The following is a 52,771-nucleotide window of genomic DNA, read 5'->3' as shown; positions in this document are numbered from 1 at the left end:
TCGATACCAGCGTCACCGTCACCGGCAAGGCCAGTCCCGGCCAGACCGTACAGCTCTACGACGGCAACACAGCGCTGACGCCAGTCGTGCCAGTCGATGCCAATGGCGACTGGAGCAGAGTGATCAGCGGATTGAGCCCGGTCGCGCACCCTATCAAGGCCAAAGCGCTCTATGGTGCGCAACCGGAGTCAGCAGTGCGCAGCTTTACTGCAGAGAGGTGGACGGATTCCGTTACCGATTTTACGAACGGCACGTCAGGTAACTGGACCAAAGGGCCAGCAGGTTATCAAGGGCGAGTGACCAGTGGTGTGTTTCACAATGACACTCCCGGCGCTTCAGGTCACTCGGGCTTACTATTCAGTCAATCATTTCGATTTGTGGTCGGGCATACCTACACATTCAGTTATCGAGTCCGAAACGTCAGCCCTCAGCCGACTAACATGCCCCCTATTTTTTCCGTCAGGTTTTCAACAGGCCAAGCAATCTTGCCGGTGTACAGTGTTCCCCGGACCGGCCAGTGGTATCCCCAAACAGGAAACTTTTCGGTGACACAGAGCACGAACCACACGATTCAAATAATAAGCCATCAGGATCGAGGAGGCGGTGGTGGGACTGATGGTGGCAACGATTATCAAATCGATGACATTGTTGTTCGACTGGTTCGCTGAGCCTCTTGGAGGGTCGCCGCTACGGCAGTTCTCCCGGCCTGGAACGCAGACCTGATGATTCGCAAGGAACTGCCAGCCCTGCTTGTCAGTCGCATGAACAGGCACTCAGGATTCAGAGGAGTAACCGTGTCCAGCGATCCCAAGCGTCATGTTGTCGACGCGCCCGTCATTCATCGGCTCAGGGTGCTGACGGTCAACACCCACAAAGGTTTCACCGCGCTCAATCGGCGCTTCATCCTGCCGGAACTGCGCGAAGCGGTGCGCAGCACCTCGGCCGATCTGGTGTTTCTGCAAGAAGTGGTGGGTGAACACGAGCGGCATTCGAGCCGTTACAACGAATGGCCGCAAACCTCGCAATACGAGTTTCTCGCCGACAGTATGTGGAGCGATTTCGCCTACGGGCGCAACGCCGTCTACCCCGACGGCCACCACGGCAATGCGCTGCTGTCGAAATACCCGATCCGTGAGTACCGCAACCTCGATGTGTCGATCACCGGCCCCGAACGCCGTGGTCTGCTGCATTGCGTGCTTGATGTGCCGGGGCATGCCGAAGTCCACGCGATCTGCGTGCATTTGAGTCTGCTTGAAAGCCATCGGCAATTGCAGTTGCAACTGCTCTGCCAGTTGCTGGAATCCCTACCCGACGATGCCCCGGTGATCATCGCGGGCGACTTCAACGACTGGCAGTTACAGGGCAACGCCGCCCTCGCCCGCCGCGACTACCTGCACGAAGCCTTTGAGCGTCACCACGGGCGCCCGGCCAAGACTTACCCGGCGCGGTTCCCGTTGCTGCGACTGGACCGGATCTACCTGCGCAATGCCAGCAGCCATGACCCACGGATTCTCGGCAACAAGCCGTGGACACATCTGTCGGATCATCTGCCACTGGCGGTCGAAGTGCACCTGTAGCTGCAATAGTGACAGCAATGCAGGACGCGATAGATCAGCTCATACGACGATTCAACGTTGCCGACAGACCTTCTGTCGGTAACTGAATGCCTCTGAGTCGGGGCTTTCGCTGCGTTTTTCCATGCAAACAACCACTTACTTATGTGCAGAAAAACAAACGCTTGCAAACCCTGTTTTACCACTACCGCTCATCGTTCAATTTCTTGACGGGCACGCTCGACTCTTCTTATCTCAACCTTAACTACCCCCGGAATCACAACCCGGGACGAGCCTTCGGACACTCGCGAAATCGAGCGGCCACGGTTCGCCCCGCTCCATTCGGTCGCCCCTCGTTCGGGGTAGGAGAGACGCCACACAGAGAGAATGCATGCGCCTGCAAGGTAGACCTCCATGAAAACGCCCATCACCCCACACGAGATCAAAATCACTTTCTGCACAGTGTCGAGCTCTATCTTGCTGTGCTCATCCATGGAGGCGCAGGCCGGTTCTGCGGCGGATGAAACCACCCCGTGGTATCGCGCGGATGTGCCGGTCATGACACTGCCCGTGACCGTCATTACCCCCGGCCCGCAACGCTTGAGTCCACGCCCGGACTTGCAGGGGGCGAACCTGATCACCGAAGACCTCGCCCCGTCAGCCTGGGATGAGTTGTACGGCAGAAGCGCCCGGCAGGCACAAACCGATGTGCTGTCGTCGGGTTACGCAACACCCGGCAGCGGCGACTTCAAAGGCCCAGCCGTACTGACTCTGCAAAGTGGCAGTCATACCCAGACCATCGGCCTGATCGGCGGCCTCAACCAGATTCAAGCCAATGCCAATGGCCTGCTCACCAGCCGCGCCCTGGCAGACCCGAACAGCGACACCCTCAACCTGCAAGGCCAAAGCCTTGGCGCCTATTACAGCCTGAGCGGAGCCCAGGGCTGGCACGTGGATTTATCCGCCAGTGGCGGCCGGGTCAGCGGTTTCAGTCGTAACGAACAGGGCGCACGGCAAGCCACCGAGGGCAGCGCACTGACGCTGTCAGTAGAAGGCGGTTATCCGATTGGCCTGAGTGAAAACTGGGTGGTCGAACCGCAGGCGCAATTGATCAATCAACGCATCACCCTCGACACGCCCTACGCCGGTTCAGGCAATGCCTCGTCCTCCGATCTCACGGCCTGGAGTGGCCGCGTCGGTGCACGTTTGAAAGGCAGTTACGATTTGAATGGCCTGCCGGTCGAACCCTATGTGCGCACCAACCTCTGGCACACGGTGTACACCGGCAATACCGTGACACTGGATCAGGTCGACAAGATCAGCAGCAGCCGCAAGTCATCGACCGTCGAATTGGGCTTGGGCCTGGTGGCACGGGTGACGCCGGCGGTGAGTCTGTATGTCAGTGCCGATTACAGTAGCGATGTCGATGACAATGATTTGAACGGGATCATTGGCAGCCTTGGGGTGCGGATGCGTTGGTAGCGTTTGGCTTGGCGGCGATAGTGTTTGTGCTGACGCCATCGCGAGCAGGCTCACTCCTACAAGGGGAACGCATTCCAAATGTAGGAGTGAGCCTGCTCGCGATGGCAGCAACTCGGTACTGGATCAGCCTTCCGGTTTGAGGATCAACACCGCCAATGGCGGCAGATTCAGCTCCAGCGACAACGACTGGCCATGGCTCGGCACTTCCTCGGTAAACGCCCCGCCGCCATTGCCGTAATTGGAACCGGCATAGGTGTCGGCATCGCTATTGAGCAATTCAGTCCAGCGCCCGGCAAACGGCACACCCACGCGATACGCCTGACGCGGCACCGGCGTGAAGTTGGCCACCACCAGCACCGGTTTACCCTCCTTGCTCCAGCGCAACCAGGCATAAACACTGTTGATCGCATCGTCGCCGATCAACCACTGGAAACCCTGCGGCGCGTCGTCCTGATCGTGCAGCGCCGGCTCTTCGCGATACAGCCGATTGAGATCGCCGACCAGTTTCTGCACGCCCTTGTGCTCGGAGTACTGCAGCAGATACCAATCCAGTTGCTGATCGTGATTCCACTCGCGCCACTGGCCAAACTCGCAGCCCATGAACAACAGTTTCTTGCCCGGGTGCGTCCACATGAAACTCAGATACGCGCGCAGGTTGGCGAATTTCTGCCAGCGGTCGCCGGGCATCTTGTCGATCAGCGAATGCTTGCCGTGCACCACTTCGTCGTGGGAGATCGGCAGGATGAACCGCTCGGACCAGGCGTAGACCAGACCAAAACTCAACTCGTTGTGATGGTGCGCGCGGTACACCGGATCCTGCTGAATGTAATGCAGCGAATCGTGCATCCAGCCCATGTTCCATTTGTAGGCAAAACCCAGTCCGCCCTGCTGCGTACTTTGGCTGACACCGGGCCACGCCGTGGATTCTTCGGCGATCACCAGCGCACCCGGAGCTTCCAGTTCGACCACATCGTTCAAATGCCGCAAGAAGTCGATGGCCTCCAGATTTTCCCGACCGCCATGGCGGTTCGGCACCCATTCGCCAGCCTTGCGCGAATAGTCACGATAGAGCATCGAAGCCACCGCATCGACGCGCAAACCATCGACATGAAAATGTTTCAACCAATGCAGCCCGGAAGCCAGCATGTAGCCATGCACTTCGGTGCGGCCGAGGTTGTAGATCAGCGTGTCCCAATCCTGATGAAACCCTTCCAGCGGGTTGCCGTATTCGTACAGCGCGGTGCCGTCGAACTGGGCGAGACCGTGAGTATCGGTGGGAAAATGCGCCGGCACCCAGTCGAGGATCACACCGATCTCGGCCCGGTGGCAGGCGTCGACGAATTCAGCGAACTGCGCCGGCGAGCCGTACCGCGCACTCGGGGCGAATTGCGAGAGCAATTGATAGCCCCAGGAGCCACCAAACGGGTGCTCCATGATCGGCATCAGTTCGATGTGGGTGAAACCCAGTTCCTTGACGTAGGGAATCAAGCGTTCGGCGAGTTCCGGCCAAGTGTACTGGCGGGCGACTTCGCCGAGATCATCCAGTTCGCACTGCCATGAACCGGCGTGCAGTTCGTAGATCGACAGCGGCGCCGAATGTTTCTGCCGGTCGCGTCGGCTGCTCATCCACTCCTGATCCTGCCAGTCGATTTGTAGCGGTTCAGCGACTTTCGAGGCGGTGTCCGGCGGCAGACTGGTGGCCAGCGCCATCGGGTCAGCCTTGAGCGGCAGAATGCCGTGGGCGCCGAGAATTTCGTATTTGTACAACTCGCCCGCTTGCAGGCGCGGTATGAACAACTCCCAGACCCCGGACGGATGACGCAAGCGCATGGGATGGCGACGCCCGTCCCAGACGTTGAAGTCGCCGACCACCGACACGCGCCGGGCATTTGGCGCCCACACGGCGAAGCGCACGCCGTCGACGCCATCCACTGTTTTCATCTGCGCGCCGAGACAGGCGCTGAGGTCACGGTGATTGCCTTCGGCGAACAGATACAAGTCCATTTCGCCGAGTAACTGGCCAAAGCTATAAGGATCCTCGGCAACCTGTTCGCCGCCGGCCCAGCGCGTGCGCAACTGATACGGCCGCGCCTGATCGAAATGGCCGACAAACAACCCCGGCGTTTCGGTCTGCTCCAGCGGACCGCGTTCTTCACCGCTGTCCTTGTCCAGCACCACGACACTCAGCGCTCCGGGCAGATAAGCGCGAATGAACTGCCCGCCAGCGCCATCGCCGTGCGGACCAAGAATCGAAAAAGGGTCGTGATGTTCAGCGCGGACCAAGGCATCAATATCTTTTGCCGAGGGCAGCAATGTTTCTTTAACCGCACCCTGTTCCTTGTTCGAGAAACTCATGACTACTCTCCACCAAGATCGGAAAAGGGTTTAAGCCCCGTCAATAACCCATACAAACCGTGCAACGGCACGGGCAGCCACGTGGGGCGATTTTCGGCTTCATAGGCCACTTCATAGGCCGCCTTCTCCAGGCCGAACAACGCCAGCGCGGCGTCGGCACCTTCAGGATCTTGCCAGGCATGATCAAGACTAGCTGCCGCGCGGCGATATGCCTGAACAAATGCCTCGCGGGCCTCACGCAGATAGCGCTCGGCAACCAGACGCCGCGCCGTCTCAGACTCGGCGCTGTGGTCAACGTTGTGCACGTTGATGGTCATCGCTGCCGCGTAATCGAACGAGCGCAGCACGCCGCTGACATCTTTGTACGGACTGTGTTTGCCACGGCGCTCGCCCAGTGGCCGCGCCGGTTCACCCTCGAAGTCGATCAGGTAGGCATCGCCCTTGATCACCAGCACCTGACCCAAATGCAGATCGCCGTGGACGCGAATGCGCAAACCGCCGACGGCTTTTTTTGCCAGATCCTGTACGTGCGTGAGGATGGTTTTCTTCTCGTCGATCAGGCGTTTGACCAGTTTCTGATCCACCGCATTGAGTTCGCCCTGATGCTGCTTGAGCAGTTTCAGCGCGTGTTCGACCTGCGCCACAACATCCTTGCCGGTGGCCTGCATGTCCTTGGCCGTCGACACCTGTGGGGCGAAGTCGGCATTGTCGGTGGGCGCGGCGAGCACCTTGTGCATCTCGCCCAGACGCTGACCGAGCATGCCAGCAAAATCCTTCAGCTCACCGAGGGCGTTGTAATGCTGTTCCTGTTCGGACATGGCATCGGCCAGCTCATCGCGCAGCGCCCTTTCAAGGTTGTTCTGCGTCCATTCCCAGGCGTCGCCCTGATTGCTCAGATAGCCTTGGGCGATCATCAGCAAATTGTCTTCGCCCTTGGCATCGCGGCGAATCACCGAGCCGAGCAGCGGAGAGATATTGGCAAATCCGGCCTCGGTCAGGTAAGCGCTCATCTCCAGCTCCGGGTGTACGCCAGAAGCGACTTTGCGTATCAGCTTAAGCACCAGGCTATTGCCGATCACCACCGAACTGTTCGATTGCTCGGCAGACAGATAACGCACTTCCGACTCGGTACCGAGGCCGAGCGTTTCCAGATACGGCGTCGGTGCAAAACGGATTTCACCGTCGCTCGACTCCAGCACCGTGTTGTTCTGCATGCCTTGCAGCACCGCACGAATAAACGTTTCAAGGCTGAACGCGTCAGTAATCAAGCCGACCTGTCGCACTCGGCGTACACGGGACAAGGCCAATTGCTGCGGCAGCGCCGGGCCAACTTGGTCTTCGGCAATAAAGCCGAACGGCAGTTGATAACGACTGGTCTGCCCGCCACTGGTGACTTCGATTTCGCTGAGCAGCACCGGATGCTGCGCATCGCCGAAACGCACGCCGTACGCCAGATGCACCTTGTCGATGGCCGCGTCCTTGCCGGCGAACCAGCGGCGATTCTGCAGCCAGCTCGGCAGAATGTTTTGCTCCAGCGATGTGCGCGACGGCGCTTCGAGCAATTCCTCCATGCGTTTTTTCAGTACCAGCGTGGTGAAGTCCGGCAGGCTCTGCGCCGGCTCCACGTGCCAGCTCGGCATCTGGTTTTCCGCCGCCAGGGCAAACCAATAGAAACCGTACGGCGCAAGGGTCAGGAGAAAACTCAACTGACCAATCGGCGGGAAGGCATTACCGCCGAGCATCTCCACCGGCACCATGCCGACGTACGCCGACAGGTCCAGCTCCACCGCTTGCGCACTGCGCGAAACGTTGGCCACACAGAGGATGATTTCGTGCTTGCCATCGGCATCGGTGAATTCGCGCGTGTAGGCCAACACGCGACGGTTGTTCGGCGAGAGCATTTTCAACGTGCCACGGCCGAACGCCTTGGATTGTTTGCGCACAGCGAGCAAGCGTCGGGTCCAGTTGAGCAGCGAATGCGGATCGCCGGACTGGGTTTCGACGTTAACCGACAGATAGCCGTATTGCGGGTCCATGATCGGCGGCAGCACCAGGCTGGCCGGATCGGCACGGGAGAAGCCGCCGTTGCGGTCAATCGACCACTGCATCGGCGTACGCACGCCATCGCGGTCGCCAAGGTAGATGTTGTCGCCCATGCCGATCTCGTCGCCGTAATACAAGGTCGGCGTGCCCGGCATCGACAGCAGCAGGCTGTTGAGCAATTCGATGCGGCGGCGATCGCGTTCCATCAACGGCGCCAGACGACGGCGGATGCCGAGGTTGATCCGCGCGCGACGGTCAGCGGCGTAGTAGTTCCATAGATAATCACGTTCTTTGTCGGTGACCATCTCCAGCGTCAGCTCATCGTGGTTGCGCAGGAAAATCGCCCATTGGCAGTTGGCGGGAATTTCCGGGGTCTGGCGAAGAATGTCGGTGATCGGGAAGCGATCTTCCTGGGCCAGCGCCATGTACATGCGCGGCATCAGCGGGAAGTGGAACGCCATGTGGCATTCATCACCGTTAAGGCCTGCCGCATCGGTATCACCGAAGTACAGCTGAGTGTCTTCGGGCCATTGGTTGGCCTCGGCGAGCAGCATGCGATCGGGGTAATTGGCGTCGATCTCGGCGCGGATCTGCTTGAGGACGTCGTGGGTTTCCGGCAGGTTTTCGTTATTGGTGCCATCACGCTCGATCAGGTACGGAATCGCGTCGAGACGCAGGCCATCGATGCCCATGTCCAGCCAGTAGCGCATCACCGAGAGCACGGCTTTCATCACTTGCGGATTGTCGAAATTCAGATCCGGTTGGTGCGAATAGAAACGGTGCCAGAAGTACTGGCCGGCGACCGGGTCCCAGGTCCAGTTGGATTTTTCCGTATCGAGGAAAATGATTCGCGTGCCGTCGTATTTCTGATCGTCATCCGACCACACGTAAAAGTCCCGCGCCGCCGAGCCGGGCTTGGCCTTGCGCGCACGCTGAAACCACGGGTGCTGGTCGGAGGTGTGGTTGATGACCAGTTCGGTGATCACCCGCAAGCCACGCTTGTGCGCCTCGGCGATAAAGCGCTTGGCGTCGGCCATGGTCCCGTAATCGCTGTGCACGCCACGGTATTCGGCAATGTCATAGCCATCGTCGCGACGTGGCGAGGGATAGAAAGGCAACAGCCAGATGGTGTTGACGCCAAGATCGGCGATGTAATCGAGTTTGGCGATCAGGCCGGGAAAGTCACCGATCCCGTCGTTGTTGGAGTCGAAAAACGATTTGACGTGAACTTGATAGATCACCGCATCCTTGTACCAGAGCGGGTCTTTGATAAAGGTGGCTGCCTTGGGTTTCTTCGCCATGTGAAACTCCTGAAAAATTCTTTCTGCACATAATCTGATTGTGCTGATTCCTCTGTAGGAGCTGCCGAAGGCTGCGATCTTTGATCTTGCTTTTAAACATCAAAGGCAAAAGATCGCAGCCTTCGGCAGCTCCTACAGGGAGTTGTGCAATGCCTTAGGCGGTGGTAATCCGCCAAATGCCGAACGGCTGATACGCCGGGTCGATGCGCATGAACTGATACTTGCCGTGCCAGTCCCAGCGATGCCCGTTCATCAAGTCTTCGCCATGGGTCGTCGCATCATCGGGCAGGCCCAATTCCCACAGCGGCAATTCGAAATTCGCTTCCTGCACGTTGTGCGGATCAAGACTGACCGCGACCAGAATGAAGTTGCTGCCGTCGACACTGCGCTTGCCGAAATACAGAATGTTGTCGTTCCAGGCGTTGTAGACCTTCAGGCCAAGATGCGTGTGCAGCGCCGGGTTCTGCCGGCGGATGCGGTTGAGCTGGGCGATTTCGGCAATGATGTTGCCCGGCGCGGTGAAGTCGCGGACGCGGATCTCGTACTTCTCCGAGTCGAGGTATTCCTCTTTGCCCGGCACCGGCGCCGACTCGCACAGCTCGAACCCCGAATACATGCCCCACAAGCCGGAACCCATGGTCGCCAGCGCCGCACGAATCAGAAAGCCCGGACGCCCGGATTCGTGCAGGAATGCAGGGTTGATGTCCGGCGTGTTAACGAAGAAATTCGGCCGGTAGCATTCGCGCCACGGCGATTCATTCAGCTCAGTGAAATACGTCGCCAGCTCAGCCTTGCTGTTGCGCCAGGTGAAATAGGTGTAGCTCTGCGTGTAACCGACCTTGCCCAGCCGCGCCATCATTGCCGGCGTGGTGAAGGCTTCGGCGAGGAAGATCACTTCCGGGTATAGCGCCCGAACATCGGCGATCAGCCATTGCCAGAACGGCAGTGGTTTGGTGTGCGGATTGTCGACGCGAAAGATCTTCACGCCCTCTTCGACCCAGCCAATAACGATGTCGCGCAACTCGACCCACAGGCTCGGAATCGCGTCGGGCGCATAGAAGTCGACGTTGACGATGTCCTGATATTTCTTCGGCGGATTCTCCGCGTATTTGATCGTGCCGTCGGGCCGCCAGTTGAACCAGCCCGGATGCTGTTTGAGCCACGGGTGATCCTGAGAACACTGAATGGCAAAATCGAGGGCGATTTCCAGACCGTGATCGGCAGCAGCGGCCACCAGTCGGCGGAAGTCGTCGCGGGTGCCGAGTTGCGAGTGAATCGCCTCGTGACCGCCCTCCTCACTGCCGATGGCATAAGGGCTGCCCGGATCATCGGGCCCGGCGGTCAGGGAATTGTTGCGGCCCTTGCGGTGGGCGCGGCCGATCGGGTGGATCGGCGTGAAATACAGCACGTCGAAACCCATGTCCTGAATCATCGGCAGGCGCGAGTGCACGTCGTTAAAGGTACCGTGGCGGTGGGGATCGTCGGTGATCGAGCGCGGAAACAGTTCGTACCAACTGGCAAATTCGGCCAGTTCGCGTTCGACGTCTACCGAATATTCCGGACTGACGCTCAGGTAGGCGCGGTGATCGGCCTCAGCCATCAACTGCGCACTGCGCGAGTGCAGGAACAGCGCGACCTGCTCGGTTTCGAGCAGCCCGGACAATTCGTGGTGCAACGCGGCGAGCTGCTCGCTGAGCTGACCTTCGCTGCGCTCGGCGGCCTGTTGCACCATGCTCCGGCCTTCCTGTAACTCCAGCGAAACCGGTACGGCGGCGCTGTGTTTTTTCTCCAGTTCATACTGGAAACTGGCGAAGTGATCGATCCACGCCTCGATGCAATAGAGGAAGCGCCCTTGATGCTCAGGGCGGAACAAGCCTTGCCAGCCATTGTTGCCCTGATCGGCCATGACCTCGCTTTGCCAGGTCTCCTCGCCTTCCTCGCGCCAGCGGATGCGCACCGCGAGTTTGTCGTGACCGTCGGCAAATACCTTGCTGGTGACCACCACCTCACGGCCGGCAATCGACTTCACGGCGAACTGCCCGCCCTCGAGGGTCGGCATGGTGTTTTCGATGGCAATGCGCGGCAGCAGCAACGCCTGCGACAGCGGCATGTGCGGGTTGTAGCTCAGTTCAGAAGGTCTTTCAGCAGTCATTGAGCATCTCTCCTTAACGCCCCAAGGACGCTCTTGTGCCGGATCAGTGTTCACAACGAAGCACCTGCCCCGAAATGAACTCACTTAGGTTCCGAGCGACCGGCGCCGGGAAAAGTTCAGATGAAATTGGCGTGTCAGAAAAGCGGATCGAATTGCGTGCAGGGTGGTCAATCCACTTAAGCACTTCTCACGCCATGTGCCACACGGAGGTCATCAGATGAATATCCCGATCCCGGCCGAAACGCCTGATCCGAACATCGACAAACCCACGCTGCCCGAGACCGAGCCGCAACCGGTTCCCGAGCAGGAGCCACCTGGCACCACGCCACCGCCCAAAGAAGAACCACCAACGACGATGCCACCAGTCATTGTCTAACTGATCGTTCCCACGCTCCGCGTGGGAATGCAGCCCGGGACGCTCCGCGTCCCAAAGCGGACGCGGAGCGTCCATTGAGGCATTCCCACGCAGAGCGTGGGAACGATCAACGTGGCAACGATCAGTCAGTGATCATCAGTCTTCTGCTCTTCTTTTTCGAAAAGCTTAACGATCCGTGGCATCACGCTGAAAATCCCCAGCGCCAGAAAAGTACTGAGCAGCGCCGTTGCTTCCCTGCCCAATCCCGCCGCGACACCAATGGCTGCCGTCATCCACAGCCCGGCAGCCGTGGTCAGGCCTTTGACATGGCCCTCATCTCCTTCCTTGTTTTTCAGGATAGTCCCGGCACCGAGAAAGCCGATCCCGGCAATCACCCCTTGCACTACGCGGCTCATCGCATCGGATTCCGCCCCCGATGTCTGCGGCACCAGTACAAACAGCGCAGCCCCCAGCGCCACCAACATATGCGTGCGCACCCCGGCAGCCTTGCCCTTGTGTTCGCGCTCGAATCCGAGAATGCCGCCCAGAATGGCGGCCATCAGCAGGCGCACGGTGATGCGCGTCAATTGCGAAGCATCGCCGACGTCGGCGAATTCCGCTTGCAGGGTTTGCCACACTTCGTGCCACCACGCGTCCATCGTGCAGTCCTTGTTATTGGCTGGATAGACGATGGACAGCGGCGACCATTAATCAGTTGCGCAGAACCATCGGCGAAGCGCGCGCCCTAACCTTTCAGACACCCCAGAAAAAGGACTGCCCTCATGCCCGTTCGAGTCGATGAATCCAACCCCGAACAGAAAGTGTGTTTTTTCACCGTTGAACATGGCGAGGAAATTCGCATTTGCGACACCCTGGAAGTCATGACGGATAGCGAAAAATCCATGTCGTTCGTGGAAATAGAAGGCCGGCGCGTGTACATCACCGAGGCAGAAGCCGACGAATTGACCGTTGCAGGCGCCAAGGATGGTCGCAAGCACTTGAAGGCTGACGAGAGTGGTTCGGTGATTTGACTGACCTTGATCAACACCCCGCGCAAACGCCTGATATAGGCGTTTGCGCCTTTGCCTGCGGGCTGCTTCAAGTTGTCGCAGGCGTTGCGCAAAATCTCATCTGATCCGCTTTTTATTGAAATAACTGAGTCTGTTATGCAAACAGATCGACGCTCATAGTGCTCTGGCCTGATGGAGGCTGATGAGCGAATAACCATGAGCGAACAAATCCCCGTCCGAACCGTAGAAGCATCCCCGACTATTGCTCCTCATATAAAGAAGGTGCCCGCACGCCCAATGAAGGCGACGGCCAAGTCCAGCGACAACCAGATCCACACCCGCAGCTTCACCGGCCTGTTCCGCACCTTGCGCATGAGCGGCGCGGGATTTCTGTTCGTGCTGTTTTTCGGCACCGTGTGGCTGAACTGGGGCGGACGTCAGGCGGTGCTCTGGGATCTGTCCGAAAGTAAATTCCACATCTTTGGCGCGACGTTTTGGCCGCAGGACTTCATCCTGCTGTCGGCGCTGCTGATCATCGCTGCGTTCGGTCTGTTCGCCATCACCGTGTTTGCCGGTCGGGTCTGGTGCGGTTACACCTGCCCGCAAAGTTCGTGGACGTGGATCTTCATGTGGTGCGAGAAGATCACCGAAGGCGAACGCAACCAACGCATCAAACTGCAAGCCGCGCCGTGGAGCCTGAACAAACTGGCGCGACGCGCGGCCAAGCACACCCTGTGGCTGGCGATCAGCGTGTTGACCGGCCTGACCTTCGTCGGTTACTTCACGCCGATCCGGCCACTGGCTGAAGAACTGCTGACCCTGCAAATTGGCGGCGTCAGTCTGTTCTGGGTGCTGTTTTTCACCGCCGCCACCTACATCAACGCCGGTTGGCTGCGTGAGGCGGTGTGCATGCACATGTGCCCGTATGCGCGGTTCCAGAGCGTGATGTTCGACAAGGACACCCTGGCGATTTCCTACGACGTGGCCCGTGGCGAAAACCGTGGCCCGCGCAAACGCGACGTGAAACCGCTCGAGGCTGGCCTGGGTGATTGCATCGACTGCCAGTTATGCGTGCAGGTTTGTCCGACCGGCATCGACATCCGCGACGGCTTGCAGATGGAGTGCATCGGCTGCGCCGCCTGCATCGACGCCTGTGACTCGATCATGGACAAGATGAACTACCCGCGCGGCTTGATCCGCTACAGTTCCGAGCGCGAACTGCAGGGTGGCAAGACCCACCTGCTGCGCCCGCGCCTGATCGGTTACACCGTGGTGCTGGTGGCGATGATCGGCGCATTGGCATTGGCGTTGATCGAGCGGCCGATGGTCTCGCTGGACGTGACCAAGGATCGCGGGTTGTTCCGCGAGAATGGTCAGGGCCAGATTGAAAACATCTACACCCTCAAAGTCATCAACAAGACCCAGCAGCGCCAGGACTACAACCTGAGTCTGGTGGATGGCGACGGCTTCCAGTTGCAGGGCAAGACTGAACTGAGCCTGGCGCCGGGGGAAATTGTCGACGTGCCGGTGTCGGTGGCGATGACCACGGAACGCCCGGCCAGCAGTTCGCAGACCTTGAGTTTCAAGATTGCCGACAGCGATGAGCCTGAGGTTTACAGCGTGGCGAAGAGCAGGTTTGTTGCGCCGATGAATCGCTGAGCCGTTAGAATCCGCTCCCTCACCCCAGCCCTCTCCCGGAGGGAGAGGGAGCCGACCGAGGTGTCTGTCGCTATACATCGACCTGACAGACCGAATCGATTATGGATTGAGCAAAACATTTTCAGGCCGAATCGATCATGGATTCAGCAAAGCAATTTCAGGCCGAGTCGATCATGGATTCAGCAAAGCACTTTCAGGCCGAGTCGATTACGGATTCAGCAAAGCACTTTCAGGCCGAGTCGATCATGGATTCAGCAAAGCACTTTCAGGCCGAGTCGATTACGGATTCAGCAAAGCACTTTCAGGTCGGCGTAGTTCACAAGCATCCCCCAATCAGTCCCCTCTCCCTCTGGGAGAGGGCTAGGGTGAGGGGCAGTTCTCCTGACACACCTCATCATCAACCAGCACCAAGGCTCCTCGATGAAACGCTACGAAAAATTCGCCGACGACATCGCTGAACTGATCCGCTCCGGCGTCCTCGGCCCCGGCCAGCGCGTGCCCTCGGTGCGTTACGCCAGCCAGACCTACGGGGTCAGCCCGTCCACGGTATTCCAGGCCTATTACCTGCTCGAACGCCGTGGCCTGATCCGCGCACGGCCGCGCTCCGGCTATTTCGTCAATACCCACGCGCCGAGCCCGTTCTCGGAGCCGGTGATCAGCAGCCACGTCAACGACTCCACCGAAGTCGACGTCAGCGAACTGGTGTTCTCGGTCCTCGATTCGATCAAGGACCCGAGTACCGTGCCGTTCGGTTCGGCGTTCCCCAGCCCGACCCTGTTCCCGTTGCAGCGCCTGTCGCGTTCGCTGGCCAGCGCGGCCCGCGAGATGGACCCGCGCATGGTCGTCACCGACATGTCGCCGGGCAATCCGCAACTGCGCCGGCAGATAGCCCTGCGCTACATGGTCGGCGGCCTGATGCTGCCGATGGAAGAGCTGCTGATCACCAACGGCGCCCTCGAAGCGCTGAACCTGTGCCTGCAAGCCGTCACCGAACCGGGCGATCTGGTGGCCATCGAAGCCCCGGCGTTCTACGCCAGCCTGCAAGTGCTCGAACGGCTGAAACTCAAAGCCGTGGAAATTCCCGTGCACCCGCGCGACGGCATCGACCTCGGCGTGCTCGCGCAAACCCTCGAACGTCACCCGATCAAGGCCTGCTGGTGCATGACCAGTTTCCAGAACCCGATGGGCGCGACCATGCCCGAGGCAAAGAAACAGGAACTGGTCGAACTGCTGCGCCGCCATCAGGTGCCGCTGATCGAAGACGACGTTTACGCCGAACTCTATTACGGCCAACAAGCACCGAAACCGGCCAAGGCGTTCGACACGGAAGGTCTGGTGATGCACTGCGGTTCATTCGCCAAAAGCCTCGCCCCCGGCTACCGCATCGGCTGGGTTGCTGCCGGACGCTACGCGCAGAAGATCGAACGACTGAAACTGATGACCTCGCTGTGTGCTTCGATGCCAGCGCAAGCGGCGATTGCCGACTACCTGCAACACGGCGGTTATGACCGGCACCTGCGCAAACTGCGTTACGCACTGGAAGAACAGCAGAGCGCGATGCTCGCTGCGATTGCCCGTTACTTCCCGGCGCAGACGCGGGTCAGCCAACCGGCGGGCGGCTACTTCTTGTGGCTGGAACTGCCACCGCAGATGGATTCGCTGAAGTTGTTTCAGATGGCACTGGCGCAAGGCATCAGCATTGCGCCGGGGCCGATTTTCTCGCCGACGCAGCGCTTCAGGAATTGTATTCGGTTGAATTACGGCAGTCCGTGGACCGAAGACTCGGAAAAGGCTATGGAGACGTTGGGGCGGATTGTGCGGTCGTTCTGACAGATCGATGGTGTTTATTTAGGCCTCTTCGCGAGCAAGCTCGCTCCCACATGGGTTCTGTGACATTCACACATCCAATGTGGGAGCGAGCTTGCTCGCGAAGGGGGCGGTGCTATCGAAATAAATCCAAGCGCTTAACGCCCACCTCCCAAATCAACAAACGTCCCGGTCGCATACGAAGCCTTGTCCGACAACAACCAGACAATCGCCTCCGCCACTTCATCCGGGCGCCCGCCACGGGCCATTGGAATCGCCGACTCGAGCTTGCTGACCCGATCCGGGTCGCCGCTCAATGCGTGGAAATCGGTATAGATGTAACCCGGGCGCACCGCGTTCACCCGAATCCCCTCGCCCGCCACTTCCTTGGACAAACCGATAGTGAAGGTGTCGAGCGCGCCTTTGGACGCGGCGTAATCGACGTATTCGTTTGGCGAACCGAGACGCGCGGCCACCGACGACACGTTGACGATGCTGCCACCTTGCCCGCCGTGCTTGGGCGACATGCGCAGGATCGCGTGCTTGGCGCAGAGAATCGGCGCCAGAACGTTGGTTTTCATGATTTTGAGGATGCGGAACTCGGACATTTCGTCGACCCGCGATTTATGTCCGACAGTGCCGGCGTTGTTCACCAGCGCGGTGACCCGGCCCAACTCGGTGTCGACCCGATGGAACAATGCGATCACTTCGTCTTCGATGCTGACGTCGGCACGCACGGCGATGGCCTGGGCGCCCAATGCGCGAACTTGCTCCAGCACGCTTTGCGCGGCTTGCTCATCCGACTGATAGTTGATGCAGATCCGATAACCTTGCTCGGCAGCCAACAACGCCGTAGCGGCGCCAATCCCGCGCCCGCCCCCGGTGATCACAATGACTTTATCCATGCTGCCCTTTCCCCCAAATGCACACGTAACAGTCGGGGGGAAGAATAACCGCCATTGGCGGGTTTTGCATGGAGTCTGTGTCTGGGCAGACGCCTTCGCGAGCAAGCTCGCTCCCACAGGGTTCGGTGTTGTTCACACAGCCAATGCGGGAGCGAGCATGCTCGCGAAGAACGATAACGCGGTCGATCAGACCGCCGCTGACTGCTCACTGCGCGCAATATCCTGCATGAATTTTTCCGCCGGCATCGGATGCCCGAGCAGATAACCCTGCAACGAGTCACAGCCCAGTTCAGTCAGAAACGCCTGCTGCACACCGGTCTCGACACCTTCAGCGACAATGCGCAAACCCAGTGCCTGCCCCAACGCGACAATCGCCGAGACAATCGCCGCATCGTCGCTGTCATGCTCCAGATCGCGCACAAAACCGCGATCAATCTTCAGCTCGTTGGCCGGCAACCGCTTGAGGTACATCAGGCTGGAATAACCGGTGCCGAAATCATCGATCGACAGGTCGACGCCCATGTCCGACAGTTCCTGCAACACCATCATGCTCGCATCGGCATCGCTCATGGCCGTGGTTTCGGTGATTTCCAGGGTCAGGCTATTGGCCGGCAAGTGGTGAGTGGCCAACGCCTTGGCCACGCTGCGCACCAGTCCCGTGTGGCAGAACTGCAACGCCGACAGGTTCACCGCGATACGCCAATCGGTGTAACCGAGCACGTACCATTCGCGCATCTGGCGACAGGCTTCGTTGAGCACCCAGTCGCCGATCGGGATGATCAGCCCGGATTTTTCGGCCAGGTCAATGAACTTGTCCGGCATCAGCATGCCGTGGATCGGGTGCTCCCAGCGCAACAGCGCTTCAGCCCCGACCGGACGGCCGTTGGCGGCGTCGAACTTGGGTTGGTAATGCAAGCTGAACTGACTGTGTTCCAGCGCCGCGCGCAGGTCCTGCAACAACTGCAACTGCTTGCGCGCGTTGTTGTTCATCGACGCATCGAAAAAGCTGTAACCGTTTTTGCCGCCGCCCTTGGCGTGGTACATCGCCGCATCGGCGTTCATCAGCAATTCCTGCGCGGTCTGGCCATTGCCCGGATACAGGGCAATGCCGACGCTGGCGGAGATCTGCAAGTCATGCTCGGCAACGCGGAATGATTGTGCGATCAGACCGACCTGACGTGCCGCCAGTCCCAGCGCATCATTGGGTTCGCTGAGGCGCACCAGTAACACGAATTCATCGCCACCAATCCGCGCCAGTGTGTCGAGGCTGCGCAAGTCCTCACGCAGGCGCACGCCGACTTCGCGCAACAACTGATCCCCCATGTGATGGCCGAACGCATCATTAACCGGTTTGAAGCCGTCCAGATCGATGAACATCAAGGCAAAGCAGCCGCCCTGCTCGTTGACCTTTTTCATCGCCTGATTGATCCGGTCGTCGAGCAACATGCGATTCGGCAGGCCGGTCAGGGTGTCGTGCAGCGCCAACTGCGTAAGTTCACGGTTGGCGACGGTCAACGAATGCGCCAGATCGGCAGTGCGCGCTTCAAGCCGTGCGTCGAGGATCGAGGTGAGCAAGGCAATCGACAGCACCGCCAGCGTGGTGATCAGTACCAGGCTATCGAGGCCGCTGCCCTTCAAACCGTTGACGGTGGCACCGCAGAAACTGCCGTCTGGAAATTGCGCGGCGGCCATGCCGGTGTAATGCATGCCGACAATGGCGATGCCCATGATGACCGCTGCGCCGCCGCGAATCAGGCGCACATACGGCGAGTGCTGACGCAGGCGAAAGGCAATCCACAGTGCCGCTGCCGATGCGCCGACCGCAATCAGCAACGAAGCGCCGAACAGCGTCGGGTCGTAGTCGATCCCCGGCGTCATGCGCATCGCCGCCATGCCGGTGTAATGCATGGCACTGATCCCGGCGCCCATGATCAGCGCACCGAAGGCCAGTTGCAGAACCGGCAGTTTCGGCTGGCTGACCAGCCACAACGCGAACCCGCAGGACAACACGGCAATCAACAGTGAAAGCGCGGTCAGGGCGATGTCATAGCCCAGGTCGATCGGCAGTTTGAAGGCGAGCATGCCAATGAAATGCATCGACCAGACGCCGATGCCCATGGCAAACGCACCACCGGCGGTCCAGAAATGCACCGCCCGGCCCTTGGCCGTGGCAATGCGACCGGTGAGGTCGAGCGCAGTGTAGGAAGCGAGAATCGCCACGCACAACGAAATAAAAACCAGGGTGGAGGAATAACTACCGATGAGCATGGGATTTCTCGTGGCCACCCAACGCGGACTGCGTCCATTCTCGGTCGGGCAAATGCGGCGATTGTACTGATTACGCAGAAGAACGCACTGACAAAGTAAGCAATTGGCCATCAAGCCGATGAAACGCTTGTTCGATCGTCCGACAAGGCTCTGGCGCAGCGTTCACAGCTTTGCTCAAAACTGAAACACATACCCGTAGGAGCTGCCGGAGGCTGCGATCTTTTGATCTTGTCGTTAACAGCAAAATCAAAAGATCGCAGCCTCCGGCAGCTCCTACAAGGGGCATGGAATCAGTTGGAGTTGCTCACGTCCAGTTGCCCATCCCAACCGCCGCCCAGCGCGGCAATCAGCTGCACGCTGGCAATCAAGCGGCTTTGCAGGATGTTCAGCACGTTGCGCTCATTGCTCAACGCTGTCGCTTGCACCACCACCACATCGATGTAGGCAATCAACCCAGCCTTATACTGATTTTCCGTCAGGCGCAGGGAGTCGCGGGCCGCATCGAGCGCTTCCTGGCGCACCGCCGCTTCGTCTTCGTACACCTTCAACTGCACCAGATAGTTTTCCACTTCGCGGAAACCGTCGAGTACGGTCTGGCGGTACTTGGCCACGGTCTGGTCGTACACCGCTTCAGTGCGGTCGACTTCTGCCGAACGAATGCCGCCATCGAAAATCGGCAACGACAGTTTCGGCCCGACCGACCAGAAACGGTTCGGCAGGCTGACCAGGTTCTGCGAGGTACTGCTGCTGTAACCGCCGCTCAGGCTCAGGCTCAGGTCCGGGTAATACGCCGCTTTGGCCACGCCGATATTGGCGTTGGCGGCAATCACCGAACGCTCCGCCGAAGCGATGTCCGGACGCCGCTCAAGCAACTGCGAGGGCAGACTCAACGGCACCTGCGGCAGCTTTGGAATGGTCTGCACTTCGGCAATGTTGAAATCCGCCGGCGCTTGCCCGGTCAGCACGGCAATCGCATTTTCAAACTGCGCGCGCTGCCAGATCAGATCGACCAGATCAGCCTGGGTGCTTTTCAGTTGCGTCTGCGCCTGCGCTACCGCATCGCGCCCGGAAACGCCGGCGCGGTACTGGTTCTGGGTCATTTTCAGCGAGCGTTCGTAAGCGGCAACCGTGGCTTCGAGTAGACGTTTTTGCTGATCGATCACGCGCAGTTGCAGGTAGTTCTGCACCAGCTCCGACTGCTGGCTCAGGCGCATGGCCGCCAGATCGGCAAAACTGGCCTGGGCGCTGGCCTCATCGGCTTCCAGTCCACGGCGCAGCTTGCCCCAGACATCGGCTTCCCAACTGACGCCCAGCTCGGCGTTATAGGTGTCGCGGATGCCGCTGGAGGAACTGCTCAGGCTCGAACTGCTGCTGCCGGTGCCTTGGCTGGAGCGGGTCTTGCCCAAGCTCAAGTCAACGCTGGGATAGAACGCTCCGCGAGCACTGCGCACCAAGGCCTGAGCCTGACGGTACTGGGCTTCCGACTGCGCGACGGTCTGGTTGGAATTGTTGAGTTTTTCGATCAGCCCGTTGAGCTGCTGATCGCCGTACAACTCCCACCAGGCGCCACGGGCCAGCGAATCGCTCGGGTTGGCCTGGGTCCAGCCAGCGGCTTCCTTGTACTGGGTGATTTCAGCGGTTTGCGGACGTTGATAGTCCGGGCCGACGGCGCAGGCACTGAGCATCGCCACGCACAGTGACAGGCTCAGCAAGCGCGAGCCCCGAACAGTGGCCAGATTGATAAGCGAACGGTCAGTCATAGCGGAGTTTCCAGAGCGGCGTCAGTACGCACGCCACGCCATTTGTTGAAACGATGGCGCAGCTTGTCGAGATAGAGGTAAACCACAGGTGTGGTGTAAAGCGTCAGCACCTGACTGAAGATCAGCCCGCCGATGATGGTCAGGCCCAGCGGCTGGCGCATTTCCGCGCCCTCGGCCCGGCCGAGCAGCAATGGCAAGGCACCGAGAATCGCCGCCAGCGTAGTCATCAGAATCGGCCGTAGCCGTTGCAGACAGGCGCTGCGGATCGATTCCAGCGGCGACAGGCCCTGATGCCGTTCCAGTTGCAGCGCAAGGTCGATCATCAGAATGGCGTTTTTCTTCACCACGCCAATCAGCAGGAACAGCCCGAGCAGCGAGATCAGGCTGAACTCGCCGCCCAGCGCATAGATCGACAGCAACGCGCCGACACCGGCCGACGGCAGGGTCGACAGAATCGTCAGCGGATGGATGTAGCTTTCATACAGCACGCCCAGCACCAGATACACCGCCAGCAACGCGCCGAGAATCATGAACGGCTGGCTCTTCTGCGTCGCGGCGAAGGCATCGGCAGTGCCGGCCATTTTCGCGATGACATCTTCCGGCAGGCCGAGCTTGGCAATCGCCCGCTCGATTGCGGCACTGCCCTGCTCCACCGTCACGCCTTCGGCCATGTCGAAGGAAATGTCTTCGGAGGCGAACTGGCCTTCGTGGCTGACGCGGTCGTCTTCCAGGCTGTTTTCGTAATGAGCGAACGTCGACAGCGGCACCCGCGCACCGTCAGCGGTGATCACCTGCACTTGCTTGAGCGTCACCGGATCCTGGGCGTATTTCGGATTGACCTCCATCACCACCTGATACTGGTTGAGGCTGTCGTAGATCGTCGAGATCTGCCGCTGGCTGTAGGCGTTGTTCAGCACAGCGGTGACCATGTTCATGTCGACACCGAGGCGTTTGGCCTGGTCACGGTCGACAATCAGCGTCACTTGTTGCGCCCCGGCGCCTTCGCGGGCATCGATGGCGGTCAGTTCGGGCAGGGCTCGCAATGCCGCGACCACTTTCGGGAACCATTTACGCAACTCGCCGAGGTCGGCGCTTTGCAGGATGTAGCTGTATTGCGAACTGGTCTGCTCGCGACCGCCGCCAAATTGCAGATCCTGGTCGGCCATCAGCATCAACTGCGCACCGGGCACTTTGGGCATTTCCTTACGCAGACGCTCGATGACTTTCTGCGCCGACAGTTGCCGCTCCTTGATCGGTTTTAGACGCACAATCATGAACGCGTTGTTGGTGCCGTTGCTGCCGCCGATGAACCCGGCGACACTTTCCACGGCTTCGTCCTTGAGCACTGCGCGGCGGAAGATTTCCATTTTCGGCTGCATCACGCTGAACGACAGGCCGTCGTCGCCGCGCACAAAACCGATCAACTGGCCGGTGTCCTGCTGCGGCATGAAGGTTTTTGGCACCACCACGTACAGCGCGACGTTGACACCGACGGTGATCAGCAGGCTGAGCAAGGTCAGGCGCCGGTGACACAACACCCAATCGAGGCTGGTGGCGTACTTGCCGACCATCCAGTCGTTGGTGCGGCGGCTCCAGCGTTGCAGGCGATTTTCCTGCCCCGGCGTGTGCGGCTTGAGCCAACGGGCGCAAAGCATCGGCGTCAACGTCAGCGAAACCACCAGCGACACGACGATGGCTGCGGCCAAGGTGATGGAAAACTCACGAAACAGGCTCTCGACGATGCCGCCCATAAACAGAATGGACAGGAACACTGCGACCAGCGAGACGTTCATCGACAGCAAGGTGAACCCGACTTCCTTGGCCCCGAGGTACGCGGCCTGCATCGGTTTGACGCCTTCGTCGATGTGCCTAGAGATGTTCTCCAGCACCACAATGGCGTCGTCGACCACCAATCCTGTAGCAAGGATCAGCGCCATCAGCGACAGATTGTTCAGCGAGAAGCCGTAGAGGTACATCACCGCAAAGGTGCCGACCAGCGACACCGGCACGGCCAATGTCGGAATCAGCGAGGCGCGGAAATTACCGAGGAACAGGAACACCACCAGAATCACCAGCGCCACGGCAATCAGCAAGGTCATCTCAGCTTCATGCAGCGTCGCCTTGATCACCGGCGAGCGGTCCATGGCCAGATTCAGCTTTACGCTGGCCGGCAACACCGCTTGCAAGGCCGGCAATTGCGCCTTGATCTCGTTGACCGTCTCGATGATGTTGGCGCCAGCCTGGCGGTTGATCACCAGCAACACCGCCGCGTCATCGTTGAAGAAACCACTGTTGTAGCGGTCTTCGACGCCGTCGCTGACCTTGGCCACGTCCTTGAGGCGCAGCGCGGCGCCGTCGGCGTAGTGGATGATCAGTGACTCGTAATCCTTGGCTTTCTCCAACTGGTCATTGGCCTGGATCTGCCACAGGCGTTGACCGTCCTCGACCGAACCCTTCGGCCGGCGCACGTTGGCATCGGCGATGGTCTTGCGCACATCGTCGAGCGCCACGCCGTACTGGTTCAGCGCCTGTGGTTCGAGTTCGATGCGCACCGCCGGTAGCGAACTGCCGCCGATCTGCACTTCGCCGACACCCTGCACTTGCGACAGGCTCTGCGAAAGAATCGTCGAGGCCAGATCGTAAAGCTGACCTTTTTCCAGCACATCGGAGGTCAGCGACAGCACCATGATTGGCGCCTGCGATGGGTTGACCTTCTTGTAGGTGGGCATGCTGCGCATGCCGCTCGGCAGCAGATTGCGCGAAGCGTTGATCGCTGCCTGCACTTCCCGCGCGGCACCGTTGATGTCGCGGTCGAGATCAAATTGCAAAATGACCCGGGTCGAACCCTGACTGGAGCGGCTGCTCATGGTGTTGACGCCGGCGATTGCGCCGAATGAGCGCTCCAGCGGTGTGGCCACGGTGGACGCCATGACCTCCGGGCTCGCGCCCGGCAGACTGGCCTGCACGACGATCACCGGGAAGTCCATCTGCGGCAGCGGCGAAACCGGCAGCAGGCCGAAGCTGACACCGCCGAGCAGCATGATCGCCAGGCTCAGCAGCATTGTGGCGACCGGGCGCTTGATGAAAGGACCGGAGAGGTTCATTGACCACGATCCTCTGCTCCACCGCCCAACCCTGTGGGAGCGAGCTTGCTCGCGAAGAGGCCGGCACATCCAACATCGTTAGTGACTGACTGACCGCTTTCGCGAGCAAGCTCGCTCCCACAGGTTATGTGGTGATGCAAAGTCATACCGACACCTCTTCGGCATCCGCATTGGTCTTGCCAAAGCGCCGGCCGAGGCGGTCGAAATACAGGTAGATCACCGGCGTGGTGAACAGCGTCAGCACCTGGCTTACCAGCAGACCGCCGACCATCACCAGACCCAGCGGCTGACGCAATTCAGCGCCGGAACCGGTCGCGAGCATCAACGGCACCGCACCAAACAGCGCCGCCAGGGTGGTCATCAGAATTGGCCGGAAGCGCAACAACGCCGCCTGATAGATCGCCTGTTCCGGCGCCATGCCTTGCGTGCGCTCAGCATCGAGGGCGAAGTCGATCATCATGATCGCGTTCTTCTTGACGATACCGATCAGCAAGATGATGCCGATGATCGCGATCATGCCCAGGTCATTGCCGCTGAGCAGCAGCGCCAGCAAGGCACCGACGGCCGCCGACGGCAAGGTCGAGAGAATGGTGATCGGGTGAATGTAACTTTCGTACAACACGCCGAGCACGATGTACATGGTCACCACGGCCGCCAGAATCAGCAGCAAGGTGCTCGACAGCGAAGCCTGGAACGCTTCGGCCGCGCCCTGGAACTGGGTCTGCACGCCGACAGGCATGCCGATGTCTTTCTGCACCTGCTCGATGATGTCGACCGCATGCCCCAGCGCCACACCGGGCGCGAGGTTGAACGACATCATTACCGCCGGGAACTGGCCGATATGGGTGATCGCCAGTTGCGCCTGACGCTCCTCGATATGGGCCAGACTCGACAGGCGTACCTGTGCGTCATCGGTGGTCTTGACGTGAATCTGGTCCAGCGCCTGCGGGCCGATCTTCTCTCCGGCCTGGGCTTGCAGCACCACGCGGTACTGGCTGGCCTGGGTGTAAATGGTCGAGATCTGCCGCTGGCCGAAAGCGTCATAGAGCGCATCGGTGATATTCGCCACCGAGACGCCAAGGCGTGAGGCGGCATCGCGGTCGATCACCAGATAGACCTGTAAACCCTTGTCCTGCAAATCACTGGCAACGTCGGTCAATTCCGGACGTTGTGCCAGCGCTTCGACCAGTCGCCCGCTCCACTGGCTGAGCAGTTCGGAATCCGGCGAGGACATGCTGAACTGATACTGGGTCCGGCTGACACGGTCTTCGATGGTCAGGTCCTGCACCGGCTGCATGAACAGGCGGATGCCGACCAGTTTGTCCAATTGCGGTTGCAGGCGCGCAATCACTTCAGTGGCGCTTAGATCGCGATCGCCATGGGGCTTGAGGTTGATCAGCAAGCGGCCGCTGTTGAGCGTGGCGTTATCGCCGTCGACACCGATGTAGGACGACAGGCTCTGCACCGCCGGATCTTGCAGAATGATTTTCGCCAGTTCCTGCTGACGCTCGCCCATCGCGGCGAAGGAGATCGACTGCGGCGCTTCGGAGATGCCCTGAATCACCCCGGTGTCCTGCACCGGGAAGAAGCCTTTCGGCACGACCATGTAAAGGAATACGGTCAACCCCAGCGTAGCGATGGCCACCAGCAAGGTCAGAGGCTGGTGTTTGAGCACCCAGCGCAGCATCCGCCCGTACTCGGCAATCATCCAGTCAATCACCGCGCCACTGGCCCGATAGAAACGGCCCTGCTCGTGTTCTTCCGGTTCGCGTTTGAGCAGACGCGCGCACATCATCGGCGTCAGGGTCAGCGAGACCACCAGCGAAATCAGGATCGCCACGGCCAGGGTGATGGCAAACTCGCGGAACAGCCGCCCGACCACGTCGGCCATGAACAACAGCGGGATCAGTACCGCGATCAGCGACAGGGTCAGGGAAATCAGGGTGAAACCGATCTGCTTGGCGCCTTTGAGCGCGGCCTGCATCGGGCTGTCGCCTTCTTCGATAAAGCGCGCGATGTTCTCAAGCATGACGATGGCGTCGTCGACCACGAAGCCGGTGGCAATGGTCAGCGCCATCAAGGTCAGGTTGTTGACCGAGAAGCCGGCCAGATACATCACGCCGAAAGTACCGATCAGCGACAGAGGCACCGCCACCGACGGAATGATCGTGGCACTGGCGCGCCGCAGGAACAGAAACGTCACCATCACCACCAGGGCGATGGCGATCAGCAATTCGTGTTGCACGTCAGTGACCGAGGCGCGGATGGTCTGCGTGCGATCCGTCAGCACCGTCACTTCGAGGCCGGCCGGCAGGTTGTCGGTAATGCTCGGCAGCAGTGCCTTGATACGGTCGACCACCTCGATGACGTTGGCACCCGGCTGACGCTGGATGTTCAGCAATACCGCCTGATTCTGGTTGGCCCACGCAGCGAGACGTTCGTTCTCGGCGCCATCGACAATTTCCGCCACGTCCTTGAGCCGCAACGGCGCGCCGTTCTTGTAGGCGAGGATCAGGTTGGCGTAATCCTTGGGCGAGGTCAGTTGGTCGTTGGCGTCGAGCATCGACACCCGCGTCGGGCCGTCAAAGTTACCCTTCGGCTGGTTGACGTTGGAAGCACTGATCAAGGTGCGCACGTCCGCCAAGTTCAGGCTGTTGGCCGCCAACGCTTCCGGGTTGACCTTGATGCGCACGGCCTGACGCTGACCGCCGGCAATGCTGACCATGCCGACGCCGCTGATCTGGGCGATTTTCTGCGCCATGCGCGTATCGACCAGGTCATTGAGTTTGGGCAGCAACATGGTTTTCGAGGTGATGGCCAGAGTCAGCACCGGGGTGTCCGCCGGGTTGACCTTGTTGTACACCGGCGGCGCCGGCAAATCGGTGGGCAGCAGATTGGTCGCGGCGTTGATCGCGGCCTGCACCTGCTGCTCGGCGACGTCCATGTTGATGTCGAGGCTGAAGCGCAGGGTCAGCACCGAAGCACCACCGGAACTGGTCGAGGCCATTTGCGTGAGGCCCGGCATCTGCCCGAACTGGCGCTCGAGCGGTGCGGTGACAGCACTGGTCATCACGTCCGGGCTGGCGCCGGGATACAGGGTCATGACGCGGATGGTCGGGTAATCGACTTGTGGCAGCGCAGAAACTGGCAGCAAGCGATAAGCGATCAGGCCGGCCAGGACAATGGCCAGCATGCTCAGGGTGGTGGCTACCGGTCGGAGGATGAACAGCCGCGAAATGTTCATGCGCCCTTCTTGGCCTTGTCGGTGACAGCAGCGTCAGTCGGGGTGGCAGCAGATTTGCCTTGCAGGTGTTCAGTTGGAGTGGTCGGCACTTGGTTGCTGTCGTTGACCACTTCCACTTCGCTGCCTTCCTTCAGACGGTCGGTGCCTTCCAGCACCACGCGGTCGCCGGCGGCCAGGCCTTCGGTGACCACAGTGTTTTCGCCATCACTGGCGCCGATCTTCAATTGGCGAATGGTGACTTTCTTGTCGCCATCCAGTGCATAGACGAAGGTGCCGTTGGTGCCGAACTGGATGGCCGCCGACGGTGCCAGCACCACGCCCTTCAGCGTGTCAGCGAGCAAGTGAACGTTGACGAACTGGTTGGGGAACAGCGCCTGATCGCGGTTATCGTAGCGGGCCTTGAACTTCAGGGTGCCGGTGGCAACGTCGATCTGGTTGTCGAGGCTTTGCAGAACGCCGGTGGCTTGCAGTTTGCTGTCGCCGCGGTCCCACGCCTCGGCCGGAAGCTTGGCGCCGCTGCGATAGCGGGCGAGCACGGTTTCCAGGCTGTTTTCCGGCAAGGTGAAAGCCACACTGATCGGTTGCGTCTGGGTGATCACCGCGAGGAACGTGGTGTCATTGGCGGTGACGAGGTTGCCGACGTCGACCTGGCGCAGACCGACACGGCCGGCAATCGGCGCGCGGATCTTGGTGAATTCGAGATTGAGCTTGGCGTCGTTGACCGCGGCCTGATTGGTCTTGACCGTGCCCAGATACTGACCGACCAGCGCTTCGGCGGTGTCCAGCGTCTGTTTGGCGATGCTGTCCTCTTTGTACAAACCGCGATAACGCTCGACATCGACCTGAGCGTTTTTCAGTTGCGCCTGATTCTGCAGCAACGTGCCTTCGGCTTGCAGCAACGCGTTCTGGTACGGGCGCGGGTCGATCTCGGCCAGCAGGTCACCGGCCTTGACCATCTGCCCTTCTTCGAAATTGATCTTGACCAGTTCGCCGCCCACCCGGCTGCGCACATTGATGGTGTTGAGCGCGGTCACCGTGCCCAGCGCCTTGTAGTACAGCGGGAAGTCGCCAGTAACCGCCGGCGCCACGCGCACCGGAATCGGCCCGGTGCCGCCACCGAAGCCCGGCCGCATCATCCCCGAACGCCCGGTGTGCCCGGCCGCCGCTTTGTCGGCGCCCTCTTTGTGGGCTGAACCGGCGGGCCAGAATTTCCAGCACAGGACGGCGATCACCAACAAGACCAGCAGGCTGATCAGCCAGCGACGGGAGTTACGAGGGGACGATTGCATGGAGTCATTAACCATTGGGCGCGTGGGCTTCTTTTACGGGAGGCTGAACGATAAGCACTGGTGGGGAAATAGCAAAGCAGCTTTACCGGCAATTTACCTTCAACTTACGTTTCAAGGTGTGAGGCAAAACACTGATACACAAATGAAAACGGCCTGGACAGGGCCAGGCCGTTAACAATTGTAAAAGCGCTTACTTGAGAACGGACAGCGCCGCTTCGTAGTTAGGCTCTTCTGCGATTTCCTTGACCAGTTCGCTATGCAGGACGTTGTCGTTTTCGTCCAGCACCACCACGGCGCGAGCGGTCAGGCCTTTCAGTGGGCCGTCAGCAATGGCCACGCCGTAGTTCTCGATGAACTCGGCACCGCGCAGAGTCGACAGGTTCTGTACGTTTTCCAGACCTTCAGCGCCGCAGAAACGCGCTTGGGCGAACGGCAGGTCAGCGGAGATGCACAGCACCACGGTGTTAGCCACTTCGCTGGCCTGAGCGTTGAACTTGCGTACCGAAGTGGCGCAGGTCGGGGTGTCAACGCTTGGGAAAATGTTCAGCACTTTGCGCTTGCCGGCAAAGTCTTTCAGGGTGACGTCGGACAGATTGCCGGCAACCAGAGAAAAGGCTGGCGCCTTGGAACCGGCTTGTGGCAACTGGCCGTTGACTTGAACCGGATTGCCTTTGAGGGTGACTTGAGCCATGACTTGAGTCCTTCTGATGTTTTGATTGGAAAGCATGCAAGAGGCCGAAGTTAACCACGAAATGGTCCGACGACCTATGCCCTGTTTGGAAATTGTTGGGTGCCCGCGCGAAAAATTGTATACAAAACTAGCGCAATTCCCCTGTAGGAGTGAGCCTGCTCGCGATAGCGGTCTTTCATATACGCAAATGTTGACTGACACACCGCTATCGCGAGCAGGCTCACTCCTACAATGGATCTGCGGTGTGAAAAATTCTCCGCACTTTTACCAGAGACCCTGTCGATTCAAGTGTGGCTCGTTCGACTAAACAACGAATCCCCACAATCCACGGAGTAAACGCCATGCGATTCATGATCCTTGTAAAAGCCAGCGCCGATTCGGAAGCCGGCATCATGCCCAGCGAAGAGCTGATCACCGCGATGGGCAACTTCAACGAAGAACTGGTCAAGGCCGGCATCCTGATCGATTGCGATGGCCTGCACCCGAGCAGCAAAGGCGCTCGCGTGCATTTCTCCGGTGACAAACGCACGGTTATCGACGGGCCGTTCATCGAGACCAAAGAACTGGTGGCGGGCTACTGGATCTGGGAAGTGAAATCAAAAGAAGAAGCCATCGAATGGGTCAAGCGTTGCCCTAACCCCATGTCAGGCGATTCTGATATTGAAATCCGCCAGATATTTTCTGCCGAAGACTTCGGCGCCGAATTCACCCCCGAAGCACGTGCGCAGGAAGAACGCGTTCGCGAACAGGCCAAGAAAAACAGCTAAACCGGACATCACATGTAGGAGCTGCCGAAGGCTGCGATCTTTTGATTCTGATCGTTCCCACGCTCTGCGTGGGAACGCCTCAAGGGACGCTCCGCGTTCCAGCTTGCGAATTTGACGCAGAGCGTCAAGGGCTGCATTCCCACGCAGAGCGTGGGAACGATCATTCAACAGAGATCAGTCATTGAGTTCGACGTGATCGAGGGCTTGGTTGACGGCCAGTTCGCCCAGCATGACGACCTGTGCGATGCCCAATGCGGTCTTGCGGTGCGAGGTTTCCAGCGAGGCGGCGAAGTTGATCAGCATTTCGCTGGCCGAGCCAAGGGTTTCGCTGGCGTTGGCTAGCAGGGATTCGGTGTTGTACCTGGGATTGGCGAGGTACATGGGTTCCGGCTCGTTGGCGCTGGACATGATGTGGGCGGAGGGGTTGAGGTAGAAATCGAGGGCGCGGTCGGCGGCTTCGTGGAGTTTTTTACTGTCGACCGAGGCGTAGGGGGATGTGCTGTCGGCGTCTGATTCTGGGGGATTGGGTGTTGGTTTTTTCATGGTGTAACTCCGCTGAAAGTTGGAGCTGTCCCATTCGGTTTCCGGACGAAGAGGTGGCAGCTGTACGCAGGTTGGAAACCCGGGCAGCGGCGACCCGGTCGACCCGAAGGTCTCCCGCGCACAGCCGCCATAACGGAGTGCACACATTCGAAGTGCGCAAGGATACGTTATGAAAGGCGTGTACGCGCCACTAATACCCGTCGGGGTTTCCAGTCCCGGTCGCTGATTTGGCAGCGACGAACACAGGCTAGAGACCCGACGTCCGACGGACAACCTGAAAACCTTGTGGGAACGTTCCGCAAATTCGAAACAACGTTTAAACATCCCGAATTGAAATACGCATAGGTAGGAGTTGCCGAGAGCTCAACCCGCGACCGGACGATTCTCTGATTTTGATCCACAAAACCAAGATCAAAAGATCGCAGCCTCGTTTCACTCGACAGCTCCTACACCGTAAGCAATTGAATAGTTGGTACACAATCACCTGTGAACCCGTACACAAAACCAAAGAATTAATCCATTCGGCTGGCTAACCCCCGATTAGCTGCTAGCGTCATTCAGACGTGTCCTACAGGCTTGATAAGAAAGGGATTACGCCGTAACGGCCGAGAAGTGCCGAGTTATCCATAAGCCACCAAGGAATCGGGGATGATGGTCAATCGAGTGGGGAAGGCTCTTTTTCTGGCGAGTTCGCTGGCGGCTGCGTGTGGCGCGCAGGCGGACAACGCCGAGGACTCCAACAAAAGCAACAACCCGTTGAACGTGGCGCCCGGCGCCAATCTGCAGGACTACTACACTCCGAAACTCTACGACAGCAACGCGCACACCAATGACGTGTTGCTGCGCGGCACCCTGCCGATCGCGCCGAACGATTTCATCGGCGTGCCGCAACTGGTCCGCGCCACGCTGCCGATCAGCACCCGCCCCGATCCGCACAACGGTTACAGCACCGGCATCGGCGATCTGAACCTGTTCGATATCTTCATTCTGAAAACCGAAGGCGTGCAGTTGGGCATAGGCCCGTTGATCACTGCGCCGACCGCCGAACAGGACGAACTCGGTACCGGCAAATGGCAAGGCGGCCTCGCCGCCGTGGCTATCGACGCCTCGCCGCGCGGTCTGCTTGGCGCGCTGGTGCAGTACCAGAGTTCGTTTGCCGGCGACAACGACCGCGCCCATGTCGAGAGCGCAACCATGCAGCCGTTCATCATCCATAACCTGGAAAAAGGCTGGTACCTGCGCTCCACGGGCACCTGGACTTTCGACCTGAAAAACGACACGCACTACATCCCGCTCGGTCTGGGTGTCGGCAAAGCCTGGAAGTCCGGCAGCAACATCCTCAACGCTTTCGTCGAGCCGCAGTGGACGGTCGACCGCAAGGGCGACGGGCTGCCGCAGTTCGTGGTGTACACGGGCATCAATGTGACATTCGGCAAATAAGGAAAACGCCATGCACGCTGTTTTCAAAGCCACCGGATACGGCCTGATGACCATGTTTGTCAGCTGTGGCGTCGGCGCCCAGCAGCCCAACTGCCCGCCGACACCACACGGCTCGGCACAGGGGATTTTTCGCCTTGATATACCGAAACCGGAAGTCGCCAGTGGTGAATGGAAAATGCCGTTGCTCAATACGCTCAATTCAAACCAATAAGCGGAGCCTTTAATGATCAAGCCCAACGTTGTGCGCCCGCTGTTGGCGCTGTGCATGATCGGCAGTCCTCTGCTTTACGCAGCAGAGGGCGGTGTCGGCCGCCCGATCACCGGCCAGCAGGTATTTGCCAACGCCGGGATCGTCCCGCCCGAGCCGGGTTGGGTCATGTCGCTCACCAGCATCTGGTACGACGGCTCGCTCAAGGGCAGTAGCGGAGCACCGATTTCCGGCGCAGTCAGCGGCGGGATCGACATGAAAGTCTCCTACACCATGGCCAACTTCACTCATGTCTGGGACACCGGCAAGGGCCGCTGGAATTACGCCTCGGCTGTGGGCATTCCCGTGCAATACACCGACATCAAAGCCAGCATCACCGGCCCGCGCGGACGGACGTTGGGTGACAGTGACTCAGGTACGCAATTCGCCGACGCGTTGATCACGCCGATTGCCGCCGGCTACCACTTCGATGAGCTGAACCACATCTCGTTTTCGCTGCCGATCTACGTGCCAACCGGCGCCTACAACAAGGATCGCCTGGCCAACCCGGGGCAGAACAACTACACCTTCATGCCGACCGTGGCGTTCACCCACCTGGATGGCAAGGGTGGCGAACTCACGCTGTCCAGCGGTCTTGAGTTCTATACCGAGAACGACGCCACCGACTATCGCAACGGCAACATCTTCACCCTCGACGCGCTGTGGACCCATGGTTTTGGCGATGGCTGGAGCGCGGGTATTGCGGCCGGCTACATCCAGCAACTCACCGATGACAAAGGCCAGACCGCCGACACGTTCAGTGGCTATCGCGGACGCTCGGTGGGCGCCGGCCCGGTGATCGGCTGGGCCGGTAAATTCGCCGATGCGCAAGCCAACATCAGTGCGCGCTGGGTGCCGGAGTTCGACACCAAGAACCGCCCTGAAGGCAACGGCTTCAGCGTCAATCTGACCCTGGCCTTTTTCTAGACCGGACACAAAGGACTGCCCCATGACTGCGCTTACCGACCTCAACGCCCTGCAAGCCAGCATCGCCGAAGCCGTACTCGGGCAGGATCAGGTGATCCGCCAGATCCTCCTCGGCCTGTTGGCCAACGGTCACTTGTTGCTGGAAAGTCTGCCGGGGCTGGCCAAGACCCGCACGGTCAAGGCGCTGGCCAAACACCTCGACGCGAAGATGAGCCGCATCCAGTTCACCCCGGATCTGTTGCCCTCGGACATTACGGGTGCCGAGGTGCTGCATCAGGTCGAAGGCAAGAATGAAATCCGCTTCCAGCCGGGGCCGTTGTTCGGCAATTTGATCCTCGCCGACGAGATCAACCGCGCGCCGGCCAAGGTGCAGGCGGCACTGCTCGAAGCCATGGAAGAACGCCAGATTACGGTGGCCGGCAACAGCCATGCCCTGCCCGACCTGTTTATTGTGGTGGCAACGCAAAACCCGATCGAACAGGAAGGCACCTATCCGCTGCCGGAAGCGCAGATGGACCGCTTCCTGATGAAAGTCCTGCTCGATTACCCGAGCGCCGAAAACGAAAGCCAGGTGCTGCGCCTGCTGCGCAACGAAGAGTTCGCGCAGGGCGCCAGCACTGCATCTGCCAAGGGTTTCAGCCTGACGCAGGAGGTGATCTTCGCCGCGCGTAAAGAAGTCAGCGCCGTGCACGTGTCTCCGGCCATCGACAGCTACCTGATCGACCTGATCAACGCCACCCGCCACCCCGCCGATTACGACGAAGACCTCGCGCGCTGGATTGCCATCGGCGCCAGTCCACGCGGCGGCATTGGCCTGGACCGTTGCGCCCGCGCCGACGCGTGGCTGCAGGGTCAGGACTTTGTCTCGCCGGACAACGTGCGCGCGGTGGTGCACCCGGTGCTGCGCCATCGCCTGCAATTGAGCTATGACGCGGTGGCCGACGGCGTCAGTGCTGATCAGGTACTTGACCGGATTCTCGACAAAGTGGCGATTCCGGCATGAACGACGAAGGTCTGGTCTACGTCTCTCTCGCGCAATTGATGGCGCTGGAGTTCAAGGCCCGTGACCTGAGTTTTCTCGCCCGTCAGCCTCGGGGCAGCATCCTCGCCGGCAACCATGCTTCACGCCTGCGCGGACGTGGCCTGAATTTCGATGAGTTGCGCCGCTATCAGCCGGGCGATGATTTGCGTCACCTCGACTGGCGCGCCTCGCTGCGCACCGGCAAACCGGTGGTGCGCACCTTCACTGAAGAGCGCGACCGCCCGGCGTTGATCGTCGTCGATCAGCGCATGTCGATGTTCTTCGGCTCGCAACGCAGCTTCAAATCGGCCCTCGGCGCCGAACTCGCGGCACTGGCGGCGTGGATGGTGTTCAACGCCGGCGATCGGGTCGGCGGGCTGGTGTTCAACGATCAGCGCATCGACAGCATTGCGCCGCTGCGCAGCCGCAAACGCGTGGAAGCCTTGCTCAGCCGTATCGCCGAACAGAATCAGGCACTGAGCGCGGCCAACCCGGACGCTGAAGACGAGGACCAACTGGACAAGGTCTTGCAGCGTTGCCTTGCTCTGGCCGGGCACGACCATTTGATCTGCATCGTCAGCGACTTCGCCGGGGCTGGCGAGCGCACCTTGCAACTGATGCGGCAATTGTCGGCGCACAACGATGTGATTGCGCTGCAGGTCTACGACCCCTTGGCGATGAAACTGCCGAACAACGGTCGGCTGCTGGTGACCCAGGGCGAGTTGCAGGTGGAACTGGCCATCGAGAAGCGCAACGTGCATCAGCCGCTGGGGGACTTCCTCAGCGGACGGCTCAAGGATGTCGCCACCCTGCTGCGCCGCAGTCAGGTGCCGCTGATGATGTTCAGCACTGCCGAAGAGGCCCATGCGCAACTGCGTGCCGAGCTGGGCAAAAGCGCCGGAGCACGGCGATGAACCCGAATGTCCCGAGCATTGAACAGCTCAAAGAGCTGGGCCTGCCCGAGCCGGTCAGTTATGCGCCGCAGACGTGGGGATGGTGGGTGTTGCTCGCCCTGCTGATATTGGCCGCGTTGTTGATCGGCATTCGGCGCTATCTACAATGGCGCAGAGACGCTTATCGGCGCGAAGGCCTGGCGCGTCTGGCGCAATTGCGCAGCCGCAGTGATGACCTCAATGCCTTGCGCGAACTGCCGGAGCTGCTCAAACGCGTCGCCCTATCGATGCCGACAAAATCCCGACATTGGAATACAACCCCTGTAGGAGTGAGCCTGCTCGCGATAGCGTCATCGCATTCAACACATTCATCGACTGATCGGACGCCATCGCGAGCAGGCTCACTCCTACAAGGAGCTGCGGCGTTGGGAAGGGACGATTGGCAAATGTTCTTGCAGCGCCACTGCAAAAAGCCGCTCCCGGCAGACTTCAGCGCCCAACTCGCACAACTCGCCTACGCCCCCGACGACACCTTGCGCGCCCTCCCCGCGCCGCAACGTCAGGCGCTGTTCGACACCTGCCAATCGTGGATGGAGCATCACCATGTGGCAGCTTGATTACCCCTGGCTGTTGCTCCTCCTGCCATTACCTTGGCTGGCTTACCGCTATTTGCCTGCCTACAACGAGGCCCGCAGCGCCGTGCGCGTGCCGTTTTTTGCGGCCATGAGCAGGGCCGTCGGTGAGGCACCGGGCATCGTCGGCAGCCGACGCAATCATTGGCAACTGCTGCTGAATATCCTCGTCTGGGCGCTGATTGTGCTGGCCGTCGCGCGCCCGGTGTTCGTGGAAAAACCCATAGAAAAGCATCAACCGGTGCGCGACCTGATGCTCGCCATCGACCTCTCGCAGTCGATGGAAACCGAAGATTTCACCAACGCCAACGGCGAGAAAATCAATCGTCTCGCCGCCGTCAAAGAGGTGGTGCAAGGCTTCATCGACAAACGTAAGGATGACCGTCTCGGTCTGATCGTGTTTGGCACCGGCGCCTACCCGCAGGCGCCGCTGACCCTCGATCACGCCAGCCTCTCGCTGCTGCTGGCCGACACCGGTATCGGCATGGCCGGCCCGAATACCGCGATCGGCGATGCCATCGGTTTGAGCCTGAAGCTGCTCGATCAGGCCCATGAGCAGGAAAAGGTGCTAATCCTGCTCACCGATGGCAACGACACCAGCAGTGCAATCACCCCGGATCACGCCGCAGAAATGGCCGCCAACAAAGGCGTGATCATTCACACCATCGGTATCGGCGACCCGAGCGCGTCCGGCGAGGCCAAGGTCAACCTGTCGGCGCTGGAACAGATCGCGAAAACCACCGGCGGCCAGTTCTTCCGCGCCGAAGACCGCAACGCACTGGATCAGGTCTACAGCACCCTTGATCGCCTCACCCCGCACCAGGTGAAAACCCTCAGCCATCAACCGCAACGCGAGTTGTTCTACTGGCCGCTGGGCGCGGCGGTTGCGCTGTTGGGGCTGTATCATCTCGGCGCGTTGCTGCGTGTGCGTCTGGCGTTTGTCCGTCAGCGGCAGGAGGCCTGAGATGGAGATCAACCTCAGTGACTTGCACTTCCTGCGTCCGCTATGGCTGCTCCTCGCGCTGTTCGGCGCCCTGCTGCCGCTGCTCTGGCGGCGTGGTCGCGACCTGCAACGACGGCTGCGCGGCAATATCGCCGAGCACCTGTTGCCGCACTTACTCATCACTCCTCAAGACCATCAGCGCCTGCGCCCGGTGCACCTGCTGTGCGCGCTGTTGATCCTCGGCGCAGTCGCGGCCGCCGGGCCGACCTGGGAACAGGATCGACCGGACTTCCTTGAAAATCGTGCGCCGCTGATTGTCGCCGTGGACCTGTCGCCATCGATGGACGCCAGCGATGTGCAACCGAGCCGACTGGAAGCGGCGAAACACAAACTGCATGATCTGATTCAGCGCCGCGCCGGCGCGCGCACCGCACTGATCGCCTACGCCGGCAGCGCCCATCTGGTATTGCCGCCGACCGATGATCCGGCGCTGCTCGACACCTTCATTCAAGCCTTGGGCAGCGGATTGATCGACAAACCGGGCAAAGACGTCGGCGCGGTGATCGATCAGGCGAAACGCTTGCTCAACGCGGAAAAAACACCCGGCAGCCTGCTGTTGATCACCGACGGCGCCGACACCACACAACTCGACGGTCTCGCCAAACGGGTGGGCGACAGTCCGTTACAAGTGCTGGTATTGGCTGTCGGCAATGAGGACGGCGGCATCATCCATGATGCCAACGGCCAGCCACGCACCGATGCCAACGGACGCCCGGCACTGGGCCGTTTCGATCAGGCGGCGCTCAAGCAACTCGCCTCGACGCTGGATGCGCCGCTCGGCAGCCTGACCCTCAATGACGACGATCTGGACTGGATCGAACTGCACGCCCAGCAGCATTTTCAGAGTGCCAGCGCCGAACAGCGCGAGTTGCACTGGAAGGATGCCGGTTATTGGTTGTGCTGGCCGCTGCTGCTGTTGGCGCTGTTCAACGTGCGCAAGGGCTGGAGCGTGAACTGGATGCCTGCGCTTGCACTGGCGATTGGCCTGGGTTGGCCCGCCGCGCCGGCGCAGGCCAATGCGCTGACCGATGCTTTCTTCACCCGCGATCAGCAAGGTCGCTGGGCCTTTGAACATGAGCATCTACCGCAAGCCGCTGCACTGTTTGTCGACCCATACTGGAAAGGTGTCGCGGCGTATCACGCGGCCGATTACGACCTCGCGCTGGCAACTTTCGCGCGGCTCGACACGCCGCAGGCGTATTTCTTTCTGGGCAATATTTACGTGCGCCGCTTCAAGTTCGATGAAGCCATCGCCGCGTATACCCAGGCCTTGAAGCTGCAACCGCAGTTCCCCGAAGCCACGGCCAATCTGGCGCTGGCGCAAGCGCTGCTCAAGGACACCGAAAGCGCCGAGAAAAACGCCCCGGAGACCAAACCCGACGAAGTGAAATTCGACAAGGCGCCGGGTAAGGGTCAGAGCAAGAAAGTCGAGACCGAGCAGGCTGCGTCCGATGCTTTGTGGCTGCAGAACCTCACCACCTCGCCAGCGAAGTTTCTCAGGCAGAAGTTCAGCTTGCAGGATCAGCAGGAGGCCAGGCCATGAACCGAGTCGTGGCCATCGCGAACAGGCTCACTCCTACATTGGTTTTGTGTGCGCCAATAATCCCCTGTAGGAGTGAGCCTGCTCGCGATAAGGCCAGCACATGCGCCCGAACACTCAGCACCTTACTCATCAGTGGCCTGTTCACACTCCAGGCCTTTGCCACCGAACCCCAACTCAAAGTCCAGGCCCACCTGCAACCCGCCGAAGGCGCCATGGTCGGTGGCCTGATCGAACTGCAAATCGATGTCCTCACCGACACCTGGTTCACCAGCGCTGCCACCCTGCCCGACCTGAAACTCGACGGCGCCCTGGTCATGCCCCCAGACGGTCAGGCCCAGCACCTCAATCAAACCATCGACGGCCAGGCCTTCAGCGGTTTGCGCTACAGCTATCTGATTACCCCGAACGTCGCACGCACGTTTGAAATCCCGGCCCTGACCGTACGCGCCACACCCGGTCAGGCCACCGGAGAAGTCAGCGCGCAAAGCCAACCCGTGCAATTCAGCGCCGCCCAGCCACCGGGTTTCGAACCCGGGGAAACGCCGTTGGTGGCCAGCGGTTTGCGTTTCACCCAGACCGTTACAAACTCGGCGACACCTTTAAAAGTCGGCGACAGCATCACCCGGCAATTGACTCTGCAAGCAGACGGCGCACTGGCCATGGCCCTGCCGATTCCAGCGCTCGGTGATATTCCCGGTCTGAGCCGCTATGCGAAAACCCCGCAAGTCACCGCTCTGGACGACGGTCGTGGCGATATCCTTGGTGGTCAGCGCATCGACAGCGTCACCTATCGCATCGACAAGGCCGGCCCGCACACGCTGCCGGCGATTGCAGTGAAATGGTGGGACACCAGCACTCGCCAATCACGTACCGCGCAAGTCCCGGCAGTAACGTTCGAGGCTGCGGCCAGCAGCGCCTACAAACCGGTCTTCTCGATCAGCGAAGACCTCAAGCAACTGGGCCAGAATCGCCTGCATTTTTCCACGCATTGGCTTTGGTGGCTGAGCTTGTTCGCGGCAGTCGTCGGCGCCGCTTATCTGTTGCGTCCTGCACTCAGCCGCGCCAGAAAAAACTGGCAAGCGCGCCGGCAGGCGCAACAACGGGCGTGGCAGCAGTCCGCTGACTTCGCCTGGCAACAAATCGATGCACAACTGCAAGCCCGCCCTCCTCAATTGAGCGCGCTGTACCTGTGGCTGCGCCGAAGTCGGCTGGGGCTGAAACTGGTCGATGCCGGCCCGCGCCTGCAAGGGCTGTTACGCGGGATTTACGGTCGTCAGCCAAGCACCGAGCAAACACTCGTTCAACTGCGCGAATCATTGACTACGCTTCACAGTCAGGCCGAACAGCAGCACGCAAAACCGGCCCCGGCCTTGCGCCCGCTCAACCCCGTTCACGAGAAGGATTTCCCATGACGACTGCGCTACTGCACCGCCAACGTTTCGGGCTCGCCCTGCTGTTCAGTCTGGCCCTGCCGCTGCTGGCCCAGGCCAACGAGCCGCTGCCCTCGTGGAATGACGGCCCGGCGAAGAAGAACATTATCGAGTTCGTGCAGGCGGTGACCGACCAGACCAGCAAGGACTTCGTCAAACCAGGCGACCGCATCGCCGTGTTCGACAACGACGGTACTTTGTGGAGTGAACAACCGGCGTATTTCGAATTGCTCTTCGCCTTCGACGAGGTCAAGCGCACCGCCGCACAGCACCCGGAATGGAAGACCACCCAGCCGTTCAAGGCGGTGCTGGAAAACGATCACAAAGCCTTGGCCGCGTCCGGCATGGACGGCCTGCTGAAAATCGTCGGCGCGACTCATACCGGCATGACCACCGAAGCCTTCGATGACTACGCCAAAACCTGGCTCAGTCAGGCGCGGCATCCAAGGACCGGCAAGCCGTACACCGAGATGATCTTCCAGCCGATGCTGGAAATGCTCGATTACCTGCGCAAACAGGACTTCAAGACCTACATCGTTTCCGGCGGCGACACCGGGTTCATGCGCGCCTTCGCCGAGAAGGTCTACGGCATCCCGCCGGAACAGGTGATCGGCACCACGTTCATCACTTCATTTCAATACAAGGACGGCAAGGCCTCGATCGTGCGCACAGCGAAACTGGCGCATAACGACGATGGCCCCGGCAAACCGGAAAGCATCGACGCGGTGATCGGCAAACGGCCGATCCTCGCCTTCGGCAACTCCGACGGCGACCTGCAGATGCTGCAGTGGACCGCCGCCGGTTCCGGCAGACGTTTCATGGGCCTGGTGCACCACACCGACGCCAAGCGCGAATGGGCCTATGACCGCCAATCCGATATCGGCCGGCTCGACAAAGCCCTCGATGAAGCAAATTCCCGTGGTTGGACCGTGGTCGACATGGCGTCCGAATGGCGCCGGATCTACCCGTTCGAATCGCCGGCAACCGGGCAGGTGCAATAAAAAAGCGTGATGCAGGACTGCAATAAACGTTAGTCGCAATAAACGACCCCCGCGAAAAGGAGCAAGTCAGATGACTCGCATACGCAAGTGGCTACCCAAGCTCGCCTTAGTGGCGACTTCGGTCATGGCGCTGTCGGCAACGGCCACAGCGGCTGAGAAACCCAACATTCTGGTGATCTTCGGCGATGACATCGGCCAGACCAATATCAGCGCCTATTCGATGGGCGTGGTTGGCTACAAGACCCCGAACATCGACCGCATCGCCAAAGAAGGCATGATGTTCACCGATTACTATGCGGAGAACAGTTGCACGGCCGGCCGTTCATCGTTCATCACGGGCCAGACGCCGTTGCGCACCGGCCTGTCGAAAGTCGGTATGCCTGGCGTACCGGTCGGCCTCCAGCCCCGCGATGTAACCATCGCCCAGGCACTGAAAGCCCAAGGCTATGCAACGGGCCAGTTTGGTAAAAACCACCTCGGCGATAAAGATGAATACCTGCCGACCAACCATGGTTTCGACGAGTTCTTCGGCAACCTCTATCACCTCAATGCCGAAGAAGAGCCGGAGCGTCCGTACTGGCCCAAGAACGACGCCGAGTTCGTCAAGGCTGCCTCTCCGCGTGGCGTGATTCACAGTTTCGCCGATGGCAAGATCGAAGACACCGGCGCACTGACCAAAAAACGCATGGAGACCATCGACGACGAAACCACTGCCGCCGCTCAGGCGTTCATCGAGAAGCAATCGAAGGCGAACAAACCCTTCTTCGTCTGGATGAACACCACCCGCATGCACGCCTTCACCCACGTGCGCGAATCGATGCAAGGTCAAAGCGGCATGGTCGGCAACGAGTATGCCGACGGCATGCTTGAGCATGACGGCGACGTCGGCAAACTGCTCAAGACGCTCGATGATCTGAAGATCACCGACAACACCATCGTGGTCTACACCACCGACAACGGCCCTAACCAATGGTCGTGGCCGGACGCGGCAACCACGCCGTTCCGCAACGAGAAGAACTCCAACTGGGAAGGCGCTTACCGGGTTCCAGCGATGATCCGCTGGCCGGGCAAGATCAAACCAGGTGAAGTGTCCACTCAGATGGTCTCCGGGCTGGACTGGTTCCCGACCTTGCTTGCCGCTGTGGGCGATACCGACATCAAGGATCGGCTGCTCAAAGGTACTGACCTGGGCGGGAAAAACTTCAAGGTGCATCTGGACGGTTTCAACCAACTGGATTACCTGACCGGTAAAACCGACAAGAGTGCGCGTGACGAGTTCTATTACTTCAACGATGACGGCGTGCTGGTTGGCATGCGCTTCAACGATTGGAAAATCGTCTTCTGCGAACAACGTGCCCCTGGCGGCTTGCAGGTGTGGAGCGAACCATTCGTGTGCCTGCGTGTGCCGAAAATGTTCAACCTGCGCATGGACCCGTATGAACGTGCCGATGTCGTGTCAGACCAATACTACGATTGGCTGACCAAAAACGACTACCTGATCTTCGACGGTACTCGGCGTTCTGCGAAGTTCCTGCAGACCTTCGTCGACTATCCACCAAGTCAGCGTCCGGCGAGCTTCAGCATCGACCAGATTCGTGAGGACGTGGATCGCCGCATCGAAGAGAAAATGAAAAAAGCCCAGTAGGACCGCTGGACTGCCGTTCGCCCTCACCGGCGAACGGCCCTGTTTTTTTTGACTTGGGACCGTGTCGGCTTCTTCGCGAGCAGGCTCGCTCCCACAGCGGATTTGTGGCGTACACAAGTCCAGTGTGGGAGCAAGCTTGCTCGCGAAGGGTCCAGCACCGTCACAGTGACTCTTGAATTAAGGCCTTCGCATGTCCTCACGTATCGCCAGCAAGCCATCGGCCATACCCGCCTCACATACCGCCGCTCCCGCGCTGCTGATCCCCGCCCTGCTGCTGTGCATCTCCGGCGCAGCGGCGCTGGTCTATCAAGTGCTGTGGATCAAGCAACTGTCGCTGGTGGTCGGCGTCGAGGTGTACGCGATCACCACCGGTATCAGCGCGTTTTTCGCAGGCCTGGCGATCGGTGGCTGGCTGTTCGGGCGGTGGGCAGACCGTGTGCAGCAGCCGGTTCTGCTGTATGCCGGGCTGGAAGTGCTGGTGGCGATTCTCGGCGTCGGCGCGACCGTGACCATGAGTCTGGCGGCCAGTCCGTTTGCCTGGCTGCAAGAGCATGTCGGCCTGCTCGCGTGGATATTGCCGTTTGCATTGGTCGGCCTGCCGGCGGTGTTGATGGGCGGCACCCTGCCGGTGCTGGTGCGTTCGCTCGCCGCCGATCCGGGCAAGGCTGGCGGTCAGTTGTATGCGGCCAATACCTTGGGGGCGATTGTCGGCACCCTGCTCGCCGCATTCGTGTTGATCGCCAGCCTTGGTGTGCGTGGCAGCGCGTTGTTCGCGGCGATGCTCAATCTGTTGGCCGCCATCGGTGCGTTGTGGCTGGCCCGGCAGCATCCGGTGCCAGTGGCAACCCTCACTAAACATCATGCGGAAAAAGCCCCGGATCGCAGCGCGCTGTGGCTGTATTCCATCGCTGGCGGCGTAGCACTGGGTTATGAAGTGGTCTGGTCGCAATCGATCGTGCAGTTCATGAGCACGCGCACCTACGCGTTTGCCGTGGTGCTGGCGACGTATCTGACCGGGCTGTTTATCGGCAGCGCCCTGCTCGCCCGCCGGGTCGAACGCATCCGTGATCCGTGGGGCGTGTTTGGTTTGCTGATTGCCGGCGCCGGGTTGGTCGCGTTGCTGGAAATCGCCCTGCTCGGGCGCTGGTTGGTGATCGCGCAAAGTCAGGCGGAAATGTGGTTGTTGAGTCTGGGCGCCAGTGAGCTGGCCGGCATGAGCGCGCGCTTTGCGGTGGCGGCATTTAGCATCGTGTTTGTGCCGACGCTGTTGCTCGGCGCGGCGTTTCCACTGGCGCTGCGTCTGAGTGTCGGTCAGGAACGTGTCGGTCGTGATGTCGGCGCCGTGGTGGCGTTCAATACCTTGGGCGGGATTGTCGGGGTGATGCTCTGCGGCTTCCTGCTGATTCCGTTGCTGGGGCTGGTGCGCACCTTGGGCTTGCTGGCGATTATCGCCGCCGGCATCGGCTATTTCGCCGTGCGCAAAGGTCATCACGTGAAGAAAGGCCGGCGTCAGGCCGTGGTCACCCTCGGTTTGCTCGCGGTTGCGTTTGCCGTGTTTACCCCGGTCGACAAACTCGCCAGCCTGCTGCCCGGTGCGCGCAACGGCAGCCTGTCGTTCTATGAAGAAGGACGGGGCGGCACCGTGGCCGTGGTTGCCCAAGGACGCGGCGAGAACACCTTCCACCGTTTGTACATTCAAGGCGTTTCGAACACCGGCGATGCCATGCCGTCGCTGCGCTACATGCGCATTCAGGCGCTGTTGCCGCTGCTGATTCACAACGGTGAACCGCACTCGACGCTGGTGATCGGCTTCGGCACCGGCATCACTGCTGGCGCCCTGCTGCGCTACCCGGGGCTGGAACATCGGGTGGTCGCCGAGTTGCTGCCGTCAGTGGTCAAAGCCGCGCCGCTGTTCAAGGGCAACTTCAACGCCGCCAGCGATCCCGGCGTCGATGTGCGACTGCGTGACGGGCGCCAGGAACTGCTGCGCAGCGCACAAACCTACGACCTGATCACCCTCGAACCGCCACCGCCCTCTGCGGCCGGCGTGGTCAACCTGTATTCGCGGGACTTCTATCAGTTGGCGGCGAGTCGCCTGGAAAAACAGGGCATCGTCGCGCAGTGGCTGCCGTTGCCGACGCAGAACATCGACGACTCGCGCTCGCTGGTGCGCAGTTTCCTCGACGTGTTCCCGTACGCCTCGCTGTGGACCAGCGAGTTCCACGAGATGCTTCTGGTCGGTTCGCTGCAGCCAATGGAACTGGATGCCGCGAAAATCACCGCGCGCTTCCAGCAGGACAGCGTACGCAGCACCTTGCAGGATGTCGGCATCGGTTCAGCGGCTGCCCTGCTCGCAACGTGGGTCACCGATCGCGCCGGGCTTGAAAGCTTTGCCGCCGATGCACCTGCGGTGACCGACGATCAGCCGCGCATCGAGTACGCGCCGTGGGTGCGCAGCAAGGAAATCACGCGGGTGTTGCCGGCACTGTTGGACCTTTATCAGCCGCCGCCACTGGTGAATGCCGATGCCGGTTTCAACGAGCGTATGGAAAGCCATCGCCAGCGCCTGATGCAGTTCTATCGCGCCAGCCTGCATGCCTATGACGCCGACCGCGATGCCTGGGCGCGGGATATCGGCGAGGTAATGCGCGGCGATGGCGGCAACCCGTATTTCCGCTGGTTCGTCGGCAAATGAGTAGAGGCTGAGGACTTTTCGACGCGAAACAGGTAGGGTGCGCAAAATCAAAGTGCCATCACTGGATCGCGTCGCAGGTTTTCATGGAGTTGTACACGCAATGAGTTGCTGGACCGTCCTTGGCCTCACGGCCGACGCCGATACGCGCAGTATCAAACGCCAATACGCTGCCCTGCTGAAAAAGACCCGTCCGGACGAAGACGCCGAGGGCTTCCAGCGCCTGCGTGACGCCTACGAGCAAGCCCTGAATTACAAGGAATGGGCGCAGGCCAACGAAGATAACGAAGCGCCGGACGACAGCTGGGATTTGACCGGACTGACCGTGGTCGAAGTCGATGCCTTGCAACAGGCGACGCGCTCGCTGCACGGCACCAGCCTTGCGCAGTTACAGCAGCGCCATGCCCTCGCCGTTGAGCAGGGTTGCGCGCATATCCTCGAAGAGACCCTGCTGCAGCATTGCATCGAGAACCCGCAAACATCAGCGCCGATGGTCGATTGGGCGGTGCAGACCTATCACTGGTTCAGTGCCTGGCAACGGCTGGAACTGGATGAGGAATCCATCGAACACTTGCTTGATAAGCAGCGGGAACGCATTACTCGACCGCTGCATGATGCCCTCGAACGTGAGGACAGTGCGGCCTTTTTGCAGGCCTACGCACAGTGCAGCCAATACCTATGGCTCGACGCTGAAGTACACCGGCTTTGGTTCAACCTGTTCCTGAGTCGATTGCTACTGGACAGCGAATACTGGTCCTGCGCTGTTTTCGAGCAGGTTTGTGCGGGCCAGGGCTGGCATTCCGGTCCGGCCAACCGTTGCCCGAAAGATGAATGGAAGCGTCTGGTCGCGCGCCATGAGGCACCGATTTTTATCGCGCAGCAACGTCAACTCGCCGAAGAACCGCCCGCCAGCGCCGAACACCGCGCCGCGCGCCTGTTGCTCGGCACCGGCCCGTTCAGCCAGCGTCGCGCACTGGCCCGGCGCCTGCGTGAGAAAGATTGGGAGCATTGCCGACATTTGAGTTCGGCGCTGTATGCCAATCATCCAAAGGTTTGCGCAGAGTTGCCCGGTGGCACCGCGTTTTTCTGGCGTGATTGGGAACTGAAACGCGGTGAATGGCCGACCTACGTTGGCGTGGTGCTGGCCTGCCTGATCGGTGCGTTTACTCATTTCATTCCACTGGGGCTGCGTGTGACCGGGTTGATCAATATCGTCATGACCTCGACGATCGTGTTTGGCGTGATCGCTGCGGGCATCAACTGGCTGACTCACGAACTGGCGCACACCCATTGGCTGCTGGACGACCGCCTCAGCGCGCGGTTGTGGCCTGGGTTCGTCAAGGGCGCTGCACCGTTCGGCATACTGCGTGACCTTATTCCATGCGCATTGATGATGGCCGGGCTCAGCTGGTTTTTCGGCCCCATCGCTGGCGTCGTCTATGCCGCGACACTGGCCTGCGTGGGTTTGATCCGTCGCCGTCAGGTCAAACCACACACGTCCTGGGAAAAGACCAACCTGCCGGTGAAAATCGGCCTGACGCTACTCGGGGTTGTCGCCCTGGTGCTGGTTCTGGGCGTGTTCAAAGTGGCCGCCAGCCAAGGCACGGTCAATCGCAATCAGGGGCTGCAACCCTGGGCGGAGCGTTTGTGTAGCCGGTTGCCGGCGAGTTCTTTCGATTGCGGCGCTCCGGCCACCCGTGAACAGTGGTATCCGGCGGAGGCACGACCATGACCTCAAGACCCATGTTTGTCAGCGGCGTAGTGGTCGTTCTGGTGGTGATGGGGCTGTCGAGCGCGACCCGGCCGTTCCTGAAGCTCGATCTGTGGCTTGATCAGCGCGAATCCCCCGTGACCGCGCAGGCCAACGCGTTGAGCCCGATCATCGCCTGCGTCAACCGCGTCGATGTGCACTGGCGCAACGCCTACGACAAAAACGAACATCAGCGGCCAACCAGTGATGCATACGGAAAGTATATTTCCGAGCCACAGGATTTCGATAACAGCGATGCGTTCACTGTGCGTGACATCCAGGAGGACACCTGCCTGCGGGATATCAACGAAAAGCTCGAGCTGCTGGCCTACCAGCCAGCGCTGTCGCAGAAAGTCCGTGACTACGCGCAAGCATTGAAGTGGGCATCGGTGATTTCTCCACCGACTCGACTCGATAAAAGTGCGAGCTTCTTTGTCGTCCCGTTCAACCAGACACCACAGCTGCTTGCGCAAATTCAGGCCGCCAGCAATGCCTATATCAGCGCATCGACTGCCTTGAGAGAAGAACTGCTGCCACTGGACGTCGCGCAGCGCCTCGCACAGCTCACGCTTCTTGAAGCACGCGTAGGCAAGGAGATCCACTGGTCGCTGCTGGCGTACATGATTCAGGCCCGGGAGACACTGGAACTGCTGGAAGACGGGATGAAACACCGCACCCTGACCGCGCAAGCCGTGGCCGACACCAGCGCCGATCTGCAACAGGCGTGGAATCGCGGTGGGCCTTTTATCGGTCCGCGTGAGCCTGGTTTCCGTAACAAAGACGATGATGCGCGCGAGCTGTGGCGCCACATCCGTGAGCCTGCGCAGCACTATCTCGACGCGCTGAACACCCTGCACAAGGACTGGCAGGAACACGCCGAACCGCAACGCTTGAGCGACGACTTCTACGCCGTCACTCGCGGTTACGACGCCTTGCTCAGCCATTACAACCGTCAGGCACGCGCCAACTTCTAAGGGTGTGCACAGGCCGGACCGTCCTCGCGGACAATCCGGCCAGGCGCACTTATTTGGCAGCCTTGAGCTTCAGATACGACTGACGCATGTCCGAAGCCCAGCCATCGATCACCGGTTTGACGTCATTCGCCGTCATCGCCTGCGAGTCATTTTCCAACGGTTTGCCGGTGCCTTTGCGCACTACTTGCGAGATAACCTTGTTGTTCGCGCCATCAAGGAACACCGCTTCGGTGGCCAATGTCGTTTCCTGATCGCGAATACCGCTGGCCGTGCTGACCGCTGCTGCTACCAGGGCAATCGGAATCACCTCATACGCGTGCAGGCCTTCGGTCTTGCTGCTCACGGCGGTGATCGCCGCACGCACCACGATCACGCCCGGGCCGGGGCCAGTGGCCAACGGCAAGTCCTTGCCGATCTCACGCTTGAGCGCCTGATCGTAGTAGGAAGTGATGCCATTGAGGGTCTGCTGGGAGATCTTCGCGGTCGGTTGCGGTTTTGGATAGAGCTGAGTCGGTTCGATGTACACACTGGTGAACTTTTTGATGTCAACCTTCGGATCAATCCAGCGCATCACCTCGGCACCGGACGGGGATTTGGCCTCTTTGAGCTGGCTGTAGTCTTTGAGGAAGCCGGAGTACTCTTTCGGGTCGACGGTTTTGCTGGAACAACCCACCATTGCGACGGTGGCAATGCACAGAGTGCCCATCATCACTGCTAGCTTCATGCTGTAACTCCTGTCAGAAGGCCAAAAACTTTGCCTGGGGGAGTTACAGGTATAGCTAAAACCTCAGTAATTGCGATTGCAAAGCACAAAATTCACACAATCCTGCGCGACGGATCACAAGGTCATTTGACAGACGCCGGTCATCCGGCAAAGCTGCATCAAGCTTGAACGCACGCCAGACGGCAAATGCACCTGGACTACGGAAGTCGCAATGCCCAAGCATAAAAACAAAACCGCACAGCCTGTCCCTGATTCGCCTCGATCTGCAATTACCAAATACGTGTTCCCGATCACCATCGGAGTGCTGCTCGCCGCCGTCGCGGGCATCGGCTGGTTTCTCTTCAGCCCTGCTGCGGTGCCGGTGAAACCTGCGCCGGTCAGCGCCCCCGTTGCCGCCCCTGCCAAGCCGCAAGCCGTGCTCGCCAGCAAACCGGCGACGATGGTCGATGAGCAACAATGCCAGGGCTGCCACACCGAACAGGTCAAGGACTGGCAAGGTTCGCATCACCAATTGGCGATGCAGCCGGCGAACGCCGAGACCCTGCTCGGCGACTTCAACAACGTCACCTTCAAAGCCGAAAACGAGACCACGCGATTCTTGCGCAAGGGCGATGAGTTCTGGGTCAACACGCCCGGCATCGATGGCAAGAATACTGATTTCAAAGTCGCCTACACCTTCGGCATCGCACCGTTGCAGCAGTATCTGATCGAGGTTGGCGAAGGCCGGTTGCAAGCGCTTGGCGTGGCTTGGGATACCGAGAAAAACCGCTGGTTTCACCTCTACCCCGGCCAGGGCGTGAACTTCAAGAACCCGCTGCACTGGAGCAAGCCGAGCCAGAACGCCAACTTCATGTGCGTCGAGTGCCACACCACCGGGTTCAAGCGTAATTTCGATGCGGCGAGCAATACCTTCAACAGTCAGTGGAACAGCCTCGGCGTCGGTTGTCAGGCTTGCCATGGTCCGGCGTCGAATCACTTGGAGTGGACGCAGAAAAAAGGCGATCTGATTCATCAGGGTTTCGATGTCGATCTCAAGGACAAGAACGCCACCGTCGAGATCGAAACCTGCGCCCGTTGCCACGCGCGTCGTGCGCCTTTGGGCGATGGCTATACCGTCGGCAAGCGTTTGATGGACGATTACCTGCCGAGCCCCCTCACCCGCGAACTGTATGCGCTGGACGGCAAGATCAAGGATGAGGTGTTCGAATACGGCTCGTTCCTGCAGAGCAAAATGTTCGACAAGGGCGTGCGTTGCAGCAACTGCCACAACCCACACAGCAGCGAACTGAAAGCGCCGGGCAACGCGGTGTGCCTGCAATGCCACAACACCGCTGGCAAGACTTCGGTCGAAGGTGTCGACGGCAAGGGCCTGCAAGCGAAGAACTACGATTCCATCGAGCACACCCGTCACACCCCGGGCCAGCCCGGTTCGCAGTGCGTCGATTGCCATATGCCGGGCAAGTTCTACATGGGCAACGACTTCCGCCATGACCACAGCTTCAGCATTCCCAACCCTGAGCGTGCGCAGAAACTCGGCACGTCGGACGCTTGCCTGACGTGTCATCAGGGCAAGGCTGGCGACAAGGTCACCGCGCAGTTCAAGTTGTGGAGCGCCTCCTCTGCACCGCAGGCACCGCGTTATGACGAAAGCCTGTGGCTGATCCGCAATGGCCAGCCAGGGGCTGCTGATGCGCTGTACGAGCAGTTGCAGCGCAGCAATCTGCCGGCGATTCAACGCGCGACCTTGCTCGCGGAGTTGCCGCTGTACCCGAGCGAACAGGCCTTGAAGCTGGCCACCCAGGACCTGAAGAATCCGGCGCCGCAAGTGCGTGAAAGTGCCGTGCGGGCGATCAGTGCATTCTTGCCGCCGCCGGAGCGCGCGCCGCTGTTGGCGCCGTTGCTGGGCGATCCGGTGAAAGCCGTGCGCATCGTTGCCGCGCGGGACCTGTTGAGTGTGGCGCGCAATAACGGACTTGGCGCGGCGCAAGCCAACTGGGATGCAGCGATTGCCGAGTACGAAACGGTACAGAAGAGTCTGCTGGAGCGTGCCGAGGCCAATCTGAATCTGGCGATGTTGTATCAGGCCAGTGGCCGAGGTTCGGAAGTCGAAGGTTTGCTGCGCTCGGCACTCAAACGCGATCCGGATTTCTACCCGGCACTGGTGACGCTGGTGCAATGGCTGGAAGCCAATGGTCGTGGCCAGGAAGCGCAGACCCTGCTGGATGACAGCCTCAAGCAGCATCCGGATGCAGCACTGTTGCAGCACACCCGTGGCTTGTCGCTGATCCGCGCCGGCAAGACCACTGAAGCCATGTCACCGCTGAAGAAAGCCGCGCAACTGGAGCCGCAGAACGCGCAGTACGGTTATGTGCTGGCGGTGGCACTGCATGAAAGCGGCAAGGTCAGTGAGGCGTGCGCGGTGCTGGAAGGTTTGCTCAAAGTACAACCGGCGAACCGCAACGCGCGGTTATCGCTGATTCAGTGGTATCTCGACAGTGGGCAGGAGCCGAAGGCGCAGGTGCTGTTGCAGGGATGGAAGAAGATGAACATGGGGGATCCGGCGCTTAAGTGATTGGCTGGAGATTGTTGGCCCCTCACCCTAGCCCTCTCCCAGAGGGAGAGGGGACCGACCGAGTTGTCTGGCGAGTTACACCGACCTAAAAAACCGAGTCGACTATGGATTCAAGGCCGATCGTTCAGGTCGGTGTATCTCTCAAATATCCCACAGTCAGTCCCCTCTCCCTCCGGGAGAGGGTTAGGGTGAGGGGCTTTTCAGGGGTTCACCCCGTTACCAGGACGAAGTCTCACCACTGCGCAACGCCATCTCCCGCCGACTGTTGATGTGCATCGCCTTGATCAAGGACACCGTGCCCACCAGCAAAATCGCCGCGCCCAACAGGAAGTCGATGTTGTACAGCTGGAAGTCCTGCACCGGACCGATCAGCAGCACCCGCACGATCGCGGCACCCAGCAGCGTGGCAAGGAAGTCGATCCCCGGTTCATTGCGGTAAAACACCAGCAGTAACGGCAGGCACAACACCAGCAGCAGCAACAACACAACAACCTTGAACGAGCCTTTGCGCTCAACGCTGAACGCGCATTCGTGCGGCCCGTAAGCCTTGTAATCCTCGTCGCGGATCATCGAGGTTTTCTCGTTGATGTAGTCGACGCGGTTGTATTTCTGGATCGGCGTGAAGGTGTTGGACATCTCCATCAATGTGGTGATGTTCTTGAAGCGCAGGTCGATGCGCTCGCTGCCCTTGAGGTAATAGAGCACCGGTTTATAGCCGTAGCGGTAGGTGTCGAAAGGGAATTCGGTGACCTGACCCTGGACACCGATCGGGCGCGGTTCGAGTTCGGCGTAAGCGCTTTTGTTGGTGGCCGACAGGTTGCGGCTCAGCGGCTGCACCTTGACCTGCTCAAGAAAGATCGGCGTGACGCCGTAGGACCATTGCAACGGCTCCAGACGCAAACGCAGTTCATTGCGAGCGAGGTCGTAGCGGTTGAAGGTGCGTTCGGAAACCACCAGAGAACCACTGAGCATGAACTCGCCGCGCAGGTTATTGGTGACGCGCAAGGTCAGCTGGTCCTTGCCCAGCAACGCCGATTCTGTGGTCGGTGGCGTGCCGCACCACGCGGTGCTTTCGCCGACACCGCCAAGCTGGCCGTCGCGGTTTTCCTTGAATACGTAAAAATAACTAGCCCACAGCGTCACCATCAAAAGCAACGCTGTAAGGCCGAGGATTTTTTTGCCCGGACTCACTGATCAGACTCCCTTCTTCGGTTCCATCGTCCAGCCGAAAACCCGCTGGCGACGGCGACTCTACCAAAAGGCCACCACTGACCCAAGGAAAAATCCCCGATTGGCCAAGGTTCTAGGGGTTTCCCCGGTGGCAGAAGCAAGATCAAAAGATCGCAGCCTTCGGCAGCTCCTACAGTTGACCTCATGTAGGAGCTGCCGAAGGCTGCGATCTTTTCAACCGTCAACGCCGACGGAAAAGCGGGCGCGGCTCGATCACCGAACACCCATACAACACGCTCATCCCGGCCAACCCCTTCAGTGCATCCTCGGCGGATTTGTCCTCACGCACCGCAAAGCTGTCGAACCCGCACTGGCGCATATGGCTAAGCTGATCACGCAACACGTCGCCAATCGCGCGCAACTCCCCTGCCCAACCGAACCGGCTGCGCAGCAAATACGCCTGACTGTAAGCACGCCCGTCGCGAAAGCTCGGGAAATCCAGGGCGATCAGTGGCAACGAGGCCAACCACGGCACCAGGCTTTCAACCTCATCGTCCGGGCCAAGCCACACCGCATGAGTCGACGGCGACTCAAGCCAGTGCGCCAGCGGCAACATCAGCAAACCTGCAGGCCTTGGCGTCGACGGCTCACGCACCAGCGTCCACGGATCGTCCGTCACCATTCGCGCGACACCCTGCTCCAGCCGCAACAGATTATTCATACCGCCGCCTCCAGCGTCTTCGGATAGACCCGCTCCTTGAACGGCTCCAGGCCGATCCGCGCGACGGTGTCGACAAACAGTTCCTCGTGCTCGCGATAG

Annotated in this window: 39 protein-coding genes (1 of these 39 only partly in view); 23 read left to right on the top strand and 16 right to left on the bottom strand. The window is 60.1% G+C overall.

Annotated features, from left to right (window positions below):
• The 3 genes from H8F23_RS23800 to H8F23_RS23790 all read left to right on the top strand — a co-directional run.
• On the top strand, positions 1-668 hold a 668-nt coding region (locus tag H8F23_RS23800), incomplete at its 5' end, for an Ig-like domain-containing protein (RefSeq protein ID WP_228759352.1).
• 126 nt (positions 669-794) lie between these two features.
• Positions 795-1,577 (top strand): endonuclease/exonuclease/phosphatase family protein, encoded by a 783-nt coding sequence (locus H8F23_RS23795; RefSeq protein WP_038368981.1) that lies wholly within the window; start codon positions 795-797, stop codon positions 1,575-1,577.
• A 390-nt stretch (positions 1,578-1,967) separates the two neighbouring features.
• Positions 1,968-3,035, top strand: coding sequence for an autotransporter domain-containing protein (locus H8F23_RS23790; protein WP_194936001.1), 1,068 nt, complete (start codon positions 1,968-1,970; stop codon positions 3,033-3,035).
• A 123-nt stretch (positions 3,036-3,158) separates the two neighbouring features.
• On the opposite strand, the gene glgB is transcribed toward H8F23_RS23790, so the two are convergent.
• The 3 genes from glgB to H8F23_RS23775 form a co-directional block, all read right to left on the bottom strand.
• Positions 3,159-5,390, bottom strand: a complete 2,232-nt coding sequence (gene glgB / locus H8F23_RS23785; RefSeq protein WP_194936000.1) for a 1,4-alpha-glucan branching protein GlgB — start codon at positions 5,388-5,390, stop codon at positions 3,159-3,161.
• 2 nt (positions 5,391-5,392) lie between these two features.
• On the bottom strand, positions 5,393-8,734 hold the full coding sequence (gene treS / locus H8F23_RS23780; RefSeq protein ID WP_194935999.1) for a maltose alpha-D-glucosyltransferase: 3,342 nt from the start codon (positions 8,732-8,734) through the stop codon (positions 5,393-5,395).
• A 154-nt stretch (positions 8,735-8,888) separates the two neighbouring features.
• Positions 8,889-10,886 (bottom strand): alpha-1,4-glucan--maltose-1-phosphate maltosyltransferase, encoded by a 1,998-nt coding sequence (locus tag H8F23_RS23775; RefSeq protein ID WP_194935998.1) that lies wholly within the window; start codon positions 10,884-10,886, stop codon positions 8,889-8,891.
• A gap of 217 nt (positions 10,887-11,103) precedes the next feature.
• Here H8F23_RS23775 and H8F23_RS23770 point away from each other — a divergent pair, with 217 nt between their 5' ends.
• Positions 11,104-11,262 carry a hypothetical protein gene (locus tag H8F23_RS23770; RefSeq protein WP_007966757.1) on the top strand — a complete coding sequence of 53 codons (159 nt, stop codon included), beginning with the start codon at positions 11,104-11,106 and terminating at the stop codon, positions 11,260-11,262.
• A gap of 125 nt (positions 11,263-11,387) precedes the next feature.
• Here H8F23_RS23770 and H8F23_RS23765 read toward each other — a convergent pair whose 3' ends face one another.
• Positions 11,388-11,900 (bottom strand): MgtC/SapB family protein, encoded by a 513-nt coding sequence (locus tag H8F23_RS23765; protein ID WP_194935997.1) that lies wholly within the window; start codon positions 11,898-11,900, stop codon positions 11,388-11,390.
• 123 nt (positions 11,901-12,023) lie between these two features.
• On the opposite strand from H8F23_RS23765, the gene H8F23_RS23760 reads away from it, so the two are divergent.
• The 3 genes from H8F23_RS23760 to mapR all read left to right on the top strand — a co-directional run bounded on the left by H8F23_RS23760 (position 12,024) and on the right by mapR (position 15,740).
• A complete protein-coding gene (locus tag H8F23_RS23760) occupies positions 12,024-12,272 on the top strand; it encodes a DUF3203 family protein (RefSeq protein WP_194935996.1) in 249 nt (82 codons plus the stop codon).
• 195 nt (positions 12,273-12,467) lie between these two features.
• Positions 12,468-13,910 carry a cytochrome c oxidase accessory protein CcoG gene (ccoG, locus tag H8F23_RS23755; protein ID WP_194935995.1) on the top strand — a complete coding sequence of 481 codons (1,443 nt, stop codon included), beginning with the start codon at positions 12,468-12,470 and terminating at the stop codon, positions 13,908-13,910.
• A gap of 420 nt (positions 13,911-14,330) precedes the next feature.
• The gene (mapR, locus tag H8F23_RS23750) at positions 14,331-15,740 is read left to right on the top strand and encodes a GntR family transcriptional regulator MpaR (RefSeq protein WP_007919188.1); all 1,410 of its coding nucleotides are present in this window, start codon (positions 14,331-14,333) and stop codon (positions 15,738-15,740) included.
• 134 nt (positions 15,741-15,874) lie between these two features.
• On the opposite strand, the gene H8F23_RS23745 is transcribed toward mapR, so the two are convergent.
• From H8F23_RS23745 to tpx, 7 genes are all read right to left on the bottom strand, one after another.
• Positions 15,875-16,621 carry an SDR family oxidoreductase gene (locus H8F23_RS23745; protein WP_064587387.1) on the bottom strand — a complete coding sequence of 249 codons (747 nt, stop codon included), beginning with the start codon at positions 16,619-16,621 and terminating at the stop codon, positions 15,875-15,877.
• A 186-nt stretch (positions 16,622-16,807) separates the two neighbouring features.
• Positions 16,808-18,889: a putative bifunctional diguanylate cyclase/phosphodiesterase gene (locus tag H8F23_RS23740; RefSeq protein ID WP_194935994.1), complete on the bottom strand. Its 2,082-nt coding sequence runs from the start codon at positions 18,887-18,889 to the stop codon at positions 16,808-16,810.
• 290 nt (positions 18,890-19,179) lie between these two features.
• On the bottom strand, positions 19,180-20,649 hold the full coding sequence (locus tag H8F23_RS23735) for an efflux transporter outer membrane subunit (protein ID WP_194935993.1): 1,470 nt from the start codon (positions 20,647-20,649) through the stop codon (positions 19,180-19,182).
• Entirely contained in the window at positions 20,646-23,753 is a 3,108-nt protein-coding gene (locus H8F23_RS23730; protein ID WP_194935992.1) for an efflux RND transporter permease subunit, read from the bottom strand. Before H8F23_RS23730 ends, H8F23_RS23735 begins: the two co-directional genes overlap by 4 nt.
• Positions 23,754-23,895: 142 nt before the next feature.
• Positions 23,896-26,997 carry an MdtB/MuxB family multidrug efflux RND transporter permease subunit gene (locus tag H8F23_RS23725; protein ID WP_194935991.1) on the bottom strand — a complete coding sequence of 1,034 codons (3,102 nt, stop codon included), beginning with the start codon at positions 26,995-26,997 and terminating at the stop codon, positions 23,896-23,898.
• Positions 26,994-28,301: an MdtA/MuxA family multidrug efflux RND transporter periplasmic adaptor subunit gene (locus H8F23_RS23720; protein WP_194935990.1), complete on the bottom strand. Its 1,308-nt coding sequence runs from the start codon at positions 28,299-28,301 to the stop codon at positions 26,994-26,996. Before H8F23_RS23720 ends, H8F23_RS23725 begins: the two co-directional genes overlap by 4 nt.
• Positions 28,302-28,476: 175 nt before the next feature.
• On the bottom strand, positions 28,477-28,977 hold the full coding sequence (gene tpx / locus H8F23_RS23715; RefSeq protein WP_194935989.1) for a thiol peroxidase: 501 nt from the start codon (positions 28,975-28,977) through the stop codon (positions 28,477-28,479).
• A 341-nt stretch (positions 28,978-29,318) separates the two neighbouring features.
• Here tpx and H8F23_RS23710 point away from each other — a divergent pair, with 341 nt between their 5' ends.
• Positions 29,319-29,744 carry a YciI family protein gene (locus tag H8F23_RS23710; protein WP_016987526.1) on the top strand — a complete coding sequence of 142 codons (426 nt, stop codon included), beginning with the start codon at positions 29,319-29,321 and terminating at the stop codon, positions 29,742-29,744.
• A 174-nt stretch (positions 29,745-29,918) separates the two neighbouring features.
• On the opposite strand, the gene H8F23_RS23705 is transcribed toward H8F23_RS23710, so the two are convergent.
• On the bottom strand, positions 29,919-30,287 hold the full coding sequence (locus H8F23_RS23705) for a DUF6124 family protein (RefSeq protein ID WP_194935988.1): 369 nt from the start codon (positions 30,285-30,287) through the stop codon (positions 29,919-29,921).
• A 651-nt stretch (positions 30,288-30,938) separates the two neighbouring features.
• On the opposite strand from H8F23_RS23705, the gene H8F23_RS23700 reads away from it, so the two are divergent.
• From H8F23_RS23700 to H8F23_RS23635, 14 genes are all read left to right on the top strand, one after another.
• Entirely contained in the window at positions 30,939-31,727 is a 789-nt protein-coding gene (locus H8F23_RS23700; protein WP_194936007.1) for a hypothetical protein, read from the top strand.
• Positions 31,728-31,737: 10 nt separating this feature from the next.
• The gene (locus H8F23_RS23695) at positions 31,738-31,938 is read left to right on the top strand and encodes a hypothetical protein (RefSeq protein ID WP_194935987.1); all 201 of its coding nucleotides are present in this window, start codon (positions 31,738-31,740) and stop codon (positions 31,936-31,938) included.
• Between the two features lie 12 nt (positions 31,939-31,950).
• A complete protein-coding gene (locus tag H8F23_RS23690) occupies positions 31,951-32,901 on the top strand; it encodes a SphA family protein (protein WP_194935986.1) in 951 nt (316 codons plus the stop codon).
• A 22-nt stretch (positions 32,902-32,923) separates the two neighbouring features.
• Positions 32,924-33,904, top strand: a complete 981-nt coding sequence (locus H8F23_RS23685; protein ID WP_194935985.1) for an AAA family ATPase — start codon at positions 32,924-32,926, stop codon at positions 33,902-33,904.
• Positions 33,901-34,836: a DUF58 domain-containing protein gene (locus H8F23_RS23680; protein ID WP_194935984.1), complete on the top strand. Its 936-nt coding sequence runs from the start codon at positions 33,901-33,903 to the stop codon at positions 34,834-34,836. Before H8F23_RS23685 ends, H8F23_RS23680 begins: the two co-directional genes overlap by 4 nt.
• Positions 34,833-35,432 (top strand): DUF4381 domain-containing protein, encoded by a 600-nt coding sequence (locus tag H8F23_RS23675; protein ID WP_194935983.1) that lies wholly within the window; start codon positions 34,833-34,835, stop codon positions 35,430-35,432. The genes H8F23_RS23680 and H8F23_RS23675 overlap by 4 nt, the downstream gene beginning before the upstream one ends.
• Entirely contained in the window at positions 35,419-36,411 is a 993-nt protein-coding gene (locus H8F23_RS23670) for a vWA domain-containing protein (protein WP_194935982.1), read from the top strand. The genes H8F23_RS23675 and H8F23_RS23670 overlap by 14 nt, the downstream gene beginning before the upstream one ends.
• A gap of 1 nt (position 36,412) precedes the next feature.
• Complete coding sequence (locus H8F23_RS23665) at positions 36,413-37,993, top strand: VWA domain-containing protein (RefSeq protein WP_194935981.1); 1,581 nt, start codon at positions 36,413-36,415, stop codon at positions 37,991-37,993.
• Entirely contained in the window at positions 37,990-39,405 is a 1,416-nt protein-coding gene (locus H8F23_RS23660; RefSeq protein ID WP_194935980.1) for a BatD family protein, read from the top strand. Before H8F23_RS23665 ends, H8F23_RS23660 begins: the two co-directional genes overlap by 4 nt.
• Positions 39,402-40,424 carry an HAD family hydrolase gene (locus H8F23_RS23655; RefSeq protein ID WP_194935979.1) on the top strand — a complete coding sequence of 341 codons (1,023 nt, stop codon included), beginning with the start codon at positions 39,402-39,404 and terminating at the stop codon, positions 40,422-40,424. The genes H8F23_RS23660 and H8F23_RS23655 overlap by 4 nt, the downstream gene beginning before the upstream one ends.
• A 70-nt stretch (positions 40,425-40,494) precedes the next feature.
• Positions 40,495-42,069, top strand: a complete 1,575-nt coding sequence (locus H8F23_RS23650) for an arylsulfatase (protein ID WP_194935978.1) — start codon at positions 40,495-40,497, stop codon at positions 42,067-42,069.
• 190 nt (positions 42,070-42,259) lie between these two features.
• A complete protein-coding gene (locus H8F23_RS23645) occupies positions 42,260-44,764 on the top strand; it encodes a fused MFS/spermidine synthase (RefSeq protein WP_194935977.1) in 2,505 nt (834 codons plus the stop codon).
• A gap of 100 nt (positions 44,765-44,864) precedes the next feature.
• Positions 44,865-46,493: a J domain-containing protein gene (locus H8F23_RS23640; RefSeq protein WP_194935976.1), complete on the top strand. Its 1,629-nt coding sequence runs from the start codon at positions 44,865-44,867 to the stop codon at positions 46,491-46,493.
• Positions 46,490-47,485: a DUF3829 domain-containing protein gene (locus H8F23_RS23635; protein ID WP_194935975.1), complete on the top strand. Its 996-nt coding sequence runs from the start codon at positions 46,490-46,492 to the stop codon at positions 47,483-47,485. The genes H8F23_RS23640 and H8F23_RS23635 overlap by 4 nt, the downstream gene beginning before the upstream one ends.
• A 49-nt stretch (positions 47,486-47,534) precedes the next feature.
• On the opposite strand, the gene H8F23_RS23630 is transcribed toward H8F23_RS23635, so the two are convergent.
• Complete coding sequence (locus H8F23_RS23630; RefSeq protein WP_194935974.1) at positions 47,535-48,209, bottom strand: DUF3313 domain-containing protein; 675 nt, start codon at positions 48,207-48,209, stop codon at positions 47,535-47,537.
• 211 nt (positions 48,210-48,420) lie between these two features.
• On the opposite strand from H8F23_RS23630, the gene H8F23_RS23625 reads away from it, so the two are divergent.
• Complete coding sequence (locus tag H8F23_RS23625; RefSeq protein WP_194935973.1) at positions 48,421-50,781, top strand: tetratricopeptide repeat protein; 2,361 nt, start codon at positions 48,421-48,423, stop codon at positions 50,779-50,781.
• Positions 50,782-50,997: 216 nt separating this feature from the next.
• Here H8F23_RS23625 and H8F23_RS23620 read toward each other — a convergent pair whose 3' ends face one another.
• The 3 genes from H8F23_RS23620 to H8F23_RS23610 form a co-directional block, all read right to left on the bottom strand.
• The gene (locus H8F23_RS23620; RefSeq protein ID WP_194935972.1) at positions 50,998-51,972 is read right to left on the bottom strand and encodes a hypothetical protein; all 975 of its coding nucleotides are present in this window, start codon (positions 51,970-51,972) and stop codon (positions 50,998-51,000) included.
• Positions 51,973-52,192: 220 nt separating this feature from the next.
• Positions 52,193-52,672: a DUF934 domain-containing protein gene (locus tag H8F23_RS23615; RefSeq protein WP_194935971.1), complete on the bottom strand. Its 480-nt coding sequence runs from the start codon at positions 52,670-52,672 to the stop codon at positions 52,193-52,195.
• Positions 52,669-52,771, bottom strand: the 3' end of a protein-coding gene (locus H8F23_RS23610; protein WP_194935970.1) for a nitrite/sulfite reductase. It continues 1,571 nt past the right edge of the window; 103 of the gene's 1,674 nt are visible here — the last part of the coding sequence; the start codon falls outside the window, past its right edge; the stop codon is at positions 52,669-52,671. Before H8F23_RS23610 ends, H8F23_RS23615 begins: the two co-directional genes overlap by 4 nt.

Origin of the sequence: Pseudomonas neuropathica (genome assembly GCF_015461835.1) — a bacterium.
Lineage (GTDB): Bacteria > Pseudomonadota > Gammaproteobacteria > Pseudomonadales > Pseudomonadaceae > Aquipseudomonas > Aquipseudomonas neuropathica.
The sequence above is the reverse complement of the archived record's forward strand: the minus strand, read 5'-3'. Positions and strand labels throughout refer to the sequence as shown.

What these genes read in the sequence shown, in the direction of transcription:
- treS (WP_194935999.1), bottom strand. Translation starts at nt 8,734, where the DNA reads ATGGCGAAGAAACCCAAGGCAGCCACCTTTATCAAAGACCCGCTCTGG.
- H8F23_RS23770 (WP_007966757.1), top strand. Translation starts at nt 11,104, where the DNA reads ATGAATATCCCGATCCCGGCCGAAACGCCTGATCCGAACATCGACAAA.
- H8F23_RS23710 (WP_016987526.1), top strand. Translation starts at nt 29,319, where the DNA reads ATGCGATTCATGATCCTTGTAAAAGCCAGCGCCGATTCGGAAGCCGGC.
- H8F23_RS23690 (WP_194935986.1), top strand. Translation starts at nt 31,951, where the DNA reads ATGATCAAGCCCAACGTTGTGCGCCCGCTGTTGGCGCTGTGCATGATC.
- H8F23_RS23685 (WP_194935985.1), top strand. Translation starts at nt 32,924, where the DNA reads ATGACTGCGCTTACCGACCTCAACGCCCTGCAAGCCAGCATCGCCGAA.
- H8F23_RS23720 (WP_194935990.1), bottom strand. Translation starts at nt 28,301, where the DNA reads ATGGTTAATGACTCCATGCAATCGTCCCCTCGTAACTCCCGTCGCTGG.
- H8F23_RS23675 (WP_194935983.1), top strand. Translation starts at nt 34,833, where the DNA reads ATGAACCCGAATGTCCCGAGCATTGAACAGCTCAAAGAGCTGGGCCTG.
- H8F23_RS23765 (WP_194935997.1), bottom strand. Translation starts at nt 11,900, where the DNA reads ATGGACGCGTGGTGGCACGAAGTGTGGCAAACCCTGCAAGCGGAATTC.
- H8F23_RS23630 (WP_194935974.1), bottom strand. Translation starts at nt 48,209, where the DNA reads ATGAAGCTAGCAGTGATGATGGGCACTCTGTGCATTGCCACCGTCGCA.
- H8F23_RS23745 (WP_064587387.1), bottom strand. Translation starts at nt 16,621, where the DNA reads ATGGATAAAGTCATTGTGATCACCGGGGGCGGGCGCGGGATTGGCGCC.
- H8F23_RS23775 (WP_194935998.1), bottom strand. Translation starts at nt 10,886, where the DNA reads ATGACTGCTGAAAGACCTTCTGAACTGAGCTACAACCCGCACATGCCG.
- mapR (WP_007919188.1), top strand. Translation starts at nt 14,331, where the DNA reads ATGAAACGCTACGAAAAATTCGCCGACGACATCGCTGAACTGATCCGC.
- H8F23_RS23640 (WP_194935976.1), top strand. Translation starts at nt 44,865, where the DNA reads ATGAGTTGCTGGACCGTCCTTGGCCTCACGGCCGACGCCGATACGCGC.
- H8F23_RS23665 (WP_194935981.1), top strand. Translation starts at nt 36,413, where the DNA reads ATGGAGATCAACCTCAGTGACTTGCACTTCCTGCGTCCGCTATGGCTG.
- H8F23_RS23760 (WP_194935996.1), top strand. Translation starts at nt 12,024, where the DNA reads ATGCCCGTTCGAGTCGATGAATCCAACCCCGAACAGAAAGTGTGTTTT.
- H8F23_RS23705 (WP_194935988.1), bottom strand. Translation starts at nt 30,287, where the DNA reads ATGAAAAAACCAACACCCAATCCCCCAGAATCAGACGCCGACAGCACA.
- H8F23_RS23635 (WP_194935975.1), top strand. Translation starts at nt 46,490, where the DNA reads ATGACCTCAAGACCCATGTTTGTCAGCGGCGTAGTGGTCGTTCTGGTG.
- H8F23_RS23725 (WP_194935991.1), bottom strand. Translation starts at nt 26,997, where the DNA reads ATGAACATTTCGCGGCTGTTCATCCTCCGACCGGTAGCCACCACCCTG.
- H8F23_RS23625 (WP_194935973.1), top strand. Translation starts at nt 48,421, where the DNA reads ATGCCCAAGCATAAAAACAAAACCGCACAGCCTGTCCCTGATTCGCCT.
- H8F23_RS23735 (WP_194935993.1), bottom strand. Translation starts at nt 20,649, where the DNA reads ATGACTGACCGTTCGCTTATCAATCTGGCCACTGTTCGGGGCTCGCGC.
- tpx (WP_194935989.1), bottom strand. Translation starts at nt 28,977, where the DNA reads ATGGCTCAAGTCACCCTCAAAGGCAATCCGGTTCAAGTCAACGGCCAG.
- H8F23_RS23700 (WP_194936007.1), top strand. Translation starts at nt 30,939, where the DNA reads ATGGTCAATCGAGTGGGGAAGGCTCTTTTTCTGGCGAGTTCGCTGGCG.
- H8F23_RS23695 (WP_194935987.1), top strand. Translation starts at nt 31,738, where the DNA reads ATGCACGCTGTTTTCAAAGCCACCGGATACGGCCTGATGACCATGTTT.
- glgB (WP_194936000.1), bottom strand. Translation starts at nt 5,390, where the DNA reads ATGAGTTTCTCGAACAAGGAACAGGGTGCGGTTAAAGAAACATTGCTG.
- H8F23_RS23615 (WP_194935971.1), bottom strand. Translation starts at nt 52,672, where the DNA reads ATGAATAATCTGTTGCGGCTGGAGCAGGGTGTCGCGCGAATGGTGACG.
- H8F23_RS23790 (WP_194936001.1), top strand. Translation starts at nt 1,968, where the DNA reads ATGAAAACGCCCATCACCCCACACGAGATCAAAATCACTTTCTGCACA.
- H8F23_RS23670 (WP_194935982.1), top strand. Translation starts at nt 35,419, where the DNA reads ATGTGGCAGCTTGATTACCCCTGGCTGTTGCTCCTCCTGCCATTACCT.
- ccoG (WP_194935995.1), top strand. Translation starts at nt 12,468, where the DNA reads ATGAGCGAACAAATCCCCGTCCGAACCGTAGAAGCATCCCCGACTATT.
- H8F23_RS23650 (WP_194935978.1), top strand. Translation starts at nt 40,495, where the DNA reads ATGACTCGCATACGCAAGTGGCTACCCAAGCTCGCCTTAGTGGCGACT.
- H8F23_RS23740 (WP_194935994.1), bottom strand. Translation starts at nt 18,889, where the DNA reads ATGCTCATCGGTAGTTATTCCTCCACCCTGGTTTTTATTTCGTTGTGC.
- H8F23_RS23730 (WP_194935992.1), bottom strand. Translation starts at nt 23,753, where the DNA reads ATGAACCTCTCCGGTCCTTTCATCAAGCGCCCGGTCGCCACAATGCTG.
- H8F23_RS23655 (WP_194935979.1), top strand. Translation starts at nt 39,402, where the DNA reads ATGACGACTGCGCTACTGCACCGCCAACGTTTCGGGCTCGCCCTGCTG.
- H8F23_RS23645 (WP_194935977.1), top strand. Translation starts at nt 42,260, where the DNA reads ATGTCCTCACGTATCGCCAGCAAGCCATCGGCCATACCCGCCTCACAT.
- H8F23_RS23660 (WP_194935980.1), top strand. Translation starts at nt 37,990, where the DNA reads ATGAACCGAGTCGTGGCCATCGCGAACAGGCTCACTCCTACATTGGTT.
- H8F23_RS23680 (WP_194935984.1), top strand. Translation starts at nt 33,901, where the DNA reads ATGAACGACGAAGGTCTGGTCTACGTCTCTCTCGCGCAATTGATGGCG.